Origin of the sequence: Photobacterium sp. Ph5, assembly GCF_022129445.1 — a bacterium.
GTDB lineage: Bacteria > Pseudomonadota > Gammaproteobacteria > Enterobacterales > Vibrionaceae > Photobacterium.
The window spans coordinates 115343-161218 of the sequence record NZ_JADQAQ010000003.1 but is presented as its reverse complement, the minus strand read 5'-3'; the positions used below and the strand labels follow the sequence as shown (position 1 = coordinate 161218).

Genomic DNA, 45876 nt, shown 5'->3' with positions numbered 1-45876 from the left:
CAACTGACTTGTAATCAGTAGGTCACCAGTTCGACTCCGGTAGTCGGCACCATCTTTTGAAACCTCATCTTTGATGAGGTTTTTTTTCATCTCGATAAAATCAATTATCTATTCTGTTTCCTAGCCTATCTAACAATTATTAGATAAAAAAAAGCCCCACTACAATGAGCGAGGCTTTACCAATAATGATTAATACGCGCGGTTAACCACCCGTGAACATATTTGTGATCCAAGCTGCTGGCTTTTTAGTTGAGCACTGAGCTTTAAGCTGCCCATCCTGATCCCAAACCGGCAAGGTTACATTACCACTACAATTAGGGGTTAATGTCCCATTCGCTTGCTTATCATACTTCATGGTAGTGATCTGCTTAGGCCATGGCAGCGTTAATGGTGCAGGCTTACGACGTGTTAAGTAATCAGCATAAATTCTTAATGCACCGCTAGAGCCCGTTAATCGCACTGGTGTATTGTCATCACGCCCAACCCATACCACTGCGACTTCATGCCCATCAGCTCCCGCAAACCAGCTATCACGGTTTTTATCTGTGGTACCCGTTTTACCTGCCAATTTCGCAGCACTAAATTTACTCTGTAAGTAACGGGCTGTACCTTGGCTCACTACCCGCTTCATGTCATAAGTTGTCAGCCATGCTGCTTGCTCTGGTACCACCTGAGAGGCTTTAGGGTAGTTTTGATAAAGAATCCTACCTTTCTGATCAACAACCGCGCGTAATGCCGTTAAATCTGCTCTGCGACCACCACTTGTGATTGTCTGGAACATTTGCGCAACTTCATAAGGCGATAAGGTAAATGAACCTAACAAAATAGACGGCAACTTAGGCACTTCATTACGATCCACCCCCAACTTAGCCATGGTATCAATCACAGTCCCTAACCCGACTTTTAAACCCAGATTAACAGTCGGCACATTTAATGAATTCGCTAACGCATAATAGAGTGGTACTTGCCCTCTAAACTTACGATCATAGTTACGTGGACGCCAAGAGTTACCTTTACTGCCTCGTAGAACAATGGATTTGTCATCTAAGCTGGTTGCTAAGCTAAAACGATTCGGTTGACTTAATGCCGATAAATACACCGCAGGCTTTGCCAATGAACCAATTTGACGACTGGCATCTAATGCGCGGTTAAAGCCAGCATAACCAGGACGACTTCCGCCGATAACAGCACGTACTTCCCCACTTAAGCGATCAACCACTACCATCGCGGTTTCTACTTTAAGCCCTGCTTTTTTATTTAGCTTAGGTACCATTGATGCAACGCTTTGCTCAGCCGCTTGTTGAGACAATGGATCTAACGTACTAAATATACGCAGCCCTTTACCTGACTTATAAATATCACCGACATCACGCTCTAATTCACGTTGTAGCTGCTGGAAATAAGCGGGCTGTCGACTCGCAATCTTCGGTGTTTTTTGCACCCCTAATGGGCTAGAGGCTGCCACTTCATATTCAGCACCTGTAAGGGTATTATTTTTCAACAATAGGCTGAGGACTAAATCACGGCGTTCTAACGTACGTTCAGGATGTCGCCAAGGGTTAAATTGAGAAGGTCCTTTAACCATACCCACCAGCATTGCTAATTGGGCTGATGTGAGCTCTTCTAATGGGCGACCAAAATACAATCTAGCAGCCAATGGGAAGCCATGAACTTCTTTACCGCCATTTTGCCCCAGATAAATCTCGTTAAGGTAAGCTTCTAATATCCGATCTTTGCTATAGCGATAATCAATAATAACGGCAATGTAAGCCTCACGAACTTTACGCCATAGGCTACGCTCACGACTTAAAAATAAGTTCTTAGCGAGCTGTTGGGTTAAGGTGCTGCCTCCTTGTACCGTTCGACCCGCACGCAAGTTCACAAACATGGCGCGAATGATTGCCAATGGTGATACACCATCATGCTGATAGAAATCTCTATCTTCTGTCGCGAGTAATGCATCAATTAAGAGTGGTGGAAACTCGTCGCGCTTCATAAAAATACGCTGCTCATTACCTGAAAGCCCCAGCATGCCTAGCATTTTCGGTTCAATGTTGAAATAACCTAACGAACGCTTGGTGGTGAGATCTTTAATGCTTGTTAGCGTAGTGCCCGAAAACGTCAGCAACACATGCTGTTTCTTCTCTGCACCTTCAGGAAAATCAAACGGACGTCGGATCAATTCAATGCGAGTTGATGAAGCAGAGTATTCCCCAATACGGGTTGGCGTGCGCACTTTGTAGTATTTCAATAAATCCAATTCACGACGCACATCCCTAATACTGATGTGTTGATCAGGGCGAAGTGTTAATACTCGACCATACACAACGGACGGTAAATCCCAAATTTGACCATCCATTTTATTACGTACAATCGTATCAAGGTAAATCCCCACAACCAGCATGGCAGCAACAACCACTAAGCCGATTTTAAAGCTCAACCAACCCAGCTTGCGTAACCAAGGACGATCTGTTTTCACCGACTTCTTTGTTTTTTTCGTGGCTGATTTCTTAGCTGGCACCTTTTTGGTTGCACTCGCAGCAGGAGTACGTTTAGTGGGCTTTTTTGCTGTAGGTTTTACTGGGGTTTTCTTTCGTGGTGTCGTCGGCTTTTTTCCACCACTGTCTTTGGGTGGTGCAACGTGTTTTCTTGACTGAAAATGAAGAGGCAACTTAATCATAATGCATCAACTAAGGTCATTCCTATATTAAAATAGGAGCAACTATCATTGCTCCTAAAAACGTGATTATAGCTAATAATGAACACTATACCTGATTATATATACAGGTCTATTGCTACATATATTTTTTGGTTTTACGGGTAGGCACGTGATTAGCAGGATCATCCGGCCATGGGTGCTTCGGATATCGACCTTTCATTTCCTTTTGTACTTCCTTATACGAGCCCTGCCAAAATGCGGCTAAGTCTTGTGTAATTTGCAGTGGCCTTTGTGCGGGAGACAATAATTCCAATACCAGTGCCACTTTGCCATTAGCAATACAAGGCGACACTTTTTCACCAAACATTTCTTGTAATTTCACTGCTAGCACAGGTTGCTGTTGCTCATGATATCGGATCTTTATAGTAGTCCCTGTTGGGACTTGATAATGCGTAGGCAGTAGCAAATCGACTTGTTGCTTTTTATCCCAACCTAAATACGCTTCTAATGCGGCAAGTACATCTAACTTAGCGACACCTTTCATGGTTTTGATCCCATTCATATAAGGCAATAACCAACGATCAGCCGCTTCAAGTAAATCCGCTTCCTCTAATGCAGGAAGCTCAAGCTCTGGTAACCAGCGAGCAGCACAACGTGCACGTGTCAGCAACGAAGTGGCTTTATCTGTCCACGTTAATACCGATAACCCTTTGCGTTTAATTGCATTAACCAGCGCTTCACTGGCGAGGGCGGGATCAGGATCGGCGGCAATATATCGACTAACAATAAGTTTGCCACAATAGATCCGGTGCTCAGCGCTTAATCGCCCTTTTTTATCATCCCAATCCAGCCAGTCTTTCTTGGTAAATAACTGAGGGTGCGCCTGTTGTAATTGGGCTAAATCAGCAGACACAGCAGAAAAAACTCGACTGTCACCTTGGCGTGTTTTCACTACATCCGCGACCACCAATATATGTTCAGATGCCAGGTTTTGATCCACATCGAGTATCACACCTTGACCGTTTGCCAACTGATAACGTCCATCATGGTTACGTGTCATTGCAATACGATCAGGAAAACCGGCTGCTAACAATGCACCTAGCCATTGGTTATTCACTGTTAATGACGTGATCTTGGGTTTGTCATCAAGGTATTGATAAAGTTTTTGTTGGGCTTGTTTCGCGCGCTGGCAGTAATGCCCTGCTTTGACAAGCTTTTGACTTTCCAATAAATGTAATTGAAAACCGAGATCCGGATTGTCCATCCCACGCGGCGGATCTTCTAATAACGCCACAAGCATGGCTGCTGTCGACAATATTGTCTCATCCTGTTGCGCTCGGTAGTGTTCAAGGGCAAAGGCTAGAACCGCAGCATGACGAGGATCAGCACCTAAAGCTTGGATCAGTTTTCCTCGCTCAGTTTGTTGACCTCGCGTATCCATGGCGCCAAGTTGTACCAATAATTCACGAGATTGTTGCAATGCGATCGCAGGAGGAATATCAAGCCATTGTAATTCAGCGGGATCATGACAGCCCCACTGCACTAATTCCATTGCCAATGAGGTTAAATCGCTGCGTAAAATTTCAGGCTGAGGGTTTGTTGGTTGACGCTGTAGTTGCTCTTCACTGTACATTCGCAGACAAATACCCGCCGATAAACGTCCAGCTCGTCCTGCTCGTTGCTCTGCCGATGACTGTGCAATACGTACTTGCTGTAAGCGGCTAATACCTGATTTTGGATCCCACTGTGCGATGCGCTCTAACCCGCTATCAACCACTAATCGGATACCTTCAATAGTTAAACTGGTTTCAGCAATATTCGTCGCCAACACCACTTTACGTTGCCCATTAATTGGCGCATTGATCGCTTGTTGTTGCTGTTCAATACTCAATTGACCATAGAGCGGACAAAGTAATGTTTCGCCATCTAAGCGTTCTTTTAGCAGTTGCTCTAAGCGTTTAATTTCACCAACGCCAGGTAAAAACACCAGCATAGATCCAGATTCAGCGTTAAGTAATTGGCATATTGCTTGCGCCATTTTTTCAATAAGATCTCTCGGCTCAGTTTGCCCAACATAGCGATATTCAACAGGAAAACAGCGCCCTTGCGATTCGATATAGCTCGCCTCAGGCAATAGCGCTATCAATGCTTGCTGAGATAAGGTTGCTGACATTACCAAAACCTTTAAATCATCGCGAAGCGCTTGCTGTACTTCGAGTGCTAACGCTAATGCGGTATCGGCGTGAATAGAGCGCTCATGAAATTCATCGAAGATCAGTAAATCAATGCCTGTCAGTTCAGGATCCTGTTGCAACATTCGGGTCATCACCCCTTCGGTGACAATCTCAAGCTTGGTCTTTGCACTGACTTTAGTTTCACCTCGTACACGTAAACCGACAGTTTCCCCGACCTTCTCACCTAACTGACGAGCTAAATATCCCGCAATATTTCTTGCCGCTAATCGTCTTGGCTCTAACATTACGATACGTCCGGTAAACGTATTTTGTTGTAATAATGAAAGCGGTAGAAATGTCGACTTACCTGCCCCCGGTGGTGCTTTTAAAATCAGTTGAGATGAAGATGTCAGTGCTGATAATAAATTGGGTAATACATCTGCTATTGGGAGTTGTGACAAGCTGAGTACCTTATGTCATGATCTAATTTATTGGCTAATGCCCATACCTTTAATTGCCATTGTAGCGAAAAGGTAACCGACAACGAAAAACAATAATCAGCCACTGAGAGAACTATGAAATTTGCGCAACCTTTACAATCGGCCAAACTGATCAAACGTTATAAGCGTTTTTTAGCTGACATTGAACTTGATAATAGTGACGTTCGCACTATCCATTGTGCCAATACGGGTGCTATGACAGGCTGTGCCGAGCCTGGCAGTACTGTTTGGTATTCCACCTCTGATAATCCAAAACGTAAATACCCCAATAGTTGGGAGCTCACTCAAACATTGAATAATGATTGGATTTGCGTAAACACAGCCCAAGCAAATCGATTAGTGGAAGAAGCAATTAAAAATGACGTAATTGATGAACTAACCGATTACACATCACTGCGAGCTGAAGTTAAATATGGCACTGAAAATAGTCGCATTGATTTATTACTTGAGTCAGAAAGTCGACCGCCCTGCTATATTGAAGTAAAAAGCGTCACCTTATTAGGGAAAAATAGACAAGGTTATTTTCCTGATGCCGTAACCACTCGAGGGCAAAAACACCTCAGAGAATTAATGGAGATGGTTGATCAAGGCAACAGATCGGTGCTCTTGTTTGCAGTTTTACATTCGGGAATTGATAACGTATCAGTAGCTGATCATATTGATCCAATATACGCTCAACTACTAACGCAAGCAGTAAAGGCTGGTGTTGAGGTTCTTTGCTACAAAGCAGAGCTCAATAAAGACCAAATCAAGCTGACCAATTGTATAGAATTTCGTCATTCAAACTAAAAAATGATGGTTTCTTCACATTGGTATAGAATTGAAGAAAGACAGTAATTGCCACAGCCAACCCTTTCTGCTATAGATACCGCCCAAAATTAACCAGTGACGGTTATTAGGTACATTAGGAGATGCTATATGCCAGAGACCAACGTTAAAAAATCACTAGGCATCCTGGCTATTGCTGGGGTTGAACCTTACCAGGAAAAAGCTGGTGAAGAGTATATGGGTGAAGCTCAACGCAATCACTTCCATAAGATTCTTTCAGCATGGCGTAATCAGCTTCGTGAAGAAGTTGATCGTACAGTAAACCATATGCAAGACGAGGCCGCTAACTTCCCCGATCCTGTCGATCGTGCAGCTCAGGAAGAAGAATTCAGCCTTGAATTACGTAACCGTGACCGTGAACGTAAACTGATCAAAAAAATCGAAAAAACCCTAAAGCGCATTGAAGAAGATGATTTCGGCTTCTGTGACTCTTGTGGTATCGAGATCGGTATTCGTCGTTTAGAAGCTCGCCCAACAGCAGAACTTTGTATTGACTGTAAGACACTTGCAGAAATCAAAGAAAAGCAAATGGCTGGCTAATTACGTCGCCTGCGTTAATGCCTAATTTTAGAGGGAGCGAAAGCTCCCTCTTTCGTTTACACTAGCGTGCGATTTAATTTGTGTCGCGCTATTATTAGCGCGACTTATCCATGTTAGTCATTGCTTGCGCTCTAATCACGCTCAGTTGAGCTTAAGATTAGCTCGCACCAAACTGAATAAGGTTCTGTATTAAGAATCTTATTCAGTTTGGAGGGTTGCCTTGCTGCAGTATCCCCTAGCTCTGGCCAACATATTTTAACGCCGAGCCTAGTCACCTAATCAGACCTAGGCTGCTTTATTGTTCATAATTTATGACACAGACGACAAAATATATAGGACGCTTTGCGCCATCACCCTCAGGGCCACTTCACTTCGGATCATTGATAGCTGCACTCGGTAGTTACTTGCAAGCCAAGTCAAACCAAGGGCGCTGGATTGTCAGAATGGAAGATCTCGATCCTCCACGAGAAATGTCCGGTGCTGCTGATGATATCTTGCGTACCCTTGAAGCTTATGGCTTTGAATGGGACGGTGGGATTATGTATCAAAGCCAACGTCATGATGCATACCAAAGTCAAATCGACCAATGGTTAGCCCAAGGCGATGCTTATTATTGTCAATGTAGTCGTAAAGCAATCAAAGAAGCAGGCGGTTTTTACCCAGGTACCTGTCGTAACCTCAATCAACAGCCTAAAGACAGTGCTGTTCGGTTAAAAGTGGACAAACCTATCACTCTTTTCGATGACCAATTACATGGTCAAATCGCTCTACCAACTGCGGTTGCGGGAGAAGATTTTATCATTCGACGTCGAGACGGGTTATTTGCTTATAATCTTGCGGTTGTGCTTGATGATATCGAACAAGGGATCACTGAAATTGTTCGTGGTGCTGATTTAATTGAACCTACGGGACGTCAAATCGGCTTATACCAACAACTTGGTCATACCCCTGTGAGCTATTTACACTTACCGCTCGCTGTAACGGAAAATGGCAATAAATTGTCAAAACAAAACCATGCACCTGCGATTGATAAAACCAATCCGCGTCCGGCCTTGGTTGCAGCGCTACAGTTTTTAGGCCTTGCGCCACCAGCAGATCTTGCTGCACACACTGTAGAAGAAATTTTAATGTGGGGCGTTGCGCACTGGCAGCTAGATAAGCTACCAAAAACCACCGCTATCACACTAGCATTCTAAAATAGTCTGCCGTGATATATTATATACGGCTGTTTGTTGAACCAGATGCACATAATGGGGTGTATTATCTTTAATCGAGTAGCCAGCTTTTGCCGTAAAGTATTGAATCGCGACAGTAGTACTCGCGTTCCAGAGGAACAAACTTTGCAAGTTTACCAACGCCAAGAGCACAGCATTTCACGTAAAGATATCAGCGAAAATGCGCTGAAAGTACTATATCGTCTAAACAAAGCCGGTTACGACGCTTACTTAGTAGGTGGCGGCGTACGTGATTTACTACTAGACAAACAACCTAAAGACTTCGATATTGCAACCAATGCAACACCAGAAGACATTAAAAAGCTGTTTCGTAACTGTCGCTTAATTGGTCGTCGTTTCCGTCTTGCCCATATCTTATTTGGTCGTGACATTATCGAAGTGGCAACATTCCGCGGCCACCATTCTGACGCTCCTGTACAAGCTACAGCACCAAAAGATAGCAAACAAAAACCGCAAATCTCATCGCGTAGCCAAGAAGGCATGTTACTTCGTGACAATGTCTACGGCACGATTGAAGAAGATGCAGAGCGTCGTGATTTCACCATCAACGCACTTTATTATAGTGTGAAAGATTTTACGGTGACCGATTACGCCAACGGTGTTCACGATCTTAACAATCGTATTGTTCGCTTAATGGGTGATCCTGAAACCCGTTACCGAGAAGATCCTGTACGTATGTTACGTGCAGTACGTTTCGCGGTAAAACTAGACATGGAAATTGATCCAACAACGGCTGCGCCGATCAAAGATCTTGCGCCACTCATGCTAGATATCCCATCGGCACGTTTGTTCGAAGAAAGCCTAAAACTGCTGCAATCAGGACAAGGTTTAGAAACGTACCGCATGCTACGTGAATATAACCTGTTCCAACAACTTTTCCCGATTTTGGCCGATCATTTCACCGAAGATCACAGTAGCCAAACCGAGAAGATGATTGAGCATATCTTGGCATCTACTGATAAGCGTATTGCAGAAGATAAACGCGTCAACCCTGCCTTTATCTATGCGGCAATGCTGTGGTATCCAATGATGATCCGTGCAGAAGAAGTATCTTTTGCCAGTGGTTTATCGTTCTACGACGCATTTATGGTGGCTAGTAACGATATTCTTGATGATCAAGTTCGTACTATTGCGATCCCACGCCGCCATACCACGACTGTTCGCGATATTTGGCAACAGCAATTACGCTTTGCTCGTCGCAGTGGCAAGCGTGCGTTTAAAACCATGGAACATCCTAAATTCCGTGCCGCATACGATTTCTTAGAAATGCGTGCCCTATTTGAAGGTCATGACGTTAAAGAGTTAGCGCAATGGTGGAGTGAGTTCCAAAACGTGGATCGCAACCAACGTGGTAAAATGGTGATGAACCTTAATGAAAGCGGCAGTCGTCGCCCACGTCGTCGCCGTCCACAGCAGCGCCGTAAAAAGCCACAGCCGAAATCATCATGATCCGAGCTTATATCGCAATAGGCAGTAACTTGGGCGATCCTATCGCCCAAGCTAATAGCGCCATCGATGCTTTACGCACACATCCCGATATAACAGTCGTTGCCGTGTCATCCCTATACAGCAGTACGCCAATGGGGCCACAAAACCAACCCGATTATATTAATGCCGTGGTAGCAATCGATACCGATTTAGCACCACTCACATTACTTGATCAAACTCAAGCCATTGAACTTGAACATGGTCGAGTGCGAAAAGATGAACGTTGGGGACCAAGAACCTTGGATCTCGACATTCTGTTATATGGTGATCTTAAGCACCATTGCGAACGTTTAACCGTTCCACATTACGGTATGAAAGTACGAGAATTTGTACTCTATCCGTTAGCTGAGATAAGCCCTAAGTTAATTCTACCTGACAACACCCCTTTATCCACTCTATTGGATCAGGTAGACCTCAATGGCTTAGCTATCTGGCAAAAATAAAAATCTATCAGGGCGAGGAAAAGCTATGAAGAAAATTACTATCAACGATCTCATGAAATGGAAGCAAGAAGGTCGTAAGTTCGCATCTGTCACTGCATATGATGCAAGTTTCGCTCAATTGTTTGAGCAGCAGGAAATGCCAGTATTACTGGTTGGTGATTCTCTTGGCATGGTTTTACAAGGCCGTGAAGATACGCTTCCTGTTACTGTAGAAGAGATCGCTTACCACACGCGTAGTGTTCGTGCGGGAAGTCCAAATGCATTACTGATGGCTGATATGCCATTTATGAGTTATGCAACGCCAGAACAAGCATGTGAAAACGCTGCAAAGCTAATGCGTGCTGGCGCTAATATGGTCAAACTAGAAGGCGGCGCATGGTTAGCAGATACCATTTCTATGTTAGCTGAACGTGCCGTTCCTGTTTGTGCTCACCTTGGTTTAACACCACAATCAGTCAATATTTTTGGTGGATACAAGGTACAAGGCCGTGATATCGACAAAGCCGATGAAATGGTTAAAGACGCTATCCTATTAAAAAATGCAGGCGCACAAATCATTGTTCTTGAATGTGTACCAGCTAGCCTTGCTGAACGCATTACCAAAGCGGTAGAAATTCCCGTGATTGGTATTGGTGCAGGTAACAGTACCGATGGTCAAATTCTAGTTATGCACGATATGTTCGGCATTTCTGCCAATTATATGCCGAAGTTTTCGAAAAACTTCCTCACAGAAACTGGCGACATGCGTGCGGCCGTCACTAAATATATTAAAGATGTTGAGACCGGTGAATTTCCAGGATCTCAACATACCTTTGAATAAGGAATAAAAGATGCAAACATTCGCCGATATTGCCCCACTAAGAGAGCAAATTCGTACTTGGCGCCGTGAGGGTCGTCGTATTGCTTTTGTTCCAACTATGGGTAATTTGCATGAAGGCCACTTAACGCTGATGCGTAAAGCGCGTAAGCATGCCGATGTTGTAATTGCTAGTATCTTTGTTAATCCCATGCAGTTTGATAAGGCTGAAGATCTACAAACGTACCCACGTACGTTAGAACAAGATATAGTCAAACTGCACCAACAAAATATGGTTGATGTGGTATTCACGCCTACGCCGGAGGTAATGTACCCTGGCGGTTTAGACAATCAAACATTTGTTGAAGTACCAAGCCTATCTAGCATCTTAGAAGGTGAATTGCGTCCAGGTCATTTTCGTGGTGTAGCAACCATCGTTAACAAACTTTTTAATATCGTTCAGCCTGATGTTGCCTGCTTTGGTGAAAAAGACTTCCAACAATTGGCACTTATTCGTCAAATGGTTATCGATCTTGAACTCGATATCAAAATTGTTGGTGTACCTACGGTACGTGAAATGGACGGTTTAGCCATGAGCTCACGCAATGGCAAACTAACAGTAGATGAACGTCAACGAGCACCTGTACTTGCTCGTACTATGCGTTGGATCAGCAGCCAAATGCGTGGTGGTCGAACTGACTATGACGAGCTAGTGGTTGATGCCAATGATCAATTACGTGCCGCTGGTTTACAACCTGATAAATGTTTTATCCGCGATGCTGTAACACTACTGCCTGTAACCGAAGAAACTCAGCAAGCGGTGATCTTGATGTCATCTCAATTAGGTAAAGTCCGCCTGATTGATAACCAAGTTGTTGACTTGGGACCGACTCAAACATCAGATGAAGACATCGCTGAATAAACGTTAGTAATAACGGTTAATAAAAAATACCGCTCATTGAGCGGTATTTTTTTATTTTAAATATAACGTTATGAACGTAATCCAATTCCACGTGATATTAGATAATATGCCACGCTATACAACGCAATAACAAAAACACCCAATACAGCAAAAGAGGTACCAATCCCCACATCAGAGACGCCAAGAAAGCCGTAACGGAAGGCATTGACCATATAAACAATTGGGTTGATTTTCGATACACCTTGCCAAAATTCAGGTAATAAATTGATCGAGTAAAACACCCCACCAAGATAAGTCAACGGCGTTAGCACGAACGTTGGAATAATACTGATATCATCAAACGTGCGAGCAAATACCGCATTAATTAAGCCGCCTAATGAGAACACGATAGATGTCATTACCACGGTTGCTACAATCACACCAATATGTGCAATGTGAAGCTTTACAAACAACAATGACACAATAGTAACCAATGTCCCTACGGCTAAACCACGTAGTACACCACCACCGACATAACCGGCAATAATGATATAGTTAGGAACTGGCGCAACCAATAATTCTTCAATGTTGTGCTGAAATTTAGCACTAAAAAAAGAAGACGCAACATTAGAATAAGAATTAGTGATCACTGACATCATGATCAACCCCGGCACTATATAGGCCATGTAACTAAACCCTTCCATATCACCTATTCGGCTACCAATTAAGTTACCAAAGATAATGAAATACAAGGTCATGGTAATTGCAGGGGGGACTAACGTTTGTACCCAAATACGGGTAAATCGATGGATTTCTTTGGCAATTAAGCTTTTAAAAGCGATCCAATATTGTTTCTTCACGCCTCAACCCCTTTATTATTCTGTGCTTGGTTTACCAAAGTGACAAACAATTCCTCTAAGCGGTTACTCTTATTACGCATCGATTTAACCTCGATCCCTTGCTCAGTTAATTGACTAAATACAGGGTTTAAACTTTCGCCTTTTTTAAGTTCAATTTCCAAAGTTGCACTATCAACCAATAGACTATTGAAGCCAATTAAGTTTGGTGGCGTCTGTTGTGGATTGATATCTAAAATAAACGTTTCTAATTCAAGCTTTCCCAATAAGTTTTTCATTGAGGTATGCTCAATCAATTCACCGTGGTTAATAATACCGATATTACGACACAGCATTTCGGCTTCTTCCAAATAGTGAGTGGTAAGAATAATCGTCACCCCCTCTTGGTTTATTTTACGTAAAAACGTCCACATAGATCGGCGTAATTCAATATCAACACCCGCAGTTGGCTCATCTAAAATCAGCAACTTAGGTTCATGCATTAATGCTCGAGCAATCATTAATCGACGCTTCATTCCACCAGATAAATTACGAGCACGCTCACTGCGCTTACCCCATAAATCAAGCTGTGATAAATATTTTTTGGCACGTTCTTTAGCAAGCGAACGCTCTACACCGTAATAACCGGCTTGGTTAATCACGATTTGTTCAACGGTTTCAAAAGGATTGAAATTAAATTCTTGTGGTACTAAACCAAGCTGATTTTTCGCATCGACTTTTTCAGAGTCTAAATCATAACCAAAGATTTTTACCAATCCCGAGGTCTTATTCACCAGTGAGCTTATAATACCAATCGTGGTTGATTTACCCGCACCATTAGGACCTAACAAAGCAAAAAAGTCGCCCTCATTAACGGTTAAGCTCATATTTTTTAGCGCTTCTACACCGCCCTTGTAAGTTTTTCTTACATTTTTTATTTCTAAAGCGTTCATAAATTGCGCTCTTTCTGTTACAAAAATAAAAGGAATTATTACTTATCTATCACTAATCCGATTTGCTATTAGCGAAGCTTGTGTATAGTAAGGAACATATCAATATAAGGTATCATCATGGCAGATATTAAGCAGCTCTTCGCAAACAACCTATCTTGGTCGGAAAACATTAAAAATGAAGATCCTGACTACTTTACTGAATTAGCAAAAGGACAACATCCACAATACCTATGGATTGGTTGTTCTGATAGTCGCGTTCCTGCTGAACGTTTAACAGGCCTTGTTTCTGGTGAATTATTCGTTCACCGTAACGTAGCCAACCAAGTGATCCACACCGATCTTAACTGTCTATCTGTAGTTCAGTATGCTGTTGACGTACTGAAGGTTAAACATATCATCATTTGTGGTCACTATGGCTGTGGTGGTGTTACAGCAGCAATTGAAAACCCACAGCTAGGCTTGATTAATAACTGGCTGCTACATATTCGCGATCTTTATTTAAAGCACCGTACTGATTTAGGCGCCCTTCCTCGCCAAGAGTGGGATGATAAATTATCTGAAATTAACGTCGCTTCTCAAGTCTATAACTTAGGTAACTCAACCATTTTGCAGCAAGCATGGGAACGAGGACAAGACGTTAAGATCCATGGTTGGATCTACGGCACAAGCAATGGCGTACTTAAAGATCTCGGTGTAACTTCAACTAGCCGTGAAACATTAGAAGTGGGCTATCAAGCAGCCATGTCTTCACTACTACCACCGCTAGAGCAATCTATTAACGATCATATAGCAGAAAAAACAAGCTAAGTGTTCTGAATATCTAACGATAAAAAAAGCGACCCGATGGTCGCTTTTTCTTATTCCTTAACTGGAACCACTTTACCGATGAAAGGTAAATGACGGTATTTTTGTGCGTAGTCGATACCAACACCGACAACAAACTCATCAGGAATAACAAAGCCATACCAATCAACTTTTACGTCGACTTCACGGCGCTCTGGCTTATCTAATAACGTACAAATACGAATAGAGTTAGGCTCACGTAGCGATAAGATCTCGCACACTTTATGCAGTGTATTACCAGTATCAATAATATCTTCTACCAGCAGTACATCTTTACCTTTGATGTCATCATCAAGATCTTTCAAGATACGAACATCACGGCTACTTTCCATGGTATTACCGTAGCTTGATGCAGTCATAAAATCGACTTCATGAGGCAAGTCGATCGCACGTGCAAGATCAGCCATGAACACAAAAGAACCACGCAATAAGCCTACCATCACTAAATCTTTTGAATCTTTATAACACTCAGTGATTTGCTTACCTAGCTCTTTAACACGTTCTTGAACTTCCTGCTCAGAAATCATTACTTCAATTGTATGTTTCATTTTCTTCTCCATTTGTGCGACTGCACTAGCCATCACAGGCTACTTATTTCAAAGGAATCGCATTGTACCACTCCTTTGAAATAATGGTTATTTAATCAATAGTGTCAATTATACGAAACACTTTAGATTAGTTATATTTGCCGAACAGTTGTTTATTATGTAACCTAGCCTTATTAAAACAGATGCATAAACAGTTTTTATACTTAGGCTAGGGATTATTAATTATGGATACGATTACCAAAAAAACCCGTACTCGTCTTTCACCAGAAAAGAGAAGACAGCAACTGCTTGATTATTCATTGGAAGTTTTTGCAAGAAGAGGTATCGGCCGTGCAGGACATGCTGATATCGCTGAAATGGCAAACGTTTCCGTTGCAACCGTATTTAATTACTTTCCAACCCGAGAAGCACTGGTTGAGCAAGTCTTAGTTGAAGTTGAAAACGAGTTTAGTGCATTACTAGAAGAATGTCTGGGAGATAAAGACAAGACGCTTCATGCGCGTTTAACCTGCATTAGCCACAATCTTATCGATACGGTTTTAGACCAACAAGATTGGATTAAAGTCTGGTTTGAATGGAGTACTTCTGTACGTGATGAAGTATGGCCACAGTTTGTCGAAACCAATCGTAATAACCTGCATAAAGTACGTGATGCGTTTGCTCAAGCTATCGATAACGGTGAAATTACTACAGCACAAAAAGCCGAGGATTTAGCTAAATTGTTACACGGCATTTGTTATGTAATTTATATCCAAGCCAACTTATTACCAGATCAAACAGCACTTCAGCAACAAGCTGAAATCTACCTTGAAGCATTAGCATTAAATCGCTAATCCAAGTATAGAAATAACAAAGCCTGCATTACACAGGCTTTGTTACTATTAGCGACGTTGAAAACAACTATCTTTTAGAAGCAACTACGCAACCGCAAATACCACCGGTAAATGAGGCTCTACTTCAACCGCAACACGATCGCCAATATTCATTAATAAATGTGAATTAACAATCAATTGATGGCCGGAAAAATCAACCGTGTAACGGCAGCTATCTCCCATGAATTGTTGTTCAATAATTTCTCCATCGCCATCTTGCTGTAAGCTTACACGTAAGTTTTGTGGCCTTAATAACCAATCAACAGAAGCGCCTTCAGCCAGCAAAGCTTCATTAGATGCTAACGCTAATTCCCCCAGTGGAGTTAATAACCGTGTTTGATTTTTTACCGTTGCAGGAAGATAAGAGCCAGTACCTAAGAAATCTGCGACAAACCGACTACTTGGCTGATAATACAACTCCGTTGCCGTACCAAATTGTTCAATCACGCCGTGATTCATCACTGCCATCTTATCAGCAAAAGCAAAAGCTTCTTCACGACTGTGAGTCACAAAAATTGCGGTAACCCCCTGCGCTTTAAAAATCTTACGAATATCACGGATCAAGCTATGGCGTACTTGTGTATCAATATTAGAAAAAGGCTCATCTAACAAAATCAAATCAGGCTCACACGCCAGCGCACGAGCAATCGCTACACGTTGTTGCTGCCCACCTGATAATTGATGTGGATAACGATCCTCTAACCCCGTTAAATGTACGAGTGTTAACATTTCATCTATCTTGGCAACAATACGTGCTTTATCCCAGTGGCGCAGACCAAACGCAATATTTTGCGCCACAGTTAAATGCGGGAACAACGCATAGTCTTGGAAGATCATCCCAATATTACGTTTCTCTGGTGGTAACCACTGGTATTCATCAACAATTGTCCGCCCATTAATCGACATAAAACCCTGTTCTAAAGGTAGCAATCCTGCTATCGCTTTTAATAGCGTTGTTTTACCACAGCCACTTGCACCTAACAGACAAACGATCTCACCTGAGTTAACCGCTAACGATAAGTCTTTCAACACTGGCTGACCATGGTAACTACAGGTTAAGACGCTGACAGATAATGCATGTTTCATTAGTTCTTTCGCTCCAAAGATCGGTTAACCAATACCAAGGGAATTAAACCCACAACCACCAGCAAAATAGCCGGTAATGCTGCTAGCTCTAGCTGTTCATCTGACGCAAAATTAAATACGTAAGTCGCTAAGGTTTCAAAATTAAATGGTCGTAGCAGCAATGCCGCATTGAGCTCTTTCATTGACTCAATAAACACCAGTAACCCAGCAATTAAACAACCACGACGTATTAATGGCAGATGGACTTTTCTCAACATTGCTGTTGAGGCATAACCCATGGTTTTCGACGCCATATCTAATGATGGCGAGACTTTGGTTAAACTTGTTTCAATGCTACCAATTGCGACGGCAGCAAAACGGACCACAAAGGCAAAAATAATCGCGAATATCGTACCTGAGAAAATCAATCCTGGACGACCTAACCCTAAGCTAATCGCAATATCATTAACCAGATGATCAGCACTCGTGAGTGGGATCATTACTCCGATCGCCAACACTGTACCAGGTACAGCGTAGCCTAATGACGATAAGCGGATTGGCATCTGACTAAAACCACTACCATCAAGGCGTCGATAAAAATTAACCAAAAGCCCTAAAATTACCGCGATAACAGCAGCGGTAATCGAGACAAATAAACTGTTTAAACTGTATTGTTGAAATTCTGGCGTCCAGCTCTGGCTGAAATACTCAATGGCGTAATAACCGAGCTGTAGCAACGGAAAAATAAAAGCACAGCTAACAAGTCCCCAGCACCATATGAGTGCCAACCACTTTTTCCATCCTTTTAAGGTGTACTTAACGTCTCCATCATTGTCACATTGATGTTGAAACATCTTTTGTTTACGACGACTAAAACGTTCACTGCTGATCAAAAAGAAAATAACAAGCAACATGATGGCTGAAATTTTCGCGGCAGCATAAAGGTTTGAGTACCCTAACCACGTATCATAAACCGCTGTTGTTAGCGTATTAACCGCAAAGTAACTAACGGTACCAAAATCGCCTAATGCTTCCATTGCTACTAATGATACGCCAACAGCAATAGCTGGACGTGCTAACGGCAGTGAAATACGACGGAAACTTTCCCATGGTGTACAACGAAGCAAACGCGCTGATTGTAATAAGCTAACACTCTGCTCCATGAATGCCGCACGCACGAGAAGATAAATATAAGGATAAAGCACTAGAGCCAATACAAAACAAGCGCCACCTAATGAACGAAGATCAGGAAACCAATAATCGCTAATATGTTGCCAACCAAAAATATCTCTTAAAAATATTTGGATTGGGCCAGCATAATCAAACCAGTTAGTATAAAGGTAACCAACGATATAGCCGGGCATCGCTAGAGGTAAAACAAGCGCCCATTGAAGTGTTTTTTCAGTAGGTAAACGGCACATTGCCATTAACCACGCAGTGGGAATACCAAAACAGAGCGACAACAATACCGTGCCAACAACCAACACGACGGTATTAAAGGCATAAGTTGGCATCACCGTATTCATTAGGTGACCAAATACCTCATCAGAGTTGCCCATTGCGGTAAAAAATATTGCCAGAATGGGAAAAACCAGTAGTAGAGCAAACGTCCAACTACCGGCTTTCCAAAACAAAAACTTCTCTTTCATTTACTACTACTTAGTATTTTTCAATATCTTTAGCCATGACAAAAAGTGACTAAATTCAGTATCGACCTTCCCTCATAACGGGAAGAGAAAACTACCACAACTTATTGCAAAACTTACCAAGTATGATGTAAAAATGGGGCTTAGCGCCCCATTTATTTTGTAACTAATTACAGATCAAACTTCACTTCATCTAGCAGTTTTGTTGCTGCATTGTGGTACTGTGCAATCTTGTCTAGTGATACATCATCAGCTTTAAAATCACCCCAAGAAGCAACTAACTCTGAACGCTTAACACCGTCTTTTACTGGGTATTCGTAGTTCACTTCAGCATACATTTCTTGTGCTTTATCCGATGTTAAGAACTCCATTAACTTCAGAGCATTTGCTTGGTTTGGCGCATTTTTTGCCATTGCCATGCCACTTACGTTAACGTGTGTACCTTTGCCTTCTTGACCAGGGAAGTTAATGTAAACCGCTTCAGCCCATGCTTTTTGGTTTTCGTCATTAACCATCTTACCTAGGTAGTAGCTGTTACCAATCGCTAAATCACATAAGCCTTCTTTAACCGCTTGAACTTGTGCACGGTCATTACCTTGAGGCTTACGAGCAAGATTTGCTTTCACACCTTCTAACCATGTTTTCGTTTCTGCTTCACCGTAATGTGCAATCATCGATGAAACCAATGAAACATTGTACGGGTGCTTACCTGAACGAGTACAAATCTTACCTTTCCACTCAGGCTTTGCTAAATCAGCATAATCAAAAGAAGCTGGTAGCTTACCTACACGATCTTTTGATGAATATACGTTTCGCGTACGCAATGTTAGAGCAAACCACTCATCTTCGTTATCACGGTATTGAGCAGGTACATTGCTATCAATCACTTTGCTATCAACTGGCTGAACTAGCTTCTTATCTGAAAGCTCGACAAGACGACTGATATCAGTTGTTAATACTACATCTGCAGGGCTGTATTCGCCTTCTTGCTGTAGTTTTTCAGCAAGACCTTTTTTAGCAAATTTCACATTAACTTTAATGCCAGTTTCTTTTGTGAACTCGTTAAACATAGGCTCAACTAAAAAAGGTTGGCGATATGAATAAACATTTACCTCTTCAGCAGCAGTGGCAACTTGAGGAGCGGCTAAACCCATAAGGATTGCTGAAGCTAAAAGCTTTTTCATTGATTATTCCCTTAAACGCAAAATGTAATGATAATGTTTCTCAATAAGATTCATTATACGTAAAACACTTCCCTTCGCAATCCACTTGTTACAAATAATTACAATCAAAAAACAAAATCGCCACCTATAAATAGGTGGCGATTTTTTTAACTATAAAGTAATTAATTACTTATATTTTATTTCACGCTAACAAACTCAGGGTAAGCATCAACACCACAGTCATGTGAGTCCATACCTTCCAATTCTTCTTCTTCTGTTACGCGAATACCAACCGTTACCTTTAATACACCCCATACAGCAAGGCTTGCAGCAAACACCCAACCGAAGATAACCGCTGCGCCAAATAACTGCGTCATAAAGCTTGCATCAGCATTGCTAAATGGCACAACCATTAAGCCAAATAGACCACATACACCGTGTACTGAAATCGCACCTACTGGATCATCAATCTTCACTTTATCTAGCGCAATAATACTAAACACAACTAATGCACCTGCAACCACACCAATAATTACCGCAGCAACTGGTGATGGTGATAATGGATCTGCCGTGATAGCCACCAGGCCGGCTAACGCACCGTTTAATACCATAGTTAAATCAGCTTTACCCCATGTTGTTTTACATACCGCTAGCGCTGCAATGGCACCAGCGGCAGCTGCGGCATTAGTATTTAAGAAGATTTGACCAACAGCTGTTGCGTTTTCAAAGTCAGATACCATTAACTGTGAACCACCGTTGAAACCAAACCAACCAAACCACAGAATAAATGTACCTAATGTTGCAAGTGGCATGTTTGAACCCGGAATTGGGTAAATCTCGCCGTTTTTACCGTATTTTCCTTTACGTGCACCCAATAGTAATACACCTGCTAGTGCTGCTGCTGCACCTGCCATATGTACAATACCAGAACCTGCAAAGTCGCTAAAGCCCGCTTCTGATAGGAAACCACCGCCCCATGTCCAGTAGCCTTCTACAGGATAAATAACGGCAGTTAGTACCACAGAGAAAATAAGGAATGACCATAATTTCATACGCTCTGCTACCGCACCAGAAACAACAGACATTGCAGTCGCAACGAAGACAACTTGGAAAAAGAAGTCAGATTCTAAAGAGTGATCAGCGCCTTCAGCTTGCGTACCAATTAATGCTCCAAATGAGGGTAACCAACCACCCGCACTGTTATCGACATACATAATGTTGTAACCAACCAGTAGGTACATGGTACAAGCGATAGCATATAAACAAATATTTTTAGTTAAAATTTCAGTGGTGTTTTTCGAACGAACAAGACCTGCTTCTAACATCGCAAAACCTGCTGCCATCCACATCACTAATGCGCCAGAGATCAAAAAGAAAAAGGTGTCTAGCGCATAACGCAATTCTATTACTGTTGTTGATAATTCCATGGTCGTCTTCCCCTAATAACCCAATTCATCAATTCTTTTATTGTTATGAACTACAGTGCTTCTGTGTCCACTTCACCAGTACGAATACGTACTGCATGCTCAAGATCGTAAACAAAAATTTTGCCATCACCGATTTTCCCGGTTTGTGCGGCATTGCTGATGGCTTCAACAATGGCATCCAAATTCTGAGCTTGTGTCGCAATTTCAATTTTTACCTTAGGTAAAAAATCAACTTGATATTCAGCACCACGGTAAAGCTCGGTATGCCCCTTCTGTCGGCCAAATCCTTTGACTTCCGAGACAGTCATACCTTCTACACCAACATCGGCTAATGCTTCGCGTACGTCGTCCAATTTAAATGGCTTAATAATGGCGTTAATAATCTTCATTGCTTGCTCCTCAAATACCCAATCCTTGATGTTTACACTTACTTAACAAACAAGCATTGTGCCAATTTTTATTTCACAATAAATTCAATTAGTTAAGATATTACGGGATAATAAATGAAAAAAGGCCGCACCATAACAGTGCAGCCTTCTCACTAACATGAAGCATAAAAACGCCTCAAATCAATTCTATTTTTAAATTTCAATTAGAACATTAAAAACGAGCAATAAAAGTACGCCAACCTTCTAACACTTGCTCAAGATCTTCAAATCCACATACTGAAAGACTTTCTTCATCATAAAAATGAAAATCCTCTTCAAAGTCTTCCTCTTCTTCTGAAAACAAACAGTTAGCTTGAACTAAGGCTTCATTATCTTGCAATAATAGGGTTAATTCTTCTCCCACTAAACGCCATTCTTGGCTACTGTTTTTCATTGCACTAAGTTGATCCATGATGAGATCGAGCTTCTCGGTATCCTTACCTATTTCTTCAATAATCCAACGACCTAATACTTCATGGCCCATGGAAAAAATAGCGTGATAAGTACCGTCCAAGGTATTTTTTTTAAATTCGTAGTCCATACCTTTCGTTCCTCAGAGATGATCTTCTTGCTTTAATAAGCTGATAAAATACAGCTCATACGCTTGCCGCCCATTGTCAGGATCTACTCAAGAAATGCAACTCAATACCACAAGTAGTAGCAAATCGTGGTACACAATGACGTAACCATGACAAAAATGACCATCTTCCTTCTCTTCGTTTAATAGGCTCATCATGATGAAAATTATTATTGCCCCAGATTCTTACAAAGAAAGCCTAACAGCAATGGAAGTGGCAACCGCGATTGAAAACGGTTTTCGCCAAGTATTACCAAACGCAGAATACATTAAATTACCGATGGCTGATGGCGGTGAAGGCACAGTACAATCATTGGTGGATGCTAGTAGCGGGCGCATTATTGAGTGCACAGTAACAGGACCGTTAGGTGAACAAGTGAATGGCTTCTTCGGCTTAATGGGTGATGGAAAAACCGCCATTATTGAAATGGCTGCCGCATCGGGTTTACATCTTGTTGGTCCAGAGCAGCGAAACCCCATGTTGACCACCAGCTTTGGTACTGGTGAATTAATTCTAGCAGCATTAGATAAAGAGATTGAACACATCATCGTTGGTATTGGTGGTAGCGCGACTAACGATGGTGGCATAGGCATGGCACAAGCACTGGGTGTACGTTTGCTCGATGAAAATAATAAACAAATTAGCTATGGCGGCGGCGCATTAGCTCGCTTACACCATATTGATATTAGTGATATCGACCCTCGTCTTGCTAAGGTCAAATTAGAAGTTGCCTGCGATGTAGATAGCCCACTATGTGGTGACAAAGGTGCATCTCAGGTATTTGGTCCACAGAAAGGTGCAACGCCTGAGATGATAACCCAGCTCGATGATAACCTTGCTCATTACGCCAAGATCATAAAACGTGATTTAGGTACTGATGTAAAAGACATGGCTGGTGCAGGGGCGGCTGGCGGTATGGGTGCTGCTTTACTTGGACTATTTAACGCACAGTTACGTCCAGGTATTGAGATTGTCATGGATGCGGTCAATTTAGCAGATGTATTAAAAGATGCTGATTTAGTGATCACTGGTGAAGGGCGTATTGATAGCCAAACGATTTACGGTAAAACCCCGATTGGTGTTGCACGTACCGCCAAGCGTTTTAACAAACCTGTCATTGGCATTGCGGGATGTTTATCTTATGACTGTGATGTCGTTCATGAGCACGGTATTGATGCGGTATTCAGTGTCGTACCACGCTCGGTAAGTTTAGCTGAAGCACTAGCAGAAGCTGCAATTAACGTTGAGATCACAGCACGTAATGTCGCAGCGATTTACACCTTAGATCGCTAATAGAAACTTTCCATACCAACAAAAAATGCCTCGAACATTCGAGGCATTTTTATTATTTAATCAATAACTAAGCTGGTTGTTGAATGATCACTTCATCCGCTTTCTTAGTGTAATCTTCCATACGGTGGAAGTTTAAGTAACGGTAAGTATCCGCCGCTGTTGCATCAATTTGTTTCGCGTATTCTAGGTATTCTTCCTTAGTTGGAATACGACCTAAAATAGCACCAACTGCAGCAAGTTCAGCTGAAGATAGGTAAACATTCGCACCTGTACCCAAACGGTTCGGGAAGTTTCGGGTTGATGTCGACATCACTGTCGCCTTATCTGCAACACGTGCTTGGTTACCCATACACAGTGAACATCCCGGAGTTTCAATACGAACCCCAGCACGACCAAAGATCCCGTAGTAGCCTTCTTCCGTTAGCTGATCTTTATCCATCTTCGTTGGTGGAGCGACCCACAAACGTGTATCTAGCTGACCACCAAATTTCTCTAGCAGTTTACCTGCTGCACGGAAGTGGCCAATGTTCGTCATACATGAACCGATAAACACTTCATCAATTTGTGTACCTTGAACGTCCGACAGTAAACGCGCATCATCCGGATCATTTGGCGCACATAGAATTGGCTGATTGATATCTGCCAAGTCAATTTCAATCACGTGTGCGTATTCAGCATCATTGTCTGCCGTCATTAGCTCTGGATTTGCTAACCACTCTTCCATCGCGGTAATACGACGCTCAATGGTACGACGATCGCCGTAACCTTCAGAAATCATCCACTTCAGCATCACGATGTTTGAGTTTAAGTATTCTGCAATCGACTCTTCAGAAAGCTTAACCGTACAACCTGCCGCACTACGCTCTGCTGATGCATCTGATAGCTCAAATGCTTGCTCAACTGTTAGGTGCTCAACACCTTCGATCTCCAGTACACGACCAGAGAATTCGTTGATCTTACCTGCTTTCTCAACCGTCAGTAGACCTTGCTGAATCGCATAGTATGGGATCGCATGGACAAGATCACGTAACGTGATCCCTTCTTGCATCTCACCTTTAAAGCGAACCAGAATTGATTCAGGCATATCTAATGGCATCACACCGGTTGCCGCAGCAAAAGCGACAAGACCAGAGCCTGCTGGGAATGAAATACCTAATGGGAAACGGGTATGTGAGTCACCACCTGTACCAACGGTATCAGGCAGTAGCATACGGTTTAGCCATGAGTGAATAACACCATCACCAGGACGAAGTGATACACCACCACGGTTCATGATGAAATCAGGTAATGTGTGGTGAGTGTTAACATCAATCGGTTTTGGATAAGCCGAGGTATGACAGAACGACTGCATCGTAAGTTCAGCAGAGAAACCAAGACACGCTAAGTCTTTCAATTCATCACGAGTCATAGGACCTGTGGTATCTTGCGAACCTACCGTAGTCATCTTAGGCTCACAGTAAGTGCCTGGGCGAACGCCTTCAACACCACACGCTTTACCTACCATCTTCTGCGCTAAGGTATAACCTTTACCGCTATCTTCAACCGCAACAGGGCGACGGAAAATATCCGATGATGGTAAACCAAGTGATTGACGCGCACGATCGGTTAGGCCACGACCAATAATCAATGGAATACGACCACCCGCACGCACTTCATCAATCAACACATCTGTTTTTAGCTCAAAAGTAGAAACTAGCTCATCGCTTTCGTGACGACGAACTTCACCTTTGAATGGGTACACATCAATCACATCACCCATCGCAAGTTGAGTCACATCAACTTCAATCGGTAGTGCGCCTGCATCTTCCATCGTATTAAAGAAGATAGGAGCGATCTTGCCACCTAAAACATAACCACCCGCACGCTTGTTCGGTACATAAGGGATATCATCACCCATGAACCAAAGTACGGAGTTAGTTGCAGACTTACGAGAAGAGCCAGTACCTACAACATCACCAACATAAACAAGCTGGTGACCTTTTTCTTTTAACGCTTCGATTTGCTTGATTGGACCAACAGAGCCTTGTTGATCAGGAACGATACCTTCACGTTCATTTTTCAGCATCGCAAGTGCGTGAAGTGGAATATCTGGACGAGACCACGCATCAGGTGCTGGTGATAAGTCATCGGTATTGGTCTCACCTGTAACTTTAAATACAGTCAGGGTGATTTTTTCAGCCAATGCTGGTTTAGATAGGAACCACTCTGCATCAGCCCATGATTGTAGAACTTGCTGAGCAAATGCATTACCTGCTTTGGCTTTTTCTTCTACATCATAGAACGCATCAAACATTAATAGCGTATGTGACAATGTTTTAACAGCAATCGGAGCAAGCTCTGCATCATCAAGCAATGCAATTAATGGCTCAATATTGTAACCACCTTGCATGGTGCCTAATAACTCTGCGGCTTTTTCTTTACTTACAATAGGTGATTGCGCTTCACCTTTAGTGATAGCAGCAAGGAAACCTGCTTTAACATAAGCGGCTTCATCAACGCCTGGGGGAATACGATTTTCTAGTAGATCCAGCAGAACACTTTCTTCGCCTGCTGGCGGATTTTTTAGTAACTCAACAAGAGCGGCAACCTGTTCAGCATCCAATGGTTTAGCAACAACCCCTTCAGCAGCACGCTCTTCGACGTGTTTACGGTAGGCTTCAAGCACGACATATTCCTCATATTACGGTCTGGCACTATAGGCCAAACATCCTTGGAAGTGAGTGATCTCCAGATTCTTATAATCATGTTTTGCTGAGCATTGTCAGAGCCAAAACCCTTTAGGAGAGACCAAAACTGGGCAGCATTATACCATTTTTAACGTAAACTTAAAAACTACTGCTTTTTTACAACATTCACACTTTAGAAAAATTCTTTACTCATAATGTGTAAAGCAATCCTCAATATTTATAACGCATAAAACAAAAGTCGCTTGTTTCATATTGGCTTTATTTCCTCTTTTTTAGCTACAGGTCATATTTAGTGACATAAATCACTAAAGTTTTGTAACAAAATTGCAGATACATAACGGCGTATTTTCATTTCATTGATCAGTATTGCGTTGTCACGTTATGCATGGTCTGTTCACTTGCTCATAAATATAAGCCGTTTTATGAATTACAAACATTTAAGTATCAAATCTAAACTGATCATCGCGATAACGATGGCTGTTCTCGCCTCTACCACTCTCGTCAGTGTACTCAGTCAAAACCAAGTTCGTGCTGCGATCACCACCCGTATATTAGATCTCGAATTACCCGCAATTTTGTTGCAAATACGTAACAACGTAGAAAAAGAAGTTATCCAACTTCAATCTGCATCCGAGCAACTGGCAAATAACAGCTATGTTGTCGATAGCGTATTAAATAACAAAGCACCACAAGATAAGGCGCGTTTGGTTCAAGAACTACAAAATATAAAGAATCAATACAACCTACTCGATGTCTCTATTGCTAACCGAAATAACGGTGACTATTGGAATCAAAATGGTTTTCTTCGTCAGTTAACACCTCAACAGGATAGTTGGTTTTTTGATGCTGTACGCAGTAATCAAGCTCGTAGCTTAAGTATTTTTCGTGAGAATAATGGCGAGGTAAAACTGTTTGTTAACTATCAACAACCCAATGGTGACACATTGGCAGGGCTATCTAAGTCACTTGATGAGATGGCGAACTTCATTAGCCAATTTAAAATAGAACAAACAGGGTTTGTTTATTTAGTCGATAGTAAAGGGACAGTTAAGATCCACCGCGATAATAATAAGATGCTAAATCACAACTCAATCTCCACCTTATTTGATTCAAATATCGCATCAAAACTATTAAACAAACAAAGCTTTAGCGTAGTGGAAGCGACGAATAATCAACAAGATGTGTTCTTAGCAGCCAGCTATATTCCAGCAATGGATTGGTACGTTATTGGTGAACTACCAAAACAGGAAGCGTTTGCAGCTCTTACCACTATTCGTAATCAAGTTATTCTCTTTACCTGTCTAATTGCAGCCATTTTCATTGTTATTGCGATTTTCCTTGCTAGTAGCATTACTCGCCCTATTCAACAACTCGCGGCTATGTTTAAAGATCTGGGTGAAGGTGATGGCGATTTACGTCACCGCTTAACTGTGGAAGGAAATGATGAGATTGCACAATTATCATCAGGGTTTAATGGCTTCATTGGTAAGATCCATCACTCAGTAACAGAAGTCGCTGAAACCGGAAATTCACTGCGCCAAGCTGCAGAATCTGTCGCTCACCAAGCTCAACTGACACTGGATAATAGTCATAGCCAGCGTGATAGAACCCTTCAAGTTGTCGCTGCAATTAATGAAATGGGAGCGACGGTTAATGAAATCGCCAGCAATGCTGCCCTAGCTGCTGAATCAACTCAACAAGCAGAGCAACAAACCCATGATGGTCAAACCGTTGTTGGTGAAGCACGTAATACCATAAATCAACTGTCATCAGATATTAGCCAAGTTAGCGATGTCATTGACTCACTGGCAAGTAATACCCAGTCAATTGGTAGTATTTTAGATGTGATCCGTGGGATCTCAGAGCAAACTAACTTACTTGCCCTTAATGCCGCTATTGAAGCCGCGCGTGCTGGCGAGCAAGGTCGAGGGTTTGCGGTCGTCGCCGATGAAGTACGTAATCTTGCTAGTCGTACTGCCGATTCTACCGACGAGATCCAAACGATGATCAACCGCTTACAACAAGAAGCATCCAATGCTGTGGTTGCGATGGAGCAAAGCCGTCAGTTGTCTGAAAATGGTGTCTCAGCCTCAGATCAAGCCTCTGTCGCTTTAGTGTCGATTTCTGAGCGCATTAGTTTAATTGCTGATATGAATACCCAAGTGGCTACTGCGACAGAAGAGCAATCAACCGTGGTACAAGATATCAATTGTAATATCGAAGAGATTAATGAAACCACTCAGCTAACCGCAGAAACAGCCGCGCAATTAGCCGATTCCAGCCAAGCATTACGTCAACTATCACAACGTCTTGATGATATGGTCGGTACGTTTAAGTTGTAACCTGAAATTGAATGTTAGCATTGCTAAACAGCAGACAACAAAAAAGCGCCCTTAGGCGCTTTTTTATTATCATAACAAGTAGTAATTACTTCTTACGCTTTACCGCTTTTGCATTTGGAAGGTCAGTGATAGAGCCTTCAAATACTTCAGCAGCAAGACCTACTGATTCGTGTAGTGTTGGGTGAGCGTGGATAGTTAATGCGATATCTTCAGCATCACAACCCATCTCGATCGCTAGACCGATTTCACCTAGTAGTTCACCACCGTTAGTACCTACGATAGCACCACCGATCACACGGTGCGTGTCTTTGTCGAAGATCATCTTCGTCATACCGTCAGCACAATCAGATGCGATAGCACGGCCTGATGCAGCCCATGGGAATGTAGCAACTTCGTAGTTGATACCTTCTGCTTTCGCTTCTTTCTCAGTCTTACCAACCCACGCAACTTCTGGCTCAGTGTACGCAATTGAAGGAATAACTTTAGGATCGAAGTAGTGCTTCTTACCAGAAATAACTTCAGCCGCTACGTGACCTTCATGCACACCTTTGTGAGCCAACATTGGTTGACCAACAACATCACCAATCGCGTGAATGTGAGCAACGTTAGTGCGCATTTGCTTATCAACGTTAATAAAGCCACGCTCATCAACATTGATACCCGCTTTTTCAGCGTCAATTAGCTTACCGTTTGGCACACGACCGATAGCAACAAGAACTGCATCGTAACGAACAGGCTCAGCAGGTGCTTTTTTGCCTTCCATCGTTACATAAATACCGTCTTCTTTTGCTTCAACAGCTGTTACTTTTGTTTCAAGCATCAGGTTGAATTTCTTCGCGATACGCTTAGTAAATACTTTAACGATATCTTTATCCGCAGCTGGGATCACTTGATCGAACATCTCAACAACGTCGATTTGAGAACCTAGCGCGTGGTAAACCGTACCCATTTCAAGACCGATGATACCGCCGCCCATAACAAGTAACTTCTCAGGTACTTCTTTAAGCTCTAGCGCATCTGTTGAATCCCAAATACGTGGGTCTTCATGCGGGATGAATGGTAGTTCGATTGGGCGAGAGCCCGCCGCGATAATCGCGTTATCAAAGTTAACCGTTGTTGGGCCATCAGCGCCTTCAACAACAATGCTGTTAGGACCAGTAAACTTACCGTAACCATTAACAACATTTACTTTACGCATCTTAGCCATACCGCCAAGACCGCCAGTTAACTGAGTAATTACTTTGTCTTTCCACAGACGGATCTTGTTGATGTCTGTTTGTGGTTCACCAAAAACAACGCCGTGCTCAGCCATTGCTTTTGCTTCTTCGATAACTTTCGCTACGTGAAGTAATGCTTTTGATGGGATACAACCCACGTTAAGACATACACCACCTAGTGTGTTGAATTTTTCAATTAGAACCGTATCTAGACCTAAGTCAGCGCAACGGAATGCAGCAGAGTAACCAGCAGGGCCTGAACCCAACACCACTACCTGGGCTTTAATTTCTTTACTCATTATGACCTCGTTGTAAGTCTTATATCCCTAACAAGCTATCAGGTAACTTTTACGTATTTGTATACGTTTATCTTTCAGATGGACAACAAGTCTACAGACCTGTTAACAAGGTGAAAAATAAATTACCGCAGCCTGTGAGCTACACAACAATTCCATGCCTACGCATTGTAGGCATGGCGTTGTGGATGTGAAACCTTAAAGTACTAAACGACGGATGTCTGATAGACAGCCATTTAGGTAAGTGATGAAGCGCGCACCTTCAGCACCATCAATCACACGGTGATCGTATGATAGTGATAATGGAAGTTGTAGACGCGGTTCGAACTCTTTACCGTTCCATACTGGTTTCATTTCAGACTTAGATACACCTAGGATACCTACTTCTGGTGCGTTCACGATTGGTGTGAATGCAGTACCACCTAAGCCACCAAGGCTAGAGATAGTGAAACAGCCACCTTGCATATCAGATGCAGTTAGCTTACCAGCACGTGCTTTCTTAGAAATAGCCATTAGCTCTTCTGAAAGCTCGTAGATACCTTTCTTGTTCACATCTTTAAATACAGGAACAACTAGACCGTTTGGCGTATCTACTGCGATACCGATGTTCACGTATTTCTTCAGGATCAAGCTCTCGCCATCGTCAGATAGAGAAGAGTTGAATGAAGGGAATGCTTCAAGTGCTTTAGCAGCCGCTTTCATGATGAACACAAGTGGCGTGATCTTCATACCAGTATCTTTCTTCGCTTCGATAGCATTCTGCTCTTTACGGAATGCTTCAAGTGCTGTGATATCTGCGTTATCCCACTGTGTAACGTGAGGGATCATTACCCAGTTACGGTGTAGGTTAGCGCCAGAGATCTTCTTAATGCGAGAAAGTGGCTTAACTTCAGTTTCACCAAACTTGCTGAAATCAACTTTCGGCCAAGGTAGTAGACCAAGCGCCGCACCGTCGCCTTTACCTGACGCAGAAGCTGCTGCACCAGACTCAAGACGCTTAAGTGCATCTTTAACGAAGTTTTGTACGTCTTCTTTAAGAACGCGGTTCTTACGGCCAGTACCTTTAACTTTCGCAAGGTTAACACCGAACTCACGCGCTAGACGACGAACAACCGGTGATGCGTGTGCGTATTCGTTGTTTTCAACGAAATCACCTGTTGCAGCAGGCGCTTCAGCTTTTGCTGGAGCCGCCGCAGGTGCTGCTGCAGGAGCAGGCGCTGCCGCTTGAGCTACAGGAGCCGCTGCAGGTGCTGCACCAGCCACTTCAAATACCATGATTAGTGAGCCAGTAGAAACCTTATCGCCTTCTGCGATCTTGATTTCTTTAACTGTACCAGCGAATGGTGCAGGCACTTCCATAGAAGCCTTGTCACCTTCAACAGTGATTAGCGATTGCTCTTCTTCCACTGTATCGCCAACAGATACCATGATTTCAGTAACTTCTACTTCGTCGCCACCGATATCTGGAACGTTAACTTCTTTCGCTGCAGATGCCGCAGGTGCTGCTGCAGGAACAGGCGCTGCCGCTTGAGCAACAGGTGCTGCTGCAGGAGCAGAACCAGCCACCGGAGTGCCGGCCACTTCAAATACCATGATTAAAGAACCAGTAGAAACCTTGTCGCCTTCTACGATTTTGATTTCTTTAACTGTACCAGCGAATGGCGCAGGCACTTCCATAGAAGCCTTGTCACCTTCAACAGTAATTAGAGATTGCTCTTCTTCTACTGTATCGCCAACAGATACCATGATTTCAGTACATTCAACTTCATCACCACCGATATCTGGAACATGAACTTCTTTCAGTTCAGCCGCTGCTGCTGGAGCTGGAGCAGCAGGCGCTGCTTCAGCCGCAGGAGCAGGTGCAGCGTCAGCTGCACCCTCGGCTTCGAAAATCATGATTAGAGAACCAGTAGAAACCGTGTCGCCTTCAGCAACTTTGATTTCTTTAACGATACCCGCTTGAGAAGCAGGAACTTCCATTGAAGCTTTATCGCCTTCAACAGTGATCAGTGATTGCTCTTCTTCAACCTTGTCGCCAACGCTAACAAGAATCTCAGTTACTTCAACCTCATCCGCACCGATGTCTGGTACATTAATTTCGATTGCCATTTTTAATTTGCCTCTTATGCGTATAGCGGGTTGATCTTGTCAGCGTCGATATCGAACTTAGCAATTGCGTCTACAACTACAGCGTTATCAATATCACCACGTTTAGCGAGTTCAGAAAGTGCAGCAACAACAACGTAGCCAGCATTCACTTCAAAGTGACGACGTAGGTTTGCACGGCTATCAGAACGACCGAAACCATCAGTACCAAGAACCTTGTAAGACTCAGATGGCATGAATGCACGTACTTGTTCTGCGTAGTTCTTCATGTAGTCCGTTGCAGCGATTGCAGGCTCAGAACCCATTGCAGTTGTTAGGTAAGGAACCTTCTTCTCTGCAGTTGGGTGAAGCATGTTGTAACGCTCACAATCTTGACCATCACGAGTTAGTTCGTTGAATGATGTTACAGAGTAAACATCAGACGCTACACCGTACTCTTCGCTTAGGATCTGTGCCGCTTTACGTACTTCGTTCATGATAGTACCAGAGCTCATTAACTGAACTTTAGACTTATCACCAGCGTGAGACTCAAGCTTGTAAATACCCTTACGGATGCCTGCTTCAGCGCCTTCTGGCATTGCTGGCATTGCGTAGTTTTCGTTCATTACTGTTAGGTAGTAGTAAACGTTCTCTTGGTTTTCACCGTACATGCGACGAATACCGTCTTGCATGATAACCGCAAGCTCGTAAGCAAACGTTGGATCGTAAGAGATACAGTTAGGTACTGTGTTTGCAAGAATATGGCTGTGACCATCTTCGTGCTGTAGACCTTCACCGTTCAGTGTTGTACGACCTGCAGTAGCACCTAGTAGGAAGCCACGTGCTTGTTGGTCACCTGCTAACCATGCCATGTCACCAATACGTTGGAAACCGAACATTGAGTAGTAGATGTAGAATGGGATCATTGGAAGATCGTTGGTGCTGTAAGATGTTGCAGCAGCAACCCAAGATGCCATTGAACCTAGTTCGTTGATACCTTCTTGAAGTACCTGACCAGATGTTGCTTCTTTGTAGAAAGAAACGATGCCTTTATCTTCTGGTGTGTAAGTTTGACCATCTGGGTTGTAGATACCAACCTGACGGAATAAACCTTCCATACCGAACGTACGCGCTTCATCACAGATAATTGGAACGATATTCTTACCGATCGCTTTATCTTTAAGAAGAATATTTAGTGCACGAACATAAGCCATAGTGGTTGAGATTTCACGCTTCTGCTCACTTAGTAGTGGTGCAAATGCATCAAGCTCAGGCACTTTAAATTCTTGAGTGAACTTAGGGCTACGCTTAGGTGTGTAACCGTGTAGCGCATCACGACGAGCGTGTAAGTAGTTGTACTCAGCTGAGCCTTCTTCCAGTTTTAGGTAAGGCAGAGTCTTAAGATCTTCTTCTGAGATAAGATCTTGTAGACCTAGACGATCACGTAAGTATTGAACGTGCGTCATGTCCATCTTCTTAACACCGTGAGCGATGTTCTTACCTTCAGCCGCTTCACCCATGCCGTAACCTTTAACAGTCTTAGCTAGGATCACAGTTGGCTTACCGCTTGTTTCTTTTGCATTGTTAAATGCAGCAAATAGTTTCGAAGAATCGTGACCACCACGCTTCAATTCGAAGATTTGCTCATCAGTCATGTCAGAAACAAGTGCCGCTGTTTCAGGGTACTTACCAAAGAAGTGCTCACGTACATAAGCGCCATCTTTAGATTTGAATGTTTGGTAGTCACCATCGATAGTTTCGTTCATAAGCTGTAGTAGCTTACCAGACGTATCTTTCGCTAGTAGTGCATCCCAGTTGTTACCCCAGATAACTTTAACAACGTTCCAACCAGCACCTTTAAATAGACCTTCAAGCTCTTGAATGATCTTACCGTTACCCATTACTGGGCCGTCTAGACGCTGTAAGTTACAGTTGATTAGGAAACATAGGTTGTCTAGTTTCTCACGCGCAGCGAAAGAAATAGCACCACGTGATTCTGGCTCATCCATCTCACCATCGCCCAAGAACGCATATACACGCTGAGCTGAAGTATCTTTAAGGCCACGACCTTCTAGGTACTTAAGGAAACGAGCTTGGTAGATCGCAGAAATTGGACCTAGACCCATAGAAACCGTTGGGAACTGCCAGAATTCAGGCATTAGTTTAGGGTGTGGGTATGAAGGAATACCTTTACCATCAACTTCTTGACGGAAGTTATCTAGCTGCTCTTCAGTTAGACGACCTTCAACAAACGCACGAGAGTAAATTCCTGGAGAAATGTGACCTTGGTAGTAAACCAAATCACCGCCATCAACATCGTTAGGCGCACGGAAGAAGTGGTTGAAACATACTTCGTAAAAAGCAGAAGCAGACTGGTAAGAAGCCATATGGCCGCCTAAGTCTAAATCTTTCTTAGAAGCACGTAGAACGATCATGATTGCGTTCCAACGGATGATAGAACGAATACGACGCTCTAATGTTACATCACCTGGGTACGCGGGTTCTTGTGCTGCTGGAATTGTATTGATGTAGTTTGTGTTTACGCCAGTCGGCATATCTACACCATCTAAACGAGCTTTTTCTAATACTTGCTCAAGTAAGAACTGTGCGCGTTCTACACCTTCTTCACGGACAACTGATTCAAGTGCTTCTAGCCAATCTTGAGTTTCCAGTACATCCACGTCACTTTTCATGACTTCAGACATGCGATCTATCCTTTCGTTGATAATCTACTAACAATGTCGCGACTAGGTCTAACTTCGTTTTTAGGTATGAAGTTAAGACTCTAACCCGTCCTTGCGCTGTTGAATCCGACGAAGAGAGCGTTCACGTCTGCTATCTTCACGCGATAAATCCAACAAGGTTTCCTCGATGTAAGCCAAATGTGCATGCGATGCTTCACGGGCCTTTTCAGGCTCACCAGAAACAATCGCCTGCACAATATTAGCTCGGTGCTTTCTTACTTTCTCCACCACTTCAGGTCGGCGGTTTAGGAGTTCGAAATTTTGTAATACGTTTTGCTCAAGTAGCGGCGCTAAACTACGAATAATATGTAATAACACCACATTGTGAGCCGATTCTGTTACCGCAATAAGATATTGCATCACCGCCGTCGCTTCAGCGGGTAAATCCCCTTGTTGCTGCGCGTCTTGAATACGGTGATGACAATCTCGAATGCGTTCAAAATCTTCTTCGTTACCTCGCAATGCGGCAAAATAAGAGGCTAAGCCTTCAAGCGCATGGCGAGATTCCAATAAATCTAATTGTGTTTCCGGATGAGTCGCTAATAGATCCAATAGTGGTTCAGAAAAACTTTGCCATAACTTTTCTTTTACGAATGTCCCGCCACCTTGACGGCGAGTAAGCAAATGCTTTGCTTCTAAACGTTGGATCGCCTCACGAACGGAAGGACGAGAAACATCGAATTGTTTTGCCAACTCTCGCTCTGGAGGTAATTGCTGACCTGGAGACAAAATGCCCTCAAGGATCAAGCGCTCCAATTCCTGCTCAATAGCATCAGAAAGCTTAGGTTGTTTAATGCGTTTATAAGTCATTTTTATCGACGCTTCTTATATTAAATCCGTTTCATAAAGACCGAATCATCGGATAATTGGTATTACCAATTATTTTACAGGGGGAAAGTGTACAGAAATAAATAAAGATGTCCACACGCAACTTGATTGAAATCATAGAACGAAGTGGGTTTTAACAAAAATTTAAACTTTTGACTTATTACTAATACAATACATATTCAGAACTAGAAACAGCCAAGCAACGAAAAAAGTGAAAGGAAGAAAGAAAAAGCAGAGTGATTGTGGAAATTGGTCAGACCAATTTGACCAATTTCCATTCGTAAATAAAACTTTAGTCTAATAACTGCCCTTTTAAAGCTGTTTTTTAAACCGTCGCCAATCAAACGATAAACCGGGATCGGTTTTTCGCCCAGGGGCAATAAATTCATGCCCTGTTACACGATTTCGAGTAATGGCTGGGTAATTAGACATCAAAGATTGAGTCAATTTTGTCAGCATTTGATATTGCTCAGAAGTATACGGTAGGTGATCTGTGCCTTCCAATTCGATACCAATTGAAAAGTCATTACACTTATCCCGATCTTCAAACTTTGATATCCCTGCATGCCAAGCACGCTGATTAAAAGGCACAAACTGTACTATTTCACCATCTCGACGGATCAAACAATGAGCAGAAACACGAAACTGATGGATGATTTCAAAATACGGATCATCAGCAGGGTTTAATTGCCCAGTAAACAGCTGCTCAATATAAGGCCCACCAAATTTACCCGGCGGTAAACTTATATTATGTACCACCAGCAATGACATCTCGTCATGAGGTCGCGTATCACAAAAAGGCGATGGCACACGCCTTGCTGTCTGTAACCAATGATCATCGTTAATGATTAACGTCATAATCCATCTTCTATTTACGTATTACTAAAACCAGATTAACGGGTAAAGTATCATTAGCTTATAACAAAAAGCCAATTTCCTCTCATCACTTTCACCTATCGCAGTAATAGATAGAAACAACCAGATATTTGGTTATTAACATTCGATTAACCCGTATTCACTTTATCCCACTCCTTTCTCACGGTATGATTTGCGCCATCATTCGCAGCACTTTTGCTGCTAAACGCGCAATGGATACAAGAAGACAGATATGGAACACAAACACGATAGCAGTGCCCGCCTCGCTTACCTTAAACAACTTCTCCCAATCGAGATCAGCCGTACTGTTGCCGATACACTTCGCGAAGATTTAGGTGGTGAGATTAATGCCAATCTCGATATTACTGCCAATCTAATTCCTGCCGATAGCCAAGGCGTTGCCACCATAATTACCCGCGAACAGGGCGTATTTTGCGGCAAAATGTGGGCTGATGAAGTATTTAAGCAACTCGGAGGCGAAGTCACCATTGATTGGCATGTAGAAGATGGTGATGTAGTCGAGCCCAATCAAACCTTGTGTACCCTATCTGGTCCGTCACGTGCGCTGCTTACTGGCGAGCGTAACGCGATGAACTTTATTCAAACCCTATCAGGTTGCGCGACATTAACCGCCGAATATGTCAAACAACTGGAAGGCACCAACACTCGCCTGCTTGATACCCGTAAAACCGTTCCTTGCCTGCGTAGTGCATTAAAATATGCCGTAACTTGCGGTGGTGGTTTTAATCACCGTATTGGCGTGTTTGATGCTTACCTAATAAAAGAGAACCACATCATTGCCTGTGGTGGTATTGAACAAGCGATTACTACAGCCAAACAGCTAAATCCCAATAAACCTGTCGAAGTTGAAACCGAAAGCCTTGCAGAGCTAAAACAAGCCATTGAAGCAGGCGCTGATATTGTGATGCTGGATAACTTTACCTTAGCCATGATGCGTGAAGCAGTCGCGTTTAACGCAGGACGTGTGGCATTGGAAAACTCAGGTGATATTACCCTTACTAATATCCGCGAATGTGCAGAAACGGGCGTTGATTATATTTCGGTAGGCGCACTGACTAAGCACGTTAAAGCGATGGACTTATCGATGCGTTTTAAGTAGCACCTCTCTACTATCAGCTTTTTGTGACAAAAATATTTAGCTGATAGCTTTATTTATAAAGAAAGAGAAAAATAACCACTGATTTTTCTCTTTCTACTTCACATCTTACTGAATTTTATAAAAATCAAACCTAATTCCGAGCGGTTACTCGCTTTGATCTTTGCAACTTCTGCAACGTATTATTTATTTTTACCACCCGTGCCGAGCTATCCCTTTTTCGTTATTCACTCTAACAATAAAGCCTCTATTCTGAACTTAATTCCATTCGCGAATTTATGAAGTTAACTCATTTATTATTTTGTTACTTAAGGACAGAGAAATGAAAAAACAACAGGGTTTTACTCTTATTGAATTGCTTATCGTTGTAGCAATCATTGGCGTATTAAGTGCTATTGCAATTCCAACATACAAAAACTATATCGTTAAATCAGATATAGCATCAGGTGTAGCAACAGCACGAGGTTTGTTAACTAACACAGACTTGTATATTCAAGAAAATAGCGTATTCCCAACTAACAATATAGCAGGTTTTACTGCTGTAGGTGGAGCGACAGATATGAGCTCACTAGGTGCACTTAGCTTTATTGATATCAGTGGCGCAAATGGAACAATCAAATTCCTATTTAATTCAAAATCAGCAGTTGATGGTAGTGATGCGCAGTTTGTACGTAGTGCTAGTGGTTGGAAATGTACCTTCACTCCACAAACTGATTTAACGATCGATCCAGCGGCTTTACCTAAAGGCTGTGGTGAACCAACTCCATAACTTAATATGCAAACTAATCTCGCTTCAATCCTAGCTCAAGCTAATTTAATTAGCCCAGAGCAAGAACAACAAGTGGTCGAGTTTGTGACGGCGGAAGGGATTAACGTCCCGACCGCCTTAACTCGTTTAGGGGTATTAAGCGATATCGATTTAGCTGATAACCTAGCTAATTTATTTGGCCTACAAAAAGTCGATGTTCACCACTACGATTATGACGGTTGTTGTCAAAGCGTTTACCAGCGTGAATTAGTGCTACGTCATCGTGCCCTACCATTAACCCAAGATGCTAATAGTTTATTTTTAGGCGTCAGCGATCCCACTAATATGGATGCGCAAGACGAGTTTCGTTTTGCTGTAGGTAAAACCGTTGAATTTCTAGTTTTAGAAAACAAACAGTTAGAATCCGCCATTCGCCGTGTTTATGGCAGCGATATTGGTGAAACCAACCACAATAAACAGGTCAGTGATGCCGATTTAGGTGAACTGGTTGATATTAGCGATGCTGAACTCGATGATGCTACCGATTTAAGCCAAGACAGCGCCCCAGTTACCCGTTATATCAACCAAGTATTATTAGATGCAGTACGCCGAAAAGCCTCCGATATTCATTTTGAACCTTATGAGCATAACTACCGTATTCGCTTTCGCTGCGACGGTATTTTGCACCAACACTTAACTCCGCCTGCCAGTTTATCTCGCCGATTATCGACCCGTTTAAAGGTGATGTCGAAACTCAACATTGCCGAGCGACGTCAACCACAAGATGGACGAATAAAGCTAAAACTCTCGGATAATTTGGCGATTGATTTACGTGTTTCGACCCTACCGACGCTATGGGGTGAAAAAGTCGTACTGCGGATCTTAGATAGCTCAGCTGCGAATCTTAATATTGATATTTTAGGTTATAACGATAAACAAAAATCCGATTATTTAACCGCTCTTGAGCGCCCACAAGGGATGATATTAATTACCGGTCCAACAGGTAGTGGTAAAACCGTCTCGCTATATACTGGGCTAAATATTTTAAATACCGATGAGCGCAATATTTCGACTGCCGAAGATCCAGTAGAAATTAACCTGCCTGGTATTAACCAAGTACAAATTAATCAGCAAGTCGGTTTAAGCTTTGCCGATGCCCTGCGTTCATTTTTGCGTCAAGACCCCGACATTGTCATGGTGGGGGAAATTCGTGATTTAGAAACCGCCTCTATTGCGGTAAAAGCCGCCCAAACGGGACACTTAGTATTATCAACCTTGCATACGAATTCTGCCGCTGAAACCATTACCCGTTTAACCAATATGGGGGTAGAAGATTTTAACCTCGCTTCATCACTGAGCTTAATTATCGCCCAGCGTCTTGCCCGTCGTTTATGCAAAAGCTGCAAACAACCACACCCACTTGACCCCATTACCTGTCAACGTTTAAACCTGCCGCAAAACACCAGTGTGTATAAAGCCAATAACGCTGGGTGTGATGATTGCAACAAAGGCTATGCAGGACGCGTTGGTATTTATGAAGTCATGGTGTTTAGCCGTGAGATCGCCGAAGCCTTAATGACCAATGCTACCGCCCTACAATTAGAAGATATTGCCGCACAGCAAGGGATGAAACGGCTTAAAGAATCCGGCATTGAAAAATTAACAGACGGCATTACCAGCCTTGCTGAATTGCAACGAGTACTACAGTTATAACCTTCCCGACTTTGTATTAATTGTTTGATAGAGAATTTCGCTTATGAGTACAGCAGCCACTAAAATTCGTTATTACAACTGGCGGGGAACCAACCAAGCAGGACGTAAAGTCTCAGGCACCACTTTAGGTTTTCAGGAGCAAGAAGTGCGTCACCAACTGCTTGAACAGAAAATTGTGGTTAAAAAAATCAAGAAAACCTCACCCTCTTTTTTGACCAAAATGCGCGATCAAATGAAAGGTGAAGATGTCACCGCAGTAACCCGTCAGCTTGCTACCATGATCGAATCTGGCGTGCCTGTAGTACAAGCTCTGCAACTGATGGCAAGCAGTTATAATAAAGCTGAAATGCGCGCAACCTTGCTGCAAATTACTACCCAAGTCGAATCTGGTGCTTCGCTTTCTAGTGCGATGCGCTCAAGCTCTCCTCTGTTTGATAAATTCTTCTGTGATTTAGTCGCTACCGGTGAACAAACCGGCCACTTAGGACAAGTGTTTGCACGTATTGCGGTATACCGTGAAAAAAGCGAAGCAATGCGCAAGAAAGTCATAAAAGCGATGATTTATCCTGCAATGGTCACATTAACAGCAGTTATTGTTACTGTTGTTATGTTGTTATTTGTGATTCCTGAATTTGCAGCAATATTTGATGGTTTTGGCGCTGAATTACCGATTTTTACCCAACTAGTTATTAAGGCATCCGATTTTTTAATTGATTATGGAATTTATCTTGGAGCTGGCGTTGGAATAGCCGTTTTCCTGTATCGTTATTTTTATAAAAAATCCGATGATTTTCGCTATAAAGCCAATAAATTTGTACTAAAACTGCCTATTTTTGGTGATGTGTTACTTAAAGCTACTATTTCTCGCTTTGCTCGTACTTTAGCCACCACCTTTACAGCAGGCATTCCGCTTTTATCCGGTATTCAATCGGCAGGAAGAACCTGTGGTAACTTGTATATCGAAAAGGCGATTGAAGAAGTTTATGAAAGTACCGCTGGCGGTATGCCACTGTATTTAGCCCTTCGTCAATCAGGGGTCTTTCCTGAACTCATGCTGCAAATGGTGATGATTGGTGAAGAATCTGGCTCACTCGATGACATGCTGAATAAAATGGCGCAAATCTATGAGGCCGATGTTGATAATACCGTTGATAACCTCGGGCAAATATTAGAGCCTTTCATTATTATTATTTTGGGTGGATTAATTGGTGGCTTACTGGTTGCTATGTATATGCCAATCTTTACCTTGATGAGTGTTATCGGTTAAGACTATTTTTTGTAGCCATCTGCAAGTAAATCGCATTATTCATTTCCCATAATCATCGGCTAGGATCACCTAGCCGTTTGCCTTACAATAACCGCCTAATTTTTAAGAGATCCTCACATGGCAGTACTTTCCTATTACCCTTGGTTATATCCCCTTTTTGCCGTTATTTTTGGTCTATTGGTCGGCAGTTTTTTAAATGTGGTGATTTATCGCTTGCCGATTATGATGGAGCGTCAATGGCGCAAAGAGTGCCAAGAATGTTTTCCTGAAATAGATAACCAGCCAGACGATTCGGTATTTAATTTAAGTGTGCCACGTTCACGCTGCCCACACTGTAATCACGCTATTAGTGCGCTTGAAAATATTCCAGTGATCAGCTGGTTAGCTCTGAGCGGCAAATGCAAAGAATGCAAAGCGCCAATCAGCAAACGCTACCCAGCGATTGAATTACTGACAGCGGCAATGAGCTTAACGGTATCACTGATGCTACCGCCAACATGGTGGGCAATCGCGGTGATCTTTTTCACCTTCGCGTTAATTGCGCTTACTTTTATCGATATCGATAAAATGCTGCTGCCCGATCAAATTACCTTACCGCTAATGTGGGCGGGTATTTTGCTCTCTGTAATGGGTATTAGCCCTGTATCTCTGACTGATTCGGTGATTGGTGCAATGGCAGGTTACTTATCGTTGTGGAGCGTATTCTGGGTCTTTAAGTTACTGACTAAAAAAGACGGTATGGGCTATGGCGACTTTAAATTACTCGCCGCGTTAGGTGCATGGCTTGGCTGGCAATTGCTGCCGTTTGTGGTGTTGCTCTCTTCTTTAGTCGGCGCGCTGTGCGGTATTGTATTACTGAAAATGCAAGATGCGGATAATCAAACCCCGTTCTCATTTGGCCCTTACCTTGCGGTTGCGGGTTGGATAGCATTGTTATGGGGTGAGCCTATTGTGAATTGGTATGTTACCTCGTATTTAGGAATGTAATTAATGAGTATTGTCATTGGCCTAACAGGCGGAATTGGTAGCGGTAAAACCACGGTTGCTAACTTATTTGCTGATAACTACGGCATTGATATTATTGATGCCGATATTGTTGCGCGCAAAGTCGTCGAGCCAAATACTCTTGGTTTAAACGCTATTATCGAAAAACTCAGCGCTGATATTTTACTTGAAGATGGCACCTTGAATCGCGCAAAACTGCGTGAGGCTATTTTTAGTCAGCCTGAATTAAAACAATGGTTAAATGAGCTACTTCACCCATTGATCCATGAAAAGATGCTGCATGATATTAATCTAAGCAAGTCACCCTATTGTTTGTTAGTTGTGCCATTAATGGTAGAGAATAATCTACAAACTCTGACTAGCCGTTTATTGGTCGTCGATGTTGATGAGCAAACCCAAATCGAGCGTACGCAACAACGCGATAATGTCTCTGTTGAGCAAATCAAAAATATCTTAGCGAGCCAAGCAACACGCCAACAACGACTCGATGTCGCCGATGATGTCATCACGAATAATGGTGATAATCAGGCATTAACTTCACAAGTGGCGCAACTTCACAGGCTATATCTCAAAATGTGTCATGATCAGTAGTAAAATACTGTCTTAGATATGATAATTCTTACTTCGATCTTGGTTCCTGTTTGGTATTCCCCTTATGCAAGCTACGCAAATGACGCGCTATGAACACCCTTTGACAGAAAAAGTCCGTATTTATTTACGCCTTGATTATCTCTTGCGACAAATGCATCACAGCAGCAACCAAAATGATCCTTGGCAATATAAAATATTCTTCCATGCCCTTTTTGATTTGCTTGAGATCTTAGACCAAGTACAAGTTAAAACCGACCTTGCCAAAGATATCGAGAAACAACGTCAGCAACTGATGAATTGGTTAAACATTGATGGTGTTGACGAGTATGCATTGCAACAAATGATCGATTCGATGGAGCAAGCGCATAAAGCGTTAATTTCATCTCCTCGTTTAGGACAGAACTTACGAGAAGATCGTTTTCTTTCCAGCATAAAACAACGATTTTCCATCCCTGGCGGTAGTTGTTGTTTTGATCTCCCCTCATTGCATCACTGGCTGCACCTTAGCGATGAGCATAAACAACAGGCAATGAAAGGCTGGCTGCATGAGCTTTCTGAGCTTAATGAAGCACTTAATCTCTGGTTGAAGTTAACCCGAGAAAGCGCACAATATAAAACCTATCATGCACGTAATGGCTTCTTTCAGTATGACGCTGAAGATGCCTGTTTATTACGGCTAGAAATTTGCGCTAAAGATGGCGTTTATCCTATGATATCGGGACATCGTAGTCGCTTTGCTATTCGTTTTTCTCCTTTTGTGGAAGGGGATCCTGTCGCAAGCGATATTGAATTTAAATTAGCCATTTGCTGAGGTTTTTGTGTCTCAATCAACAACCAATACCAATATTACTGTCGTAAAGTGTCCTACCTGTAAAACTGAAGTGGTTTGGGGTGAGCAGAGTCCATTTCGTCCTTTTTGCTGTAAACGCTGCCAATTAATCGATCTTGGCGAATGGGCGGAAGAAGAAAAATCTATTCCAGGCGCACCAGATCTATCAGATTCAGATGGCTGGTCTGAAAATATGGGTTATTAACAGTATGGATAAAAAGCAAGTTTGGATTGCGGCAGGCATTATTTTAGATGCAGAGAAAAAGCATATTTTCATTACCCGCCGCGCTGATAAAGCGCATCAAGGTGGCTTATGGGAGTTTGCTGGCGGAAAAGTAGAAACAGGTGAAACAGCAAAGCAAGCGGTGATCCGTGAATTGCAAGAAGAAGTCGGTATTCATGCTACTGACGTTGAGCCTTTTATTGCCCTTGCTCATGATTATTCAGATAAATCACTAAAGTTTGATTTCTTTCTGATCCATCAATTTGATGGCGAAGCCTTTGGTAAAGAAGGTCAACCGGGTGAGTGGGTCGCTATCAATGCACTTGCTGATTACCCTTTCCCTGATGCTAATAAATCTGTACTCGATAAAATACAGCAGTCTTTCGCTTAATAAATTAGCTGAAGATCCACTAGAATCTACATCATTAGCCTTGATTTTCAGCCAATAAAAAAGTCGCCCTAGAGCGACTTTTTTAGTATCTACAATAAGAACAATCTTAGTTGATCTTACCGTGACATTGCTTGTACTTCTTACCAGAACCACAAGGACAAGGCTCATTACGACCTACTTTACGCTCTTCGCGCTCGTAAGTACCTTGAGCTTCAGCCTCTTCTTCTGATGATTCATCAGCAATTTGGTTTTCTGCACTTTGATGCTGGAACTGTTGACGACGAGCTAGCATTTCAGCCATTTGACGACGCTCTTCTTCCATGCGATCAACTTCTTCCTGCTGCTGTACACGTACCTTACTTAAGATAGCAACAACATCACTCTTCAAGTTATCTAGCATTTCTTCAAACAGTTCAAACGATTCACGCTTGTATTCCTGTTTAGGGTTCTTTTGTGCGTAACCACGTAGGTGAATACCTTGACGCAGGTGATCCATTGCCGCTAGGTGTTCTTTCCATAGCGTATCAAGGTTCTGTAGCATCACTGTTTTCTCGAAGTTACGTAGCACTTCAGCACCAACAACCGATTCTTTCTCACGGTAAACTTCCAGCGCTTTTTCTACAATGCGCTCACGAAGTGCTTCTTCGTAAAGTTTATCTTCTGTATCAAGCCAGTGTTGAATCGGTAGCTCAAGATCGTAATCATCTTTCAGGCGTGTTTCTAACCCTTCGATATCCCACATTTCTTCAAGTGATTGTGGTGGAATGTAGCTATCCATTAATGCATTTAGCACGTCTTCACGGTTGTGCTCAATCATTTCGCTGATATCTTCAGCATGCATTAATTCATCACGTAATTCGTAAACAACTTTACGCTGATCGTTAGCAACATCATCAAACTCAAGCAATTGCTTACGAATGTCAAAGTTACGACCTTCAACTTTACGCTGTGCGTTTTCGATAGCCTTAGATACCCAAGGATGCTCAATCGCTTCGCCTTCTTCCATACCTAATTTCTTCATCATGCCGGAAACACGATCTGAAGCGAAGATACGCATTAAGCCATCTTCCATAGATAGGTAGAAACGAGAAGAACCAGCATCACCTTGACGACCCGCACGACCACGTAACTGGTTATCGATACGACGAGATTCATGACGTTCAGTACCAATAATATGCAAGCCACCTGATGCTAATACTGCATCATGCTTTTCTTGCCATTTCGCTTTGATCTTTGCGATTTGATCTTCAGTTGGGTTATCTAGCTTTTCAACGTCAGTCTTCCACGAACCACCAAGCATGATATCGGTACCACGACCGGCCATGTTAGTTGCGATAGTTACCGCACCTGGCGCACCGGCTTCTGCGATAATATCTGCTTCTTTTTCGTGGAATTTAGCGTTTAGTACGTTGTGCTTAATGCCTTCTTTCTTAAGTGCATTAGACAGTAACTCAGATTTTTCAATCGATACCGTACCCACCAAACAAGGCTGACCATTTTGTACACGCTCTTTAATGTCTAGGCTAATCGCAGCAAACTTCTCAGTTTCTGTCATATAAACCAAGTCACCGTTATCGATACGTGCCATTGGGCGGTTAGTTGGTAGAACAACCGTATCTAGACCGTAAATAGACTGGAATTCAAACGCTTCAGTGTCAGCTGTACCTGTCATACCAGAAAGCTTATCGTACAAACGGAAGT

General features: G+C 42.6%; 38 protein-coding genes (1 of these 38 running past the window's edge). 20 read left to right on the top strand and 18 right to left on the bottom strand.

Features of this window, described 5'->3' with window-relative positions:
* Window positions 1–202 precede the first annotated feature (202 nt).
* Window positions 203–2680, bottom strand: coding sequence for a penicillin-binding protein 1B (gene mrcB / locus I3259_RS02410; RefSeq protein ID WP_238028155.1), 2478 nt, complete (start codon window positions 2678–2680; stop codon window positions 203–205).
* A gap of 115 nt (window positions 2681–2795) precedes the next feature.
* Window positions 2796–5294, bottom strand: a complete 2499-nt coding sequence (gene hrpB, locus I3259_RS02405) for an ATP-dependent helicase HrpB (RefSeq protein WP_238028154.1) — start codon at window positions 5292–5294, stop codon at window positions 2796–2798.
* A 114-nt stretch (window positions 5295–5408) separates the two neighbouring features.
* Between hrpB and sfsA the strand changes: the two genes are divergently transcribed.
* The 7 genes from sfsA to panC all read left to right on the top strand — a co-directional run bounded on the left by sfsA (window position 5409) and on the right by panC (window position 11585).
* Window positions 5409–6122 (top strand): DNA/RNA nuclease SfsA, encoded by a 714-nt coding sequence (sfsA, locus tag I3259_RS02400; RefSeq protein WP_238028153.1) that lies wholly within the window; start codon window positions 5409–5411, stop codon window positions 6120–6122.
* Between the two features lie 129 nt (window positions 6123–6251).
* Complete coding sequence (dksA, locus tag I3259_RS02395; protein WP_238028152.1) at window positions 6252–6701, top strand: RNA polymerase-binding protein DksA; 450 nt, start codon at window positions 6252–6254, stop codon at window positions 6699–6701.
* A 311-nt stretch (window positions 6702–7012) separates the two neighbouring features.
* Window positions 7013–7897: a tRNA glutamyl-Q(34) synthetase GluQRS gene (gluQRS, locus tag I3259_RS02390; protein ID WP_238028151.1), complete on the top strand. Its 885-nt coding sequence runs from the start codon at window positions 7013–7015 to the stop codon at window positions 7895–7897.
* A gap of 54 nt (window positions 7898–7951) precedes the next feature.
* Window positions 7952–9385: a polynucleotide adenylyltransferase PcnB gene (gene pcnB, locus I3259_RS02385; protein ID WP_255721042.1), complete on the top strand. Its 1434-nt coding sequence runs from the start codon at window positions 7952–7954 to the stop codon at window positions 9383–9385.
* A complete protein-coding gene (gene folK / locus I3259_RS02380; protein WP_238028150.1) occupies window positions 9382–9867 on the top strand; it encodes a 2-amino-4-hydroxy-6-hydroxymethyldihydropteridine diphosphokinase in 486 nt (161 codons plus the stop codon). Before pcnB ends, folK begins: the two co-directional genes overlap by 4 nt.
* A gap of 25 nt (window positions 9868–9892) precedes the next feature.
* Window positions 9893–10687: a 3-methyl-2-oxobutanoate hydroxymethyltransferase gene (panB, locus tag I3259_RS02375; protein ID WP_238028149.1), complete on the top strand. Its 795-nt coding sequence runs from the start codon at window positions 9893–9895 to the stop codon at window positions 10685–10687.
* Window positions 10688–10697: 10 nt separating this feature from the next.
* Window positions 10698–11585 carry a pantoate--beta-alanine ligase gene (gene panC, locus I3259_RS02370; RefSeq protein ID WP_238028148.1) on the top strand — a complete coding sequence of 296 codons (888 nt, stop codon included), beginning with the start codon at window positions 10698–10700 and terminating at the stop codon, window positions 11583–11585.
* Between the two features lie 68 nt (window positions 11586–11653).
* Here panC and I3259_RS02365 read toward each other — a convergent pair whose 3' ends face one another.
* Window positions 11654–12424: an ABC transporter permease gene (locus tag I3259_RS02365; protein WP_238028147.1), complete on the bottom strand. Its 771-nt coding sequence runs from the start codon at window positions 12422–12424 to the stop codon at window positions 11654–11656.
* On the bottom strand, window positions 12421–13353 hold the full coding sequence (locus I3259_RS02360; protein ID WP_238028146.1) for an ABC transporter ATP-binding protein: 933 nt from the start codon (window positions 13351–13353) through the stop codon (window positions 12421–12423). The genes I3259_RS02365 and I3259_RS02360 overlap by 4 nt, the downstream gene beginning before the upstream one ends.
* A 117-nt stretch (window positions 13354–13470) precedes the next feature.
* Here I3259_RS02360 and can point away from each other — a divergent pair, with 117 nt between their 5' ends.
* The gene (gene can, locus I3259_RS02355) at window positions 13471–14160 is read left to right on the top strand and encodes a carbonate dehydratase (protein ID WP_238028145.1); all 690 of its coding nucleotides are present in this window, start codon (window positions 13471–13473) and stop codon (window positions 14158–14160) included.
* A gap of 50 nt (window positions 14161–14210) precedes the next feature.
* Here can and hpt read toward each other — a convergent pair whose 3' ends face one another.
* Complete coding sequence (gene hpt, locus I3259_RS02350; RefSeq protein ID WP_238028144.1) at window positions 14211–14744, bottom strand: hypoxanthine phosphoribosyltransferase; 534 nt, start codon at window positions 14742–14744, stop codon at window positions 14211–14213.
* A 224-nt stretch (window positions 14745–14968) separates the two neighbouring features.
* Here hpt and I3259_RS02345 point away from each other — a divergent pair, with 224 nt between their 5' ends.
* Window positions 14969–15577: a TetR/AcrR family transcriptional regulator gene (locus I3259_RS02345; protein WP_238028143.1), complete on the top strand. Its 609-nt coding sequence runs from the start codon at window positions 14969–14971 to the stop codon at window positions 15575–15577.
* 84 nt (window positions 15578–15661) lie between these two features.
* Here I3259_RS02345 and I3259_RS02340 read toward each other — a convergent pair whose 3' ends face one another.
* From I3259_RS02340 to I3259_RS02315, 6 genes are all read right to left on the bottom strand, one after another.
* Window positions 15662–16702 (bottom strand): ABC transporter ATP-binding protein, encoded by a 1041-nt coding sequence (locus I3259_RS02340; RefSeq protein WP_238028142.1) that lies wholly within the window; start codon window positions 16700–16702, stop codon window positions 15662–15664.
* The gene (locus tag I3259_RS02335) at window positions 16702–18330 is read right to left on the bottom strand and encodes an iron ABC transporter permease (RefSeq protein ID WP_238028141.1); all 1629 of its coding nucleotides are present in this window, start codon (window positions 18328–18330) and stop codon (window positions 16702–16704) included. Before I3259_RS02335 ends, I3259_RS02340 begins: the two co-directional genes overlap by 1 nt.
* A 167-nt stretch (window positions 18331–18497) precedes the next feature.
* Entirely contained in the window at window positions 18498–19511 is a 1014-nt protein-coding gene (locus I3259_RS02330) for a Fe(3+) ABC transporter substrate-binding protein (RefSeq protein ID WP_238028140.1), read from the bottom strand.
* Between the two features lie 176 nt (window positions 19512–19687).
* Window positions 19688–20917 carry an ammonium transporter gene (locus I3259_RS02325; protein ID WP_238028139.1) on the bottom strand — a complete coding sequence of 410 codons (1230 nt, stop codon included), beginning with the start codon at window positions 20915–20917 and terminating at the stop codon, window positions 19688–19690.
* Between the two features lie 50 nt (window positions 20918–20967).
* Window positions 20968–21306 (bottom strand): P-II family nitrogen regulator, encoded by a 339-nt coding sequence (locus I3259_RS02320; protein ID WP_008987933.1) that lies wholly within the window; start codon window positions 21304–21306, stop codon window positions 20968–20970.
* 211 nt (window positions 21307–21517) lie between these two features.
* Entirely contained in the window at window positions 21518–21886 is a 369-nt protein-coding gene (locus I3259_RS02315; RefSeq protein WP_005371287.1) for a YacL family protein, read from the bottom strand.
* A 196-nt stretch (window positions 21887–22082) separates the two neighbouring features.
* Between I3259_RS02315 and I3259_RS02310 the strand changes: the two genes are divergently transcribed.
* The gene (locus I3259_RS02310) at window positions 22083–23216 is read left to right on the top strand and encodes a glycerate kinase (RefSeq protein WP_238028163.1); all 1134 of its coding nucleotides are present in this window, start codon (window positions 22083–22085) and stop codon (window positions 23214–23216) included.
* A 67-nt stretch (window positions 23217–23283) separates the two neighbouring features.
* On the opposite strand, the gene acnB is transcribed toward I3259_RS02310, so the two are convergent.
* Window positions 23284–25881, bottom strand: a complete 2598-nt coding sequence (gene acnB, locus I3259_RS02305) for a bifunctional aconitate hydratase 2/2-methylisocitrate dehydratase (RefSeq protein WP_238028138.1) — start codon at window positions 25879–25881, stop codon at window positions 23284–23286.
* A gap of 444 nt (window positions 25882–26325) precedes the next feature.
* On the opposite strand from acnB, the gene I3259_RS02300 reads away from it, so the two are divergent.
* Entirely contained in the window at window positions 26326–28245 is a 1920-nt protein-coding gene (locus I3259_RS02300) for a methyl-accepting chemotaxis protein (RefSeq protein WP_238028137.1), read from the top strand.
* 85 nt (window positions 28246–28330) lie between these two features.
* Here the strand turns inward: I3259_RS02300 and lpdA are convergent, their stop codons facing one another.
* The 5 genes from lpdA to ampD form a co-directional block, all read right to left on the bottom strand.
* Window positions 28331–29761 (bottom strand): dihydrolipoyl dehydrogenase, encoded by a 1431-nt coding sequence (gene lpdA / locus I3259_RS02295; protein WP_005371283.1) that lies wholly within the window; start codon window positions 29759–29761, stop codon window positions 28331–28333.
* A gap of 195 nt (window positions 29762–29956) precedes the next feature.
* Window positions 29957–31867: a pyruvate dehydrogenase complex dihydrolipoyllysine-residue acetyltransferase gene (gene aceF / locus I3259_RS02290; protein ID WP_238028136.1), complete on the bottom strand. Its 1911-nt coding sequence runs from the start codon at window positions 31865–31867 to the stop codon at window positions 29957–29959.
* A 14-nt stretch (window positions 31868–31881) separates the two neighbouring features.
* The gene (gene aceE, locus I3259_RS02285) at window positions 31882–34548 is read right to left on the bottom strand and encodes a pyruvate dehydrogenase (acetyl-transferring), homodimeric type (RefSeq protein WP_238028135.1); all 2667 of its coding nucleotides are present in this window, start codon (window positions 34546–34548) and stop codon (window positions 31882–31884) included.
* Between the two features lie 72 nt (window positions 34549–34620).
* Window positions 34621–35397, bottom strand: coding sequence for a pyruvate dehydrogenase complex transcriptional repressor PdhR (gene pdhR, locus I3259_RS02280; RefSeq protein WP_238028134.1), 777 nt, complete (start codon window positions 35395–35397; stop codon window positions 34621–34623).
* Window positions 35398–35727: 330 nt separating this feature from the next.
* A complete protein-coding gene (gene ampD, locus I3259_RS02275; protein WP_238028133.1) occupies window positions 35728–36273 on the bottom strand; it encodes a 1,6-anhydro-N-acetylmuramyl-L-alanine amidase AmpD in 546 nt (181 codons plus the stop codon).
* 250 nt (window positions 36274–36523) lie between these two features.
* On the opposite strand from ampD, the gene nadC reads away from it, so the two are divergent.
* From nadC to mutT, 9 genes are all read left to right on the top strand, one after another.
* Entirely contained in the window at window positions 36524–37411 is an 888-nt protein-coding gene (gene nadC, locus I3259_RS02270; RefSeq protein WP_238028132.1) for a carboxylating nicotinate-nucleotide diphosphorylase, read from the top strand.
* A gap of 319 nt (window positions 37412–37730) precedes the next feature.
* Window positions 37731–38177 carry a pilin gene (locus tag I3259_RS02260; protein WP_275949773.1) on the top strand — a complete coding sequence of 149 codons (447 nt, stop codon included), beginning with the start codon at window positions 37731–37733 and terminating at the stop codon, window positions 38175–38177.
* 6 nt (window positions 38178–38183) lie between these two features.
* Window positions 38184–39869 (top strand): type IV-A pilus assembly ATPase PilB, encoded by a 1686-nt coding sequence (gene pilB, locus I3259_RS02255; protein ID WP_238028131.1) that lies wholly within the window; start codon window positions 38184–38186, stop codon window positions 39867–39869.
* A gap of 43 nt (window positions 39870–39912) precedes the next feature.
* The gene (locus I3259_RS02250; protein ID WP_238028130.1) at window positions 39913–41136 is read left to right on the top strand and encodes a type II secretion system F family protein; all 1224 of its coding nucleotides are present in this window, start codon (window positions 39913–39915) and stop codon (window positions 41134–41136) included.
* A gap of 117 nt (window positions 41137–41253) precedes the next feature.
* The gene (locus tag I3259_RS02245; protein WP_238028129.1) at window positions 41254–42123 is read left to right on the top strand and encodes an A24 family peptidase; all 870 of its coding nucleotides are present in this window, start codon (window positions 41254–41256) and stop codon (window positions 42121–42123) included.
* Between the two features lie 3 nt (window positions 42124–42126).
* Complete coding sequence (coaE, locus tag I3259_RS02240; RefSeq protein ID WP_238028128.1) at window positions 42127–42732, top strand: dephospho-CoA kinase; 606 nt, start codon at window positions 42127–42129, stop codon at window positions 42730–42732.
* Between the two features lie 79 nt (window positions 42733–42811).
* A complete protein-coding gene (gene zapD / locus I3259_RS02235; protein WP_238028161.1) occupies window positions 42812–43543 on the top strand; it encodes a cell division protein ZapD in 732 nt (243 codons plus the stop codon).
* Between the two features lie 7 nt (window positions 43544–43550).
* Window positions 43551–43766, top strand: coding sequence for a DNA gyrase inhibitor YacG (gene yacG / locus I3259_RS02230; RefSeq protein WP_238028127.1), 216 nt, complete (start codon window positions 43551–43553; stop codon window positions 43764–43766).
* A 4-nt stretch (window positions 43767–43770) separates the two neighbouring features.
* Entirely contained in the window at window positions 43771–44175 is a 405-nt protein-coding gene (gene mutT / locus I3259_RS02225) for an 8-oxo-dGTP diphosphatase MutT (RefSeq protein WP_238028126.1), read from the top strand.
* Window positions 44176–44281: 106 nt separating this feature from the next.
* On the opposite strand, the gene secA is transcribed toward mutT, so the two are convergent.
* Window positions 44282–45876 carry the 3' portion of a preprotein translocase subunit SecA gene (secA, locus tag I3259_RS02220; protein WP_238028125.1) on the bottom strand. The gene runs 1138 nt beyond the window's last position, so the window shows 1595 of its 2733 coding nt (coding positions 1139–2733); its start codon lies off the right edge, out of view — the gene reads right to left on this strand; its stop codon occupies window positions 44282–44284.

Excerpts from the sequence above, each read along its gene's own strand:
- I3259_RS02360 (WP_238028146.1), bottom strand. The coding sequence starts at position 13,353 with ATGAACGCTTTAGAAATAAAAAATGTAAGAAAAACTTACAAGGGCGGT.
- aceF (WP_238028136.1), bottom strand. The coding sequence starts at position 31,867 with ATGGCAATCGAAATTAATGTACCAGACATCGGTGCGGATGAGGTTGAA.
- can (WP_238028145.1), top strand. The coding sequence starts at position 13,471 with ATGGCAGATATTAAGCAGCTCTTCGCAAACAACCTATCTTGGTCGGAA.
- mutT (WP_238028126.1), top strand. The coding sequence starts at position 43,771 with ATGGATAAAAAGCAAGTTTGGATTGCGGCAGGCATTATTTTAGATGCA.
- lpdA (WP_005371283.1), bottom strand. The coding sequence starts at position 29,761 with ATGAGTAAAGAAATTAAAGCCCAGGTAGTGGTGTTGGGTTCAGGCCCT.
- I3259_RS02315 (WP_005371287.1), bottom strand. The coding sequence starts at position 21,886 with ATGGACTACGAATTTAAAAAAAATACCTTGGACGGTACTTATCACGCT.
- aceE (WP_238028135.1), bottom strand. The coding sequence starts at position 34,548 with ATGTCTGAAGTCATGAAAAGTGACGTGGATGTACTGGAAACTCAAGAT.
- I3259_RS02250 (WP_238028130.1), top strand. The coding sequence starts at position 39,913 with ATGAGTACAGCAGCCACTAAAATTCGTTATTACAACTGGCGGGGAACC.
- I3259_RS02345 (WP_238028143.1), top strand. The coding sequence starts at position 14,969 with ATGGATACGATTACCAAAAAAACCCGTACTCGTCTTTCACCAGAAAAG.
- I3259_RS02260 (WP_275949773.1), top strand. The coding sequence starts at position 37,731 with ATGAAAAAACAACAGGGTTTTACTCTTATTGAATTGCTTATCGTTGTA.
- sfsA (WP_238028153.1), top strand. The coding sequence starts at position 5,409 with ATGAAATTTGCGCAACCTTTACAATCGGCCAAACTGATCAAACGTTAT.
- folK (WP_238028150.1), top strand. The coding sequence starts at position 9,382 with ATGATCCGAGCTTATATCGCAATAGGCAGTAACTTGGGCGATCCTATC.
- coaE (WP_238028128.1), top strand. The coding sequence starts at position 42,127 with ATGAGTATTGTCATTGGCCTAACAGGCGGAATTGGTAGCGGTAAAACC.
- I3259_RS02340 (WP_238028142.1), bottom strand. The coding sequence starts at position 16,702 with ATGAAACATGCATTATCTGTCAGCGTCTTAACCTGTAGTTACCATGGT.
- ampD (WP_238028133.1), bottom strand. The coding sequence starts at position 36,273 with ATGACGTTAATCATTAACGATGATCATTGGTTACAGACAGCAAGGCGT.
- panC (WP_238028148.1), top strand. The coding sequence starts at position 10,698 with ATGCAAACATTCGCCGATATTGCCCCACTAAGAGAGCAAATTCGTACT.
- I3259_RS02300 (WP_238028137.1), top strand. The coding sequence starts at position 26,326 with ATGAATTACAAACATTTAAGTATCAAATCTAAACTGATCATCGCGATA.
- I3259_RS02335 (WP_238028141.1), bottom strand. The coding sequence starts at position 18,330 with ATGAAAGAGAAGTTTTTGTTTTGGAAAGCCGGTAGTTGGACGTTTGCT.
- panB (WP_238028149.1), top strand. The coding sequence starts at position 9,893 with ATGAAGAAAATTACTATCAACGATCTCATGAAATGGAAGCAAGAAGGT.
- I3259_RS02245 (WP_238028129.1), top strand. The coding sequence starts at position 41,254 with ATGGCAGTACTTTCCTATTACCCTTGGTTATATCCCCTTTTTGCCGTT.
- I3259_RS02310 (WP_238028163.1), top strand. The coding sequence starts at position 22,083 with ATGAAAATTATTATTGCCCCAGATTCTTACAAAGAAAGCCTAACAGCA.
- pdhR (WP_238028134.1), bottom strand. The coding sequence starts at position 35,397 with ATGACTTATAAACGCATTAAACAACCTAAGCTTTCTGATGCTATTGAG.
- pilB (WP_238028131.1), top strand. The coding sequence starts at position 38,184 with ATGCAAACTAATCTCGCTTCAATCCTAGCTCAAGCTAATTTAATTAGC.
- hpt (WP_238028144.1), bottom strand. The coding sequence starts at position 14,744 with ATGAAACATACAATTGAAGTAATGATTTCTGAGCAGGAAGTTCAAGAA.
- I3259_RS02330 (WP_238028140.1), bottom strand. The coding sequence starts at position 19,511 with ATGAAAAAGCTTTTAGCTTCAGCAATCCTTATGGGTTTAGCCGCTCCT.
- mrcB (WP_238028155.1), bottom strand. The coding sequence starts at position 2,680 with ATGATTAAGTTGCCTCTTCATTTTCAGTCAAGAAAACACGTTGCACCA.
- I3259_RS02320 (WP_008987933.1), bottom strand. The coding sequence starts at position 21,306 with ATGAAGATTATTAACGCCATTATTAAGCCATTTAAATTGGACGACGTA.
- gluQRS (WP_238028151.1), top strand. The coding sequence starts at position 7,013 with ATGACACAGACGACAAAATATATAGGACGCTTTGCGCCATCACCCTCA.
- pcnB (WP_255721042.1), top strand. The coding sequence starts at position 7,952 with ATGGGGTGTATTATCTTTAATCGAGTAGCCAGCTTTTGCCGTAAAGTA.
- dksA (WP_238028152.1), top strand. The coding sequence starts at position 6,252 with ATGCCAGAGACCAACGTTAAAAAATCACTAGGCATCCTGGCTATTGCT.
- nadC (WP_238028132.1), top strand. The coding sequence starts at position 36,524 with ATGGAACACAAACACGATAGCAGTGCCCGCCTCGCTTACCTTAAACAA.
- I3259_RS02325 (WP_238028139.1), bottom strand. The coding sequence starts at position 20,917 with ATGGAATTATCAACAACAGTAATAGAATTGCGTTATGCGCTAGACACC.
- zapD (WP_238028161.1), top strand. The coding sequence starts at position 42,812 with ATGACGCGCTATGAACACCCTTTGACAGAAAAAGTCCGTATTTATTTA.